The sequence below is a fragment of the Sinosporangium siamense genome, assembly GCF_016863435.1.
In the GTDB taxonomy this organism is placed as follows: Bacteria; Actinomycetota; Actinomycetes; order Streptosporangiales; family Streptosporangiaceae; genus Sinosporangium; species Sinosporangium siamense.
The window spans coordinates 517,932-575,602 of sequence record NZ_BOOW01000006.1 but is presented as its reverse complement, the minus strand read 5'-3'; the positions used below and the strand labels follow the sequence as shown (position 1 = coordinate 575,602).

47 protein-coding genes (2 of these 47 cut by a window edge) are annotated in these 57,671 nt (G+C 68.2%); 23 read left to right on the top strand and 24 right to left on the bottom strand.

All coding sequences use genetic code 11. From position 1 onward, the window contains the following. The 7 genes from Ssi02_RS04545 to Ssi02_RS04515 all read right to left on the bottom strand — a co-directional run. Positions 1-390 carry the 5' portion of a nitroreductase/quinone reductase family protein gene (locus Ssi02_RS04545; RefSeq protein ID WP_204021269.1) on the bottom strand. Its footprint begins 180 nt before the window's first position, so the window shows 390 of its 570 coding nt (coding positions 1-390); the start codon lies at positions 388-390; its stop codon lies beyond the left edge, outside the window. A gap of 34 nt (positions 391-424) precedes the next feature. Further along, the gene (locus Ssi02_RS04540) at positions 425-2,176 is read right to left on the bottom strand and encodes an FAD-binding oxidoreductase (protein WP_204021267.1); all 1,752 of its coding nucleotides are present in this window, start codon (positions 2,174-2,176) and stop codon (positions 425-427) included. A 32-nt stretch (positions 2,177-2,208) separates the two neighbouring features. Then, positions 2,209-2,895, bottom strand: a complete 687-nt coding sequence (locus tag Ssi02_RS04535) for a 4'-phosphopantetheinyl transferase family protein (protein WP_204021265.1) — start codon at positions 2,893-2,895, stop codon at positions 2,209-2,211. After that, complete coding sequence (locus tag Ssi02_RS04530) at positions 2,896-4,413, bottom strand: HAL/PAL/TAL family ammonia-lyase (RefSeq protein WP_239128584.1); 1,518 nt, start codon at positions 4,411-4,413, stop codon at positions 2,896-2,898. After that, on the bottom strand, positions 4,410-5,558 hold the full coding sequence (locus Ssi02_RS04525) for a class I adenylate-forming enzyme family protein (protein WP_204021263.1): 1,149 nt from the start codon (positions 5,556-5,558) through the stop codon (positions 4,410-4,412). The genes Ssi02_RS04530 and Ssi02_RS04525 overlap by 4 nt, the downstream gene beginning before the upstream one ends. Before the next feature lie 40 nt (positions 5,559-5,598). After that, complete coding sequence (locus tag Ssi02_RS04520) at positions 5,599-5,859, bottom strand: acyl carrier protein (protein ID WP_204021261.1); 261 nt, start codon at positions 5,857-5,859, stop codon at positions 5,599-5,601. Positions 5,860-5,947: 88 nt separating this feature from the next. Continuing rightward, positions 5,948-7,195, bottom strand: coding sequence for a beta-ketoacyl-[acyl-carrier-protein] synthase family protein (locus Ssi02_RS04515; protein ID WP_239128605.1), 1,248 nt, complete (start codon positions 7,193-7,195; stop codon positions 5,948-5,950). Between the two features lie 456 nt (positions 7,196-7,651). On the opposite strand from Ssi02_RS04515, the gene Ssi02_RS04510 reads away from it, so the two are divergent. Beyond that, a complete protein-coding gene (locus tag Ssi02_RS04510) occupies positions 7,652-9,625 on the top strand; it encodes an AfsR/SARP family transcriptional regulator (RefSeq protein ID WP_204021258.1) in 1,974 nt (657 codons plus the stop codon). Between the two features lie 84 nt (positions 9,626-9,709). Here Ssi02_RS04510 and Ssi02_RS04505 read toward each other — a convergent pair whose 3' ends face one another. Next, positions 9,710-10,432 (bottom strand): class I SAM-dependent DNA methyltransferase, encoded by a 723-nt coding sequence (locus Ssi02_RS04505; protein ID WP_307825577.1) that lies wholly within the window; start codon positions 10,430-10,432, stop codon positions 9,710-9,712. 73 nt (positions 10,433-10,505) lie between these two features. Beyond that, complete coding sequence (locus Ssi02_RS04500) at positions 10,506-11,786, bottom strand: activator-dependent family glycosyltransferase (protein WP_204021256.1); 1,281 nt, start codon at positions 11,784-11,786, stop codon at positions 10,506-10,508. A 710-nt stretch (positions 11,787-12,496) separates the two neighbouring features. Between Ssi02_RS04500 and rfbA the strand changes: the two genes are divergently transcribed. Together rfbA and rfbB are read left to right on the top strand one after the other, a co-directional pair. Then, on the top strand, positions 12,497-13,369 hold the full coding sequence (rfbA, locus tag Ssi02_RS04495; protein ID WP_204021255.1) for a glucose-1-phosphate thymidylyltransferase RfbA: 873 nt from the start codon (positions 12,497-12,499) through the stop codon (positions 13,367-13,369). A 22-nt stretch (positions 13,370-13,391) separates the two neighbouring features. Continuing rightward, on the top strand, positions 13,392-14,402 hold the full coding sequence (gene rfbB, locus Ssi02_RS04490; RefSeq protein WP_204021253.1) for a dTDP-glucose 4,6-dehydratase: 1,011 nt from the start codon (positions 13,392-13,394) through the stop codon (positions 14,400-14,402). Here rfbB and Ssi02_RS04485 read toward each other — a convergent pair. Further along, on the bottom strand, positions 14,366-15,820 hold the full coding sequence (locus tag Ssi02_RS04485; RefSeq protein ID WP_204021251.1) for a helix-turn-helix transcriptional regulator: 1,455 nt from the start codon (positions 15,818-15,820) through the stop codon (positions 14,366-14,368). The genes rfbB and Ssi02_RS04485 overlap by 37 nt on opposite strands. A gap of 338 nt (positions 15,821-16,158) precedes the next feature. Between Ssi02_RS04485 and Ssi02_RS04480 the strand changes: the two genes are divergently transcribed. Further along, positions 16,159-16,932, top strand: coding sequence for an NAD-dependent epimerase/dehydratase family protein (locus Ssi02_RS04480; RefSeq protein ID WP_204021249.1), 774 nt, complete (start codon positions 16,159-16,161; stop codon positions 16,930-16,932). Between the two features lie 586 nt (positions 16,933-17,518). Here Ssi02_RS04480 and Ssi02_RS04475 read toward each other — a convergent pair. Both Ssi02_RS04475 and Ssi02_RS04470 read right to left on the bottom strand, forming a co-directional pair. Beyond that, positions 17,519-18,790, bottom strand: coding sequence for an activator-dependent family glycosyltransferase (locus Ssi02_RS04475; protein ID WP_204021247.1), 1,272 nt, complete (start codon positions 18,788-18,790; stop codon positions 17,519-17,521). 8 nt (positions 18,791-18,798) lie between these two features. Beyond that, complete coding sequence (locus Ssi02_RS04470) at positions 18,799-20,037, bottom strand: acyl-CoA dehydrogenase family protein (protein WP_204021245.1); 1,239 nt, start codon at positions 20,035-20,037, stop codon at positions 18,799-18,801. Between the two features lie 340 nt (positions 20,038-20,377). Here Ssi02_RS04470 and Ssi02_RS04465 point away from each other — a divergent pair, with 340 nt between their 5' ends. From Ssi02_RS04465 to Ssi02_RS04430, 8 genes are all read left to right on the top strand, one after another. After that, on the top strand, positions 20,378-20,962 hold the full coding sequence (locus Ssi02_RS04465; protein WP_204021243.1) for a GNAT family N-acetyltransferase: 585 nt from the start codon (positions 20,378-20,380) through the stop codon (positions 20,960-20,962). Between the two features lie 11 nt (positions 20,963-20,973). Continuing rightward, positions 20,974-21,267, top strand: a complete 294-nt coding sequence (locus Ssi02_RS04460) for a phosphopantetheine-binding protein (RefSeq protein WP_204021241.1) — start codon at positions 20,974-20,976, stop codon at positions 21,265-21,267. Positions 21,268-21,491: 224 nt separating this feature from the next. Beyond that, on the top strand, positions 21,492-22,106 hold the full coding sequence (locus tag Ssi02_RS04455) for an LmbU family transcriptional regulator (RefSeq protein WP_275410585.1): 615 nt from the start codon (positions 21,492-21,494) through the stop codon (positions 22,104-22,106). Between the two features lie 24 nt (positions 22,107-22,130). Further along, positions 22,131-23,969, top strand: coding sequence for a fatty acyl-AMP ligase (locus Ssi02_RS04450; RefSeq protein WP_204021237.1), 1,839 nt, complete (start codon positions 22,131-22,133; stop codon positions 23,967-23,969). Positions 23,970-24,015: 46 nt separating this feature from the next. Next, positions 24,016-25,125: a DegT/DnrJ/EryC1/StrS family aminotransferase gene (locus Ssi02_RS04445; RefSeq protein WP_204021235.1), complete on the top strand. Its 1,110-nt coding sequence runs from the start codon at positions 24,016-24,018 to the stop codon at positions 25,123-25,125. A 15-nt stretch (positions 25,126-25,140) separates the two neighbouring features. Then, positions 25,141-26,460, top strand: a complete 1,320-nt coding sequence (locus Ssi02_RS04440) for an activator-dependent family glycosyltransferase (protein WP_204021233.1) — start codon at positions 25,141-25,143, stop codon at positions 26,458-26,460. A 7-nt stretch (positions 26,461-26,467) separates the two neighbouring features. Then, positions 26,468-27,742 carry an activator-dependent family glycosyltransferase gene (locus Ssi02_RS04435; RefSeq protein ID WP_204021231.1) on the top strand — a complete coding sequence of 425 codons (1,275 nt, stop codon included), beginning with the start codon at positions 26,468-26,470 and terminating at the stop codon, positions 27,740-27,742. Positions 27,743-27,750: 8 nt separating this feature from the next. Then, entirely contained in the window at positions 27,751-29,004 is a 1,254-nt protein-coding gene (locus tag Ssi02_RS04430; RefSeq protein ID WP_204021229.1) for an activator-dependent family glycosyltransferase, read from the top strand. 27 nt (positions 29,005-29,031) lie between these two features. Here Ssi02_RS04430 and Ssi02_RS04425 read toward each other — a convergent pair whose 3' ends face one another. The 3 genes from Ssi02_RS04425 to Ssi02_RS04415 all read right to left on the bottom strand — a co-directional run bounded on the left by Ssi02_RS04425 (position 29,032) and on the right by Ssi02_RS04415 (position 32,810). Next, entirely contained in the window at positions 29,032-30,258 is a 1,227-nt protein-coding gene (locus Ssi02_RS04425; RefSeq protein WP_204021227.1) for a class I SAM-dependent methyltransferase, read from the bottom strand. A 113-nt stretch (positions 30,259-30,371) separates the two neighbouring features. Further along, on the bottom strand, positions 30,372-31,370 hold the full coding sequence (locus Ssi02_RS04420; protein WP_239128583.1) for a Gfo/Idh/MocA family protein: 999 nt from the start codon (positions 31,368-31,370) through the stop codon (positions 30,372-30,374). Between the two features lie 12 nt (positions 31,371-31,382). Continuing rightward, entirely contained in the window at positions 31,383-32,810 is a 1,428-nt protein-coding gene (locus tag Ssi02_RS04415; RefSeq protein ID WP_239128582.1) for an NDP-hexose 2,3-dehydratase family protein, read from the bottom strand. Between the two features lie 204 nt (positions 32,811-33,014). On the opposite strand from Ssi02_RS04415, the gene Ssi02_RS04410 reads away from it, so the two are divergent. Together Ssi02_RS04410 and Ssi02_RS04405 are read left to right on the top strand one after the other, a co-directional pair. Then, the gene (locus Ssi02_RS04410; RefSeq protein ID WP_204021223.1) at positions 33,015-33,470 is read left to right on the top strand and encodes a sugar 3,4-ketoisomerase; all 456 of its coding nucleotides are present in this window, start codon (positions 33,015-33,017) and stop codon (positions 33,468-33,470) included. Next, the gene (locus Ssi02_RS04405; RefSeq protein WP_204021221.1) at positions 33,467-34,570 is read left to right on the top strand and encodes a DegT/DnrJ/EryC1/StrS family aminotransferase; all 1,104 of its coding nucleotides are present in this window, start codon (positions 33,467-33,469) and stop codon (positions 34,568-34,570) included. Before Ssi02_RS04410 ends, Ssi02_RS04405 begins: the two co-directional genes overlap by 4 nt. A gap of 184 nt (positions 34,571-34,754) precedes the next feature. Here Ssi02_RS04405 and Ssi02_RS04400 read toward each other — a convergent pair whose 3' ends face one another. From Ssi02_RS04400 to Ssi02_RS04380, 5 genes are all read right to left on the bottom strand, one after another. After that, positions 34,755-35,738, bottom strand: coding sequence for an NAD-dependent epimerase/dehydratase family protein (locus Ssi02_RS04400; protein WP_204021219.1), 984 nt, complete (start codon positions 35,736-35,738; stop codon positions 34,755-34,757). A 4-nt stretch (positions 35,739-35,742) separates the two neighbouring features. Continuing rightward, entirely contained in the window at positions 35,743-37,095 is a 1,353-nt protein-coding gene (locus tag Ssi02_RS04395; RefSeq protein ID WP_204021217.1) for a nucleotide sugar dehydrogenase, read from the bottom strand. Positions 37,096-37,507: 412 nt separating this feature from the next. Next, positions 37,508-38,662, bottom strand: coding sequence for an ABC transporter permease (locus Ssi02_RS04390; protein WP_204021215.1), 1,155 nt, complete (start codon positions 38,660-38,662; stop codon positions 37,508-37,510). Continuing rightward, on the bottom strand, positions 38,659-39,831 hold the full coding sequence (locus tag Ssi02_RS04385) for an ABC transporter permease (protein WP_204021213.1): 1,173 nt from the start codon (positions 39,829-39,831) through the stop codon (positions 38,659-38,661). Before Ssi02_RS04385 ends, Ssi02_RS04390 begins: the two co-directional genes overlap by 4 nt. Before the next feature lie 30 nt (positions 39,832-39,861). Beyond that, on the bottom strand, positions 39,862-40,803 hold the full coding sequence (locus Ssi02_RS04380) for an ABC transporter ATP-binding protein (RefSeq protein ID WP_204021211.1): 942 nt from the start codon (positions 40,801-40,803) through the stop codon (positions 39,862-39,864). A gap of 1,132 nt (positions 40,804-41,935) precedes the next feature. On the opposite strand from Ssi02_RS04380, the gene Ssi02_RS04375 reads away from it, so the two are divergent. Genes Ssi02_RS04375 through Ssi02_RS04355 form a run of 5 tightly spaced genes read left to right on the top strand, consistent with a single transcriptional unit; the run spans position 41,936 to position 47,703 of the window. Further along, on the top strand, positions 41,936-42,598 hold the full coding sequence (locus Ssi02_RS04375; protein ID WP_204021209.1) for a GNAT family N-acetyltransferase: 663 nt from the start codon (positions 41,936-41,938) through the stop codon (positions 42,596-42,598). Beyond that, positions 42,595-43,218, top strand: coding sequence for a flavoprotein (locus tag Ssi02_RS04370; protein WP_204021207.1), 624 nt, complete (start codon positions 42,595-42,597; stop codon positions 43,216-43,218). The genes Ssi02_RS04375 and Ssi02_RS04370 overlap by 4 nt, the downstream gene beginning before the upstream one ends. Before the next feature lie 40 nt (positions 43,219-43,258). Continuing rightward, on the top strand, positions 43,259-45,859 hold the full coding sequence (gene lanKC, locus Ssi02_RS04365) for a class III lanthionine synthetase LanKC (protein ID WP_204021205.1): 2,601 nt from the start codon (positions 43,259-43,261) through the stop codon (positions 45,857-45,859). Then, a complete protein-coding gene (locus tag Ssi02_RS04360) occupies positions 45,856-46,833 on the top strand; it encodes an ATP-binding cassette domain-containing protein (RefSeq protein ID WP_204021203.1) in 978 nt (325 codons plus the stop codon). The genes lanKC and Ssi02_RS04360 overlap by 4 nt, the downstream gene beginning before the upstream one ends. Before the next feature lie 3 nt (positions 46,834-46,836). Further along, positions 46,837-47,703 carry an ABC transporter permease gene (locus Ssi02_RS04355; RefSeq protein ID WP_204021201.1) on the top strand — a complete coding sequence of 289 codons (867 nt, stop codon included), beginning with the start codon at positions 46,837-46,839 and terminating at the stop codon, positions 47,701-47,703. 163 nt (positions 47,704-47,866) lie between these two features. On the opposite strand, the gene Ssi02_RS04350 is transcribed toward Ssi02_RS04355, so the two are convergent. Continuing rightward, positions 47,867-49,099, bottom strand: coding sequence for a cytochrome P450 (locus tag Ssi02_RS04350; RefSeq protein WP_204021199.1), 1,233 nt, complete (start codon positions 49,097-49,099; stop codon positions 47,867-47,869). Between the two features lie 104 nt (positions 49,100-49,203). Here Ssi02_RS04350 and Ssi02_RS04345 point away from each other — a divergent pair, with 104 nt between their 5' ends. Continuing rightward, positions 49,204-50,121 (top strand): LysR family transcriptional regulator, encoded by a 918-nt coding sequence (locus Ssi02_RS04345; RefSeq protein ID WP_204021197.1) that lies wholly within the window; start codon positions 49,204-49,206, stop codon positions 50,119-50,121. A 39-nt stretch (positions 50,122-50,160) separates the two neighbouring features. On the opposite strand, the gene Ssi02_RS04340 is transcribed toward Ssi02_RS04345, so the two are convergent. Further along, positions 50,161-50,583, bottom strand: a complete 423-nt coding sequence (locus Ssi02_RS04340; protein ID WP_204021195.1) for a class F sortase — start codon at positions 50,581-50,583, stop codon at positions 50,161-50,163. 12 nt (positions 50,584-50,595) lie between these two features. On the opposite strand from Ssi02_RS04340, the gene Ssi02_RS04335 reads away from it, so the two are divergent. The 3 genes from Ssi02_RS04335 to Ssi02_RS04325 all read left to right on the top strand — a co-directional run bounded on the left by Ssi02_RS04335 (position 50,596) and on the right by Ssi02_RS04325 (position 53,605). After that, entirely contained in the window at positions 50,596-51,021 is a 426-nt protein-coding gene (locus Ssi02_RS04335) for a hypothetical protein (RefSeq protein ID WP_204021193.1), read from the top strand. Positions 51,022-51,369: 348 nt separating this feature from the next. Beyond that, on the top strand, positions 51,370-52,359 hold the full coding sequence (locus tag Ssi02_RS04330) for a M23 family metallopeptidase (RefSeq protein ID WP_204021191.1): 990 nt from the start codon (positions 51,370-51,372) through the stop codon (positions 52,357-52,359). Positions 52,360-52,654: 295 nt separating this feature from the next. Continuing rightward, the gene (locus tag Ssi02_RS04325) at positions 52,655-53,605 is read left to right on the top strand and encodes a hypothetical protein (protein ID WP_204021189.1); all 951 of its coding nucleotides are present in this window, start codon (positions 52,655-52,657) and stop codon (positions 53,603-53,605) included. A gap of 6 nt (positions 53,606-53,611) precedes the next feature. On the opposite strand, the gene Ssi02_RS04320 is transcribed toward Ssi02_RS04325, so the two are convergent. Further along, entirely contained in the window at positions 53,612-54,682 is a 1,071-nt protein-coding gene (locus Ssi02_RS04320) for a hypothetical protein (protein WP_204021187.1), read from the bottom strand. Beyond that, positions 54,679-57,671 carry the 3' portion of an acetate and sugar kinases/Hsc70/actin family protein gene (locus tag Ssi02_RS04315; protein WP_204021185.1) on the bottom strand. It continues 541 nt past the right edge of the window, so the window shows 2,993 of its 3,534 coding nt (coding positions 542-3,534); its start codon lies off the right edge, out of view; its stop codon occupies positions 54,679-54,681. The genes Ssi02_RS04320 and Ssi02_RS04315 overlap by 4 nt, the downstream gene beginning before the upstream one ends.

Below are 57,671 nucleotides of genomic sequence, written 5' to 3'. Positions count from 1 at the left end.
TTCGGCGCGCATGCGTGTGCGCACGCCGTTGTCGGTCACCTCGATGTCGGCGCCGCCGCGGAAGTTGACCCGCCATCTGGCCTCGGTGAACACGGCCGTGCGCCCGTCGACGTTCTGCTTCATCACGGGCACCTCGTAGTGCGTGCCGGTCTTGCGACCGGTGAAGTGAAGCAGAATCATATTTTCAACCGAACTCTTTCCTCCCTTCCTGATCTGCTCGATCATCGATTTCTTGAAAAGACGCATCATCAATTTCATCAGGCGTGATGTGCCGCGGATTTCCACAGGAAACTTGCCTGAGCTCGACATGGTTGGTAATTCTAGTCGACGGGCAACGCCGAACTCGGCGAACCGCTCCGGTGTTCCGTTCCTGAAGCGGGAACAGAACACCGGTCAGCTCACATTCCAGGCGGCGTGAAGACCGTCAGAGCCCGTCGAAGACTCCCACGTGCCGCGGCGGCTTCGGCTTCGGATAACTCTTCGGAGCCGGAGTCTGCACACGTCCCTTCGAGGCCGGCGCGGCCGGGCTCGCGGGGGCCGCCAGGTCACGCGCGCGAACACCCGGCGGCTGCACCGACAGTGCGTGCTGGAACACGTTGCGCGGATCCCACTTGGCCTTCACCTGCTGCAACTTGGGATAGTTGTCCTTGTAATACAAGGTGTGCCAGGGGATGCCCGACGTGTTCAACGCCGGGTCGGCGAGGTCGGTGTCCGGATAGTTGATGTAGGCCCCGTCGCTGGCCGTGTTCGGCGCGGGCACGCCGCCGGTGTCGGAGTAGACCTCCTGGTAGAGCCCGCGGATCGAGGCCAGCCTGGCGGCGTCCTCGGCCGGGTCGTACCAGCCGATGTCGTAGAACGCGATCATGCATGAATCCCGGTGCGGGGTCGCGGTGGCGTCCGGCCGGACCGAGTTGATCTTCCCCCCGTAGCGCAGGAGGTAGACCGCCGACCCGGCGTTTGCGGGAGTCTGCGCGAGGTAGCGATAGATCGCGCTTATCTGGCGGTCGGACCACGGCTCGCGGAGATATCCGGCCTTCGACTTGAACCGCAGATAGAACGGTGTCGAGTCGTAGGACGTGCTCATGCGCATCCACAGCGCGTTCACCCAGTATTCGACGAAGGGCTGCGGCCCGACCCCCTCGCCGACCGCCTGGACGAAGGCCCACACCGATCCCTCCGCGTTCGGATCGGTGCCGTCCGCCGTCACGAAGAGCTGAATGGTGCCGCTGTCCGCGTGGAACATCGTCAGGGAGCTGTCGAGGATGGGAGAGTTCGCCGGACCGGCCGCCGCACGCTGCAACCGCCCATAGTTGCTGACCAACCGGTTGAACGTGGCCTCGGTCAGATCCGGCCACGACCAGTGCACCTGCGTGACGAGCACTTGCGCCGGCGGCTTGGGCAGGAGCGTCTCCGGGGTGTTCCCCGTGGCGTCCGGCGCGCGGAACAGATAGCGCGTGACGATGCCGAAGTTGCCGCCTCCCCCACCGGTGTGCGCCCACCAGAGGTCGCGATGAGGATCGCCGGCCTCACGCGTGGCGACCACGATGCGCGCGCGGCCCGACTTGTCGACCACGACGACCTCGACGCCGTACAAGTGGTCGACGACCAGCCCGTCCCGGTGGGAGAGCATGCCGTATCCACCGCCGGACACGTGCCCCCCGACACCGACACCGGGGCACGACCCGCCGGGGACGGTGACCCCCCAGTTAAGATAGAGCGTGCGATAGACGTGACCGAGACGGGCGCCCGCCTCGACGGAGAATGCCTTGTGCTTCTCATCGAAGTGGACGTTGTTCATCTCCGAGATGTCGATGAGCACCTGCACGGCCGGGTCGTCGACGAGACCTTCGAAACAGTGGCCGCCGCCGCGCACGACGATCCTCTTGCCGGCCCGGACGGCCTCGGTCACCACCCGCGCGATCTGCTTGGCCGAGTGCACGACCACCAGCGACTCGGGCTGCCCGGAAAAGCGGGCGTTGTAGCCGCGGGTGTTGAGCTCTTGATAACGCGGGTCGTTCTTCCCCAGCTCCACCGGGGGCAGCGAGGACGTGCACGCCCCCGCGGTCGCGGCATTGGCGGCCGGTGCCGACGTGCCACCGAGAGCGAATCCCCCGGCCACTGTGCCTGTCGCGGCTATCGTGGCAAGGAATCCACGCCGAGATGCCTTCTCCGACATTGATCCTACTTCCTCTACAACAAAAATGCTCTTCAGGCCCTTGGCGAGGAGGCCTCGTCCGTCTGGAACAGGGGCTGCGCCACCGCGGTCATCACCAGTCCCCCGGTCACCGACCACCGCCCCGCGAAACCGGTGACCTGCCGCCCGCCGACGACCGGTCCCGGCACCGTCAGCCGCGCGGTGAACGCGCCGCTGTGGAGGTCGGGCACGATCGCCACATCCCGATATCCCATACGCCGGCGGTTCAGCGGGTAACACGCCTTGTAGACCGACTCCTTGGCGCTGAACAGGAGTTTGCCCCAGCCGATCTCGGGCCTGGCCTCGGCGAGCCGGGAGACGTGGACCTGCTCCCTCGGGAGAGCGATCGCCTCCAGCATGTGCGTGGGCATGTCGCCGCCCGGCACGACGTCGAGTCCGATCGCGGCCACGTCCGCGGCCCGGGCGACGGCCACCGCGCGGTATCCCGCGCAGTGCGTGATGCTGCCCACCACACCGTCAGGCCACTGCGGCGCCCCGCCCTCCCCTGGCACGATGGGCGAAGGGGGCACCCCGAGCCGGGCGAGAGCCGTACGCGCGCAACTCCGTGTGGTGGTGAACTCGCGTCGCCGGATCCCGCCCTGGACGACGACTGCCTCCTCCACGGGGAAGAGCTCCACGTCCAGCTCGCGACCGGCCACCTCCTCGACCTCCACCCCGGCGGGCAGCAAATGCCTGATCATTCAGTTCCAGTCCTCGTCCGCGCCGAGCAGCTCCGCCGCGTGCTGGGAGATGAGGTCCCGGCAGGCCCGCACCTCCGCGGCGAGCGGGCGGTCGCGCTCCAGCGGCGGGGAGAGCTCGGCCAGCCTCGCCCAGACGGAGTCGTCCGCCGGCGTCGCCTTCGACAACGCGGCCCACTGCGAGACGGCCACGCCGAGGGAGCCCACGACCAGCCAGGCCAGCTCCAGCGCCTCGGCGACGGAGTTGGCGCCGTTGAGCGCCATGGGCACGTGGTCCTGGTTGCCGCCGTTGGTGGGCAGCGCGGTCAGCGAGGCCGGGTAGACCAGCTGCCTGATCCGGGAGACGAACGAGGTGGCGCTGAGCTGCACGCCGGCGAGCCCGCTGCCCGCCCCCGGGCGGGGGGTGAGCATCGGCGGCAGGCCGCTGTTGGATGACGGGTCGCAGAGCAGGGCGAGCTGGCGTTCGGCGAGGTAGGCGACCTGCTGCAGGCACAGCCCGACCTGGTCGGAGCACAGGCCGACCGGCATGGCGTGGAAGTTGCCGCCGTGCAGGAGCTCGCCCTCGTAGCAGATCGGGTTGTCGGTGCAGCCGTTCGCCTCGCGGACGAGGATCTCCTCGGCCGCCAGGAGCTGGTCGAGCACCGCGCCCAGCACCTGGGGGGCGCAGCGCAGGCTGTAGGGCTCCTGCAGCGGCCGGCGCGGATCGCGCTCCATGTGCTCTGGGAGGCCGGCCCTGATCCACGCGGCCACGGTGAGCTGGCCCTGCTGCCCCCGCGCACGCCCGATGCCCTCGTGATATGCCTCGGAGTTGGAGCCGAGGAGCTCGGCGATGCGCGCGGTGAGCACTCCCACGGCCCGCACGAGCCGCATGACCGACTGGTGGTTGACGATGGTCTTCGCCAGGCTGACGCTTGTGCCGTTGACGAACGCCAGCGCCTCTCGCGCCGACCATTCGATCGGCGCGAGCCCCATCGACGACAGCACCTGCGCCGCGGGGCGGACCGTCCACTCGCCGTCGTCGCCGCGCGCCCACGCCTCTCCCGTGCCCGCGATGGCGAGGGCGGCGTGCGCCAGCGGTTGGAGGTCGCCGCTCGCGCTGACGGTGCCGTGTTGCGGGATCGCCGGGGTGAAGCCGGCGTTCCAGCGGTCGGCGAGGGCCTGCCAGAAGGTGGGGGAGACCGCGGAATATCCCTTGAGCATGCTGCTCAGCCGCAGCCAGAAGATCAGCCGGGCCTCGTCGGGAGGGAGCGGGCGCCCCTGCCCCGACGCCAGGTGGGCGATCAGTCCGGCGCCCTGTTCGGCCGCGGAGTCGGCGGCGTCATAGGCGACCAGGGGGCCGAAACCGCGCGTCACACCGTAGACGGCGTCCTGGGCGGCCAGCTTCTTCGCCAGCACCGAGGCGCTCGCCTCCATGCGCGCCGCCGCCTCGAAGTCGCAGGGATCGAGAGTGGCCTGCCATCCCGAACTGCGGACGATCTCAGCGAGGCGCCGCAGCGGTTGTCTCTCCACGAAGGCCGTCACGTTTCTCCCCCTTCAGCGGAGATGAGCGGTCGCTGTACGCGCCGGAGTTTTCCTGTATCGGTACGGTCGATGCGGTCGACCAGGTGCACTTGCCGCGGGCGGACGGAGATCTGCCCGAGTGATGAACGCACGGCGGCCTCGGAGAGCGACGTGCCGGGCTCGGAGGCCACGAGCAGGTCGAGGTGCTCACCGCTCATCGCGTCCTCGACGGGGAGGAACGCCAGATCGGCGCAGCGGAGTACGGCTCGCGCGGAGTGTTCGAGGTCGTCCAGGTTGACCCGGCGACCGTTGATCTTGACCAGGCGGCTTCGCCGGCCGGCGAAGCGAAAGCTCCGCTCGCCGGCGACCTCGACGAAGTCGTCGGTCTGCCACACCCCGGCAGGCTCCTCCCCCGGGCGGAAGGCGAGCCTGGGACTTCGTATCACCAACGGCGTTTCCTCTCCTGCTCTGGCGGGAGGCTCGGCGAACTCGACGTCGTCGAGGAGGCGCCACAGGACATCGCCCGGAGTCCAGTCGCGGGTGGCGATGCCGCCCGCCTCGGTCGAGCCGAACACCTCGACCAGGCGCACCCTGTCCTCCCCCGCGCCGCTCTTTGTGCCGGCGCCTCCGCGCGTCTCGCTGAGAAAGGTCCCGGCGATCGCGGGCAGCGTCGCGGTGCTGTGCAGAACGGTGAGGTGCCGGGCCTCAGACACCCAGGAGGCGTGCCTGCGCAGGATGGAGAAGGTCCACGGGACCGCCACGATCACCAGCCGGGAGTGGCCCGTCTTCGGCATCTCGCCGAAGTACTGCGGGCGATACCAGACGGGTATGCCAAGCCGGACGGGCAGCAGGAGAGTGGTAAGCGCTCCGTAGAGGTGCCGGGGTGGCGCGAACGAGACGATCGCCTCCGGCCGGCCTTGCCGTACCAGATCGGCCAGCAGACCCGCCTCCGCCCACAGCTGGTCCCGGGTGCGCCGCCAGCACTGGCTCGGCCCGGTGGTGCCCGACGTGTGGAAGTCCACGACGGCCGGGAGCGACTCGTAGACGATCTGCTCGGCGTCACCGCCGAGCAGATCCCATCGGACGAGCCAGGACCGCTCGTTGATGCCCGGCCCGGCCGCGCCCTCCTCGAATAATTCGGCCGGTGTCAATTCGCTATAGGTCACTGTTCACCCCTGGGCGCGGCACCGGGGATTTCGGCGGCGGTCAACTCTCTTCCGCGTGCTTCCGGACGAAGTCAAGGAGGTCCCCGACGGTGATGAGACGGGCGAGGTCCTCTTCTGGTATCTCCACGCCGACCTCCTCCTGGACGGAGAAAGCGATTTCCACGATCGACAGTGAATCAAGTGCGAGATCCCCGCTGAACGACTTGTCCGGAAGGACCTCGGCCGCCGTCAAGCCGCTGACCTTCTCCACGATCGCGGCAATCCGCGAAAGCAGTTCTTTTTCATCGTCGGCAATATGCATGGCATGTCCTCCAGATCCTTTTCTCCACATGGACCGCTCCGGTCGCCTCCGGCGACCGGGCGAGCCCGTGGGCCCCCGATCCCCGTCGTCATCGCACCGGTCCGTCTCCTCCACCGGTCCATCGCCTGGCCACCAGCACGGCATTGTGCCCGCCGAACCCGAAGGAGTTGCTGACGGCGACGTCGACCTGGTGATGTTGTGCCTTGTGCGCGACGAAGTTCATCGCCGGATCCTCCGGGTCGTCGCAATTGACGGTCGGCGGGGTGATCCCCGAACGGAGCACCTCCAATGCGACGGCCGCCTCAATGGCCCCCGCGGCGCCGAGCATGTGCCCCGTCATGCTTTTCGTGGAGCTCACGGGAACCGTTGTCGCGTGCTCGCCGAACACCCGCCGGATCACCTTGATCTCGGCGGTGTCGTTGAGCGGGGTTCCGGTGCCGTGGGCGTTGACGTAGCCGACCTCCTCGGGGGCGGCCGACGCCTCGGTGAGCGCCGTCCTCAGAGCCCGCTCGACGGCCACGCCGGCCGGGTCTGGCACGGTGAGGTTATACGCATCTGTCGTGGCCCCATATCCGGCCAACTCACCATAGATTCGGGCGCCACGCCGCTCGGCGTGCCCGGCGCTCTCCAGCACGAGGATCCCCGCGCCGGCGCTCATCACAAAGCCGTCCCGCTGCCTGTCGAAGGGCCGGCTGGCACGTTCCGGATCGCCGGTGCGCCGTGACAGCGCTTTCGCCCGGGCCGCTATGGCCAGCTCGAAGGCGGTGAGCGTGTCGTCGGCGCCGCCCGCCAGGACCACGTCGGCCCTGCCCGACCTGATCAGCTCCATGGCCTCGCCGACGCAGGTCGCCCCCGTGGCGCACGCGGTCGACAACGACGCGGAAGGTCCGCGCGCCCCCAGGTGGAGCGCCACCTCCGCCGCCGGTCCGACGACGCCGGCCGCGGTGAAGGCATAGGGGCTGATCCCCATGAAGCCGCGCCGCTCGAAGGCCGCGTGCGCGTCGATGACCGCGCGCAGCGGCGGATAGGCCGACCCCACGATCACTCCCACGCGGGCGGCGGCGTCCGGCTCGATCTCCAGCTTCGCGTCGTGGAGCGCGGCAACGGCGGCGGCCAGGGCGAGATGAGTGGTGCGGCCGGTGCGGCGGACCAGGGCGGCGGGAAGGACGGCAGACGGATCGAACCCCTTGATTTGCCCGCCGATTTGCACGGGGATTCCGGTGACATCGAAATCGGAAATGACACCGACGCCGCTTCTTCCCTGCACGAGTCCCGACCACGTGTCGGACCAGTCGAGGCCCAGCGGGGATATCACTCCGAAACCGGTGACGACCACCCGATTCAACTGCCCGCCTTGCGAAATATCTCTATTTGACATGAGCGCCTCAGCGAGGAAAGGGAATTCGATCGATCGGAATAGACAGTAGCCGAGAGTGCGGTGATCCGTCACCATCCGGGCCTTGTTTTCGATATTCCGGCAAAGAATCAGGTCATTGTTTCACGATGACCCATTCCATATCCGCACGCGCGGGAAGGTGTCCCGCCAGCGAGACAGCGCCGGCGGGGCCGCTCGGCAAAGCACACGGCCGGGGGGCCGGCGCGGGCTCATTATGACCCGACGGCACCGCCCTGACCGGCCACATCTGGGGTGAGTGCCGGATACCCGAAGGTTTTCGCCGCCTGTCAGGCCATCTTCCTGTTAGTCTGTTTATACCGATGTGCGGGAAACGCAGCTGACCAGGGCAATTGGGGTGCCCGTAGGTCGGTGGAGTTTGAACCGGGGGCCGCATCCGTGAACGAAGCAATACATGTCAGACTGCTTGGCCAGGTCAGTGCCTCAAAGCAGCGTGAGCTCCTCAACCTGGGCCCACCGCAGCAGCGTGCACTGTTCGCCGCTTTGGCAGCCAATGTCAACAAGGTAGTCAGCAGAGATGAGCTGATATCTGCGGTTTGGGGGGCGACTCGCCCCGCCACTGTGGAGAGCAGCATCTACACCTATGTCGCGCGACTCAGGCGGAGCTTCGAGCCCAAGCGCACCAACAGGGCACCCTCCGAACTCCTTGTCGGTGACCGGTCCGGCTACCTGCTCCAGCTCGACCCTCGACAGGTCGACGCCTACCTCTTCGAGGAGCATCTGGCCGACGCCAGACGTCTGCAGAAGGTCGGCTCCCCCACCCAGGCCGTGACGGCGTTCGACGCGGCGCTGGCGTTCTGGCAGGGCACCGCCTTCGGCGGGACCGTCGGCCCGTTCGCCGACAACGAGCGCACCCGGCTGAACGAGCTCCGGCTCTCGGCCTGTGAGGACCGTGCCAAACTCCTGCTCGACCTTGGCCGGCCCGCCGACGTCATCCGCGACATATCACCGCTGGCGCTCGAATTCCCGCTGCGGGAGCGGTTCCGGCACCTGCTGATGGTCGCCTACTACCGCTCCGGCCGTCAGGCCGACGCGCTCGCGGAATACAGGGACGCCCGGCAACGCCTGATCAGCGAACTCGGCATCGAGCCTCAGGACGAGCTGCAGCGATGTCACACCCAGATCCTCAGCGGCGCCCCTGAACTCACCCTTTACTCCACCGGGCCCCAGCACGAGCCCGCCGTCGCCGGCCCCTCGTGGACGGCCCCCGCCCAGCTCCCCCGCGACGTGCCGGGTTTCACCGGCCGCCGGCGCGAGATGGAGGGGTTACACACCTTCGTCAGGGAGGCCGAGGCCTCGGGCGAAGCCGGGCTGATCCTCGTCAACGGGGCCCCCGGGGTCGGGAAGTCGGCGCTGGCGCTGCGGCTCGCACACGAACTCGCCGACCGTTTCACCGACGGCCAGCTCCATCTGGACCTCAACGGCTTCTCGGCCGACTCCCAGCCGATGACCGCGCTGGAGGGGATCGGGCACCTCCTCTACGGCCTGGTGCAGACGCATCCCATGCCCTACGCCGACCTGGAACGGCAGGCGGCGCTCTATCGGAGCATGGTGGCGGGCCAGCGCCTGCTCATCGTCCTGGACAACGCCAAGTCCGCCCACCAGGTGCGGCCGCTGCTGCCGGGAAGCCCCTCCTGCCTGGTGATCGTCACGAGCCGCAACCGGCTCTCCGGGCTGACCACCCGCGACGGGGCACGACGCATGACGCTCGGCGCCATGTCGGACGACGACGCGGTCGAGCTGCTCCGTCGCTTCATCGGCAGGGGCACCGAGACCCGGGGGCACGGCGATCTCCAGGAGCTCACGGACACAAGCTGCCGGCTGCCGGTGGCGCTGCGCACGGCGGCCGAGCACGTCATCTCCCGCTCGCATGCGCGAGGGGCGGAAAGGCTCGCCTCCCTCGTGCGCCGGGAGGATCTGCTCGACGGCGTGGACGCGGACGGCGATGAGCTGTCCTCGTTGAGGGTGCTCTATTCGTGGTCCTACCGGGGGCTCCCCGAGGAGTCGGCGCGCGTATTCCGGCTGATGGCACTCCTCGGCGGACCGGACGTGGACCTGCCGACCCTGGCGACCATGGCGGGACACCGGCCGAACGTCGCCCGGCAGCACCTGAATCCGCTCTTGAACGGGCATCTGATCCGTGAGACGTGCTTGGATCGTTTCACCTTCCACGACGAGCTGCTGCGTGCCTACGCCCGTGAGCTGGGCTGCGGCGAGGACTTCTCCATCGACCACGCCCGGCCGGCGGTGCCGGAGCTCGCCCCCTGCGCCCACTCGGCCGGCTTCGGGATCAGCGTTCCACATCCACACATGCCCCTCTCCGAGTCCATCGCCTGCTCCGGGGGCACCTGACCGGCCGCGGCCCGCTTCGCGTGGGTCGCGCGGGTCGCCCGGCGAGCAGGCACGGGGGCAGGCGGGCGAGGCGGAAGCCGTACATCACTCCCCCCTGACCGCCACGAACAGACCGCGCCCCGAGGGGCCGCCCTCGATGTAGTCCACGCGGAGTCCCGCGGCGGCGAACGCCGCCTCGTAACGCTCCCTGGTGAACAGGGTGTTCACGTGGGTGACGGTGAAGTGGCGGACCGCCGTGCCGGCGTCGGCGGCCAGGTAGTGCACCTCCATGACGCTCGCGTCCCCCTTCCTGACCGTGCGGGAGACCCGGGCCAGGGTACGGCCGTCCACGGTGACCACATCCCCCGCCACATAGCCGGGGAGGAAGCTCTCCGGGAACCACCAGGGCTCGATCAGGACCACGCCGCCGGGGACCACGTGGGCGGCCATCCTCGTCAGGGCGCTCCTCAGCTCCTCGTCGGAGCTCATGTAGGCGATCGAGCTGAACATGCACGTGACCGCGTCGAACGTGCGACCCAGCTCGAAGTCACGCATGTCGCCCTGGTGCAGCGGCACACCCGGCATGCGCTCACCGGCGACCTTCAGCATGTCCGCGGAGAGTTCGAGCCCCTCGACGTGGTCGAAGTCCCCGGCGAAGAATCGCAGGTGCGAGCCGGTGCCGCAGGCGACGTCGAGCAACGAGCGGGCCCCGGGGTGTCGCTTCAGGATCAGGCTCCGCACCTCGGACGCCTCGGCTTCGTAGTCCTTGCCCCGGCCCTTGTAGATCGCGTCGTAGACATCGGCCAGTTCGGAGTCGTACAAGACCATCGTTCCTCTCGCTGTGCGGCGTCGCTCACCGGCCCGCTCGCCGATCCGCTCGCCGGTCGGCCTGCCGGCCGGCTCAGCGGCCGGTGAGTGCGGTCGCCGGCCGGTGCCGGGCGGTGAGCTCCTCTATCTGGGGCACCACGTCGTTGGGGCTGGGCATGGCGAGCATTTCCGCCCGCAGGCGGGCCGAATGCTCGGCGAAGGAGGGTTCGCCGAGCAGGCGTTCCACGCACGCGCGGATCTTCTCGCCGGTGACCTCGGCCGGTTGGAGGGTCAGGCCGGCCCCTTCCTCCGCCAGGCGCTTCGCCCGGACCGGCTCATCGAACATCGTCGGTATGACGAGCTGGGGAACACCGTTGATGAGGGTCGTGTAGAAGGTGCCGTTGCCGCCGTGGTTGATCATCGCGGCACATGTCGGCGCCAGGACGTGCAGGGGGGCGAAGGACACAACCCTCGTGTTGCCGGGCACGTGCCGGAGCTTGGCCTGCGCCTGCTCCGAGAGCGTCGCCACCACCTCGACGTCGAGGTCGGACAACGAGTCGAGCAGGTCCTGCACGGACACCGCATAGCCCTCGAACCTCTCGGTCGCCGTGGTGCCCAGCGTCAGGCAGATCCTCGGACGCTCCGGCTCGGCACGCAGCCAGCGGGGCACGGTGGCGACGTCGTTGTAGGGCACATAGCGCGTCGGCACATAGGGGAGGTCCAGGCCCAGCGACATCGACGGCGGGTTGTGGTCGATGATGAACTGCCCGTGGGCCATGTCCTCGGAGAACTCGACGCCGACCGTCCGCGCCCGCGCGTCCATCCACTCGGCCAGCGGATCCTCCAGCACCGGTCCCGGCTGCCGGTCCCTCGCGGCCATGAACTCCTCGCGCAGCCGGCTGAAGAGGTCCACGCTCCACATCAGGCGGGCGTGCGCCGCCCCCGAGGCCTTGGCGGCGATCGCCCCCGAATAGGTCAGCGGCTCCCAGATCACCAGGTCCGGCTGCCAATGGCGGCAGAAGTCGGTGAGGTCGCCGACCAGTCCCCGGTTCACAAGCCACGGCCACCAGCGCACATAACCCTGGTAACCCAGCCTGAGGTGCTCCCAGCCGACCTGCTCCCAGGTCGTGCCGGACATGTCGAAGCGGGACACCTCGGCCCGCGGGTCGAAGAACTTGAACGCGCGGTTGACGCGATACATGTCGTGGTTTTTGCCGACGGGCACGGCGGTGAGGCCGGATCTGACGATGACATCGGTCAGTTCCGGCTGGCTCGCCACACGTACTTCGTGTCCGGCGTTCTGCAAGGCCCAGGCGAGTGGCACCATGACCAGAAAGTGGGACTTCTCCGCGTAGGTCGCGAATAGAATGCGCATCGTCATCCTCTCCCATGCGCTCCGGCATTATTCATCCGGCGCATGGAACCCGGTGTCCTTGCGGCGAGTCTTATCATCATCGCGCGGCCCATGGTTCGCGAAAGGGACGCGGCCGGCTCGCTCCATCATCCGCAGCGCCCGCAGACCATGGAAAATCGTCCGCGAGCGCGGATGAAGTCCGCGCAGGCCCACGCGCCCGAACAAAGCACAGCCCGAACAAAGCACAGCCTGCACAAAGCACAGCCTGCACAAAGCACAGCCTGCGCAAGGCACTGCCTTACACAACACTGCCCGTACACAACACTGCACCTACACAGCGCTGCCCATACACAGCACCGTCCGTACACAGCGCTGCCCATACACGGCACCGCCCATACGAAGCACTGCGGAAGAAGACTCAACCGTGACCTCTATGGAGGTTAACCGGGATTCCGTGGTGAGCCAACCCCAGGAAATCCAGCAAAGGCACAATAGGGGTTGAAACCGGTGCCGAACCGAACGATAGGTTTACCACAGACGAGGCATCTCGCCTGAGCCTTTATCTCACTTCACCGGCGTGGGCCGCAGGGCAGATTATAACAGGGCATGCGCCCGCCGCCCCGGCTGATCGGTGAATCGCCGCGGGTTATGGACAAGGCTCGGCCATCAGCTCTCAACCGACATTCACATCGCCTGCCACGACGCCGGCGGCAAGTCAAACAGGAGCCGTGATGAAGGGAATAGTTCTCGCCGGAGGAAACGGAACACGTTTACACCCGCTCACTCTGGCGACCTCCAAACAGCTTCTCCCCATATACGACAAGCCCATGATCTATTACCCGCTCGCCGTGCTTATGCTGGCGCGAATCCGGGACATCCTTATCATCTCCACCCCGAACTCCCTCCCCTCGATCCAGGAACTCTTCGGCGACGGGTCCGGGCTGGGCCTCAACATCACCTACGCGAGCCAGGCCGAACCGCGCGGCATCGCCGACGCGTTCGTGGTGGGCGCCGACCACGTGCGCGGCGACGACTCGGCCCTCATCCTCGGCGACAACCTCTTCCACGGTGCCGGGTTCCCCGAAGTCCTCCGCGCCGCGCAGCAGGATCTGAAGGGATGTGTCCTGTTCGGCTACCCGGTCACCGACCCCGAGCGGTACGGCGTCGCCGAGGTGGACGCCGACGGCAGGCTGCTGTCGATCGAGGAGAAGCCGGTGCAACCCCGGTCCGACCAGGCGATTACCGGCCTCTATTTTTATGACCGGCAGGTCGTGGACATCGTCAAGGACCTCAAGCCGTCGGACCGAGGCGAGCTGGAGATCACCGACGTCAACCGCGTCTACCTCGAGCAGGGGCAGGCCCGCCTGGTCGAGCTCGGCCGCGGATTCACCTGGCTCGACGCCGGCACACATCTGTCCCTGCTGGAGGCGAGCCAATACGTGCGGATTCTCGAACACCGGCAGGGGGTGCGTGTCGCCTGTCTGGAGGAGATCGCCCTGCGTATGGGCTTCATCGATCCGGACCAGTGCTACAGCAAGGGGCTGGAGCTCAGGCAGTCGGCGTACGGCCAGTACGTCATGGACATCGCACGATCATTGGCATGATTCACGGTAGGAGTGCGGATAGATGCGGATCTTAGTGACCGGCGGCGCCGGATTCATCGGATCGAACTTCGTACGGCACGCCCTCGCGGGCGCCTACGAAGGGTTCGAGGACCCGCAGATCGTCGTCTTGGACAAGCTGACCTACGCCGGCACGATGGACAGCCTCGCCTCGGTCATCCATGACCCGCGGCTGGAGTTCGTGCACGGGGACATCTGCGACGAGGACCTGGTAGACCGCGTCATGAAGGATGTCGCGCTGGTTCTGCACTTCGCCGCGGAGACCCACGTCGACCGCTCCATCAACAGTGGTGTGGACTTCGTGCGCACCAATGTGGTCGGCACGCAGACGCTGCTGGAGTCCGCGCGGCGGGGCGGCGTCGGGAAGTTCGTGCTCGTCTCGACCGACGAGGTGTACGGCTCGATCGAGCGGGGTTCGTGGGTGGAGGACCACCCGCTCGAACCCAACTCCCCCTACTCCGCCTCCAAGGCGGCAGGCGACCTCCTCGCCCGCGCGTTCAGCCGCACCTACGGCTATCCGGTCTCGATCACGCGCTGCTCGAACAACTACGGCCCCTTCCAGTTCCCCGAGAAGGTCATCCCGCTGTTCATCACCAATCTGCTCGACGGCGACACGGTCCCGCTGTACGGCGACGGCCTGCATGTCCGGGAGTGGATTCACGTGGACGACCACTGCCGCGGCATCGCGCTCGTCGCCCGGCACGGCCGTCCCAACGAGGTCTACAACATCGGCAGCGAGGTCGAGCTGACGAACCGCGAGCTGACCGAGACGCTGCTGGAGATCGCCCAGGCCGACTGGTCGCGGGTCCGCCACGTGAACGACCGTAAGGGGCACGATCGCCGCTACTCGGTGGACAGCACGAAGATCACCACCGAGCTGGGCTATCGGACCCAGGTGGACTTCATGGACGGGCTACGGGACACCGCCCGCTGGTATGCCGAGAACCGGAGCTGGTGGGAACCGCTGAAGAAGGGCGACTATCCCCCCGTATGGGAGGAGGCGAGCCCCGTCTGAGCCCATCCGGCAGGGGGCCACACCGGGCCCGAGCCGACCACCGGTTCGGGCCTGTCGCCCCCTGGGACCAGGTCGGAGTGCGCCGCGAACGCCTTGGCCAAGCCGGCCCTGCCATCGATCTCCAGCTTTCGATAGATCTTGGTCAGATGCTGCTCGACAGTGCTCACGGTGATGGCGAGCCTCTCCGCGATCTCGCGGTTCATAAGCCCCTCGGCCGCCAAGGCCGCCACACGCCGCTCCGCGCCGCTCAGCTCGGCACCGCCCGGCTCAGCGCCCGGATCGGTAGCACCCGGCCCCGCGTTCCTCGGGGCGGTGTGCCGGCCCCGCCCGTGCCCCGCCGCCGGCGACCCGGCCCGCGCCTTGCCCCCACGCCCACGCCTGAGCCTGGCCAGTCTGCTGCGCAGCTCGGCGCGATGGCTCAGGTCCATGTCCCCGAGCACGGCGCTCCGTCCCGCCGGGTGGCGGAATCCACCGTGCGCGAGCACACCGGCGGCCACCAGCCCGGCAACCGCCTGCTCCACGGCCATGGTGTCGACGCGGAGCAGCTCCTCCAGCAGGCCGGGAGCACGCAGGTCGCCGAGCACGGCCAGCCCCCGCGCGACCCGGAGCTCGGTTCTGCCGCCCCGGTGGACGGTGGCGAGCACGGCGTGCCGGTAGGCCTGTCCCACCACGAGATGCCCCGCGGCACCCGCGGGAGCGGCCCGGCGGTCGTCGAGCAACGCGTGGATGAGCAGCGGATTCCCGCCGCTCACCTCGTGGCAGTCCCCGGCGAAACGATCGATCTCGTCGGCGGGCACATGCCCGGCGGCCAGGGCGGCGACGCTGGGCACGCCGAGCGGGCCCAGCTTGACGAGGTGGCAGTGGCGCAGCCTCAGCAGATCGGCGTCGATCAGCGGATGCACCCGCTGCGGCCGTTCCCTCTTGGTGAGGAGCATCAGCACGGGGGCGTCCCGCAACCGATGGATGAAGTAGAGGAGGCACCGCATCGAGAACGCATCGGCATAGTGCACGTCGTCGACGGTGATGAGCATCGGCCCGCGCTCGGCCAGGAGCAGCAGCTCCGACCAGAGAACGTTCATGACGCGTGCCCGTTCGTTGACCGTCCACTGGTCCGGCGGGCCCGATCCCCGTTGCATCGCCGTGAAGAGACGCGCCATGTGATCGCGGCGGCTCTTCGGCAGCGACGCGTGGTTGAACAACTGGCCCACCACGCCGAGCGGCAGCGTGCGCTCCGCCGACGAGGCGAGGGCACTCAGGACCGGCACCCCCCCGCCGGCCACCTCCGCGGAGAAGGCGTGCAACAACTCCGTCTTTCCCGACGCGACCGCCCCTGTGATGGTCGTCGCGCTGCCCAATCCTTTGCGGCATTCGGCCAGCAGACCGCGCAGAAGAGCGAACTCGTCATCACGTTCCAGCATCTTCACACGCCGACCCCCTCATTCCCCGGCCTATTGTCGTGAGCACACCATACAAAATTCGGGAATCATCCGGCCGTCCCGCTTCACGCACTCCGCGTGGAACCGCGCACATCTTGCTCTTCGCATCGCAGTCCGGCACGATCGTAGAAATAGGATTTCATGCCTGTGGAAACACCGAGGGAAAGCGCCTGCCACCGGCCTTCACCGTGTCTCGCTGGCGGGACACATGGTGATGCCGTCTTCATTCTTCTGCCACCTCATCCGACACGAGTCTCGGCGCCCCCCGCACGGGGGCAGTGGAACCGACACCGAGCCATGAGTTTGAAAGCGGTGCCTTAATGGAGATCGTTGGAAATGGATTTCTCGCTCACCATCTCCAGCAGATTGCCGACGCGCACCCGGACGTACTCGTTCTCGCCGCAGGAGTGTCTCTTTGGAAGAACTCCGACGACGACTACGAACGAGAGACCGAACTCGTCCAGAAAATCAACAAACGGTGCGTGCTCGAAGGCCGGACGCTGGTGTTCCTGTCGACCGCGTCAATGAGCATGTACGGCGCACCCGGTTGCAGCGGACGAGAAGACGAGGAAATCGTCCCGGTCACTCCTTACGGCTGGCACAAGCTGAAACTGGAGCAGCTCGTCCGGGATTCAGGGGTCAAACACCTCATCCTCCGGCTCGGCTATGTCGTCGGGCCCGGCGGCCCGGCCAACCGCCTGATGCCCGCACTGATCGATCAGATGACGTCGGGCAGTGTCACGGTCTATCGCCAGGCCAGGCGCGACATCATCTACGTCGACGACTGGGTGTCGCTCCTCGACAAGATCCTCACCGCGGGCATCACCCACGAGGTGCTCAACATGGCCTCGGGGCAGTCGGTGCCGATCAGCCTGATCCTTGACCACCTGGAGCACCGCCTTGGGCTCGCTCCCAAACGGAACGTCATCGACGAGGGCACGGAGCACTGGATCTCCGTCGAGAAGCTGCGCCGTGTGCTGCCGTCCGTCACCGACGAGGACTACGGCCCCGAGTATTACCGCTCGGTCATCGACCGCTATCTCGAGTCGACGGGCTTGCTCGGCGACGGCTCGCCGGCCTCCGGCCGCCGGTAGGCGGCCCCTTCGCGGTCTCCGCGGGTGCCCGGGCGGGAACGTGCGCGCGGACGGAGTCCCCATCCGCGGAGCCGCTGTCCTCATCCGCGGAGCCGGGTGTCCGCGTCCCCGGTCGCGGTGAACAGTGACTCCGTTCCGCGAGAGCGGCGAAGCCCGCCGGTGAGGGCCGTCCGGCGTCGCCGGGCGCGCCCTCATTGGCATGCGGGGTCGCATTCCCCCAGCACGTGGACGCCGAGCCACACAGGGTCTTGCCACGCGGGCGGGCCGGCCGAGCTTCGCGGCGAACGCGGGAACGAGGCCCGGCCCGGAGACCGGCGCTCTCAAGGCTCATGCCGTACTCGGCGGGTGAGAGCGAGGGCGGTGAGGTGTGCCGGACGCGAGAGCCGCCCTGCTCCGACTCCCCGCAGACGAGCTGCGCACGTCCTTGAACGCCGGAAGTACGACTCCCGCGTTCAAGGACGTGCGCAGCATCGCCGTGGCGTGCACCCTGGCTCCCGCTGGAGGACGGCGGCGTGTGCCGGAGTCACGCGGGCTGTCACGCCCCGCATGGTGAGGCCGATCGCCGTCCTCCCCCTCCCCTAGCCCGTCAGGCGCCGGAGACCGCCGCGTCGCGGTGTTCGGCCGTGAGGCGCTCAAGCTCGGGCACGAAGTCGCTCGGGCTGGGCATGCTCATGGCCTCGTCCCGGAGCTTGGCGGCGTTCTCCTTGTAGGACGGCTGCTCAAGCAGGGCCAGCAGCTTCGTGCGCACCGTGTCCGTGCTCACGTCGCCCTTCTCCATGCTCATCCCCGCGCCGGCCGCGGCCAGCCGCCGCGCGCGCATCGCGTCGTCGAACATGAAGGGCAGGATGAGCTGCGGCACACCCCGCACCAGCGTGGTCATGAAGGTGCCCCCGCCGCCGTGGTTGATCACCGCCGAGCAGGTCGGCGCCAGAGCGTCCAGCGGCACGAACGGCACCAGCCTGGTGTTGTCCGGCACGGCCGTGAGCTTGGCCTGCTCCTCCTCCGGCAGCGTCGCCACGACCTCGATGTCGAGGTCGGCGACGGCATCGAGAACGTTCTGTACGGAGATCGGCAGGTTGCCCACGCGTTCGGTCGCCGAGGTGCCGAGCGTGATGGCCACGCGCGGGCGCTCCGGATCCTCACGCAGCCACCTCGGCAGCTCGGCGACCCCGTTGTAGGGCACGTAACGCATCGACTGGTACTTCACGTCGACGTCGAACCGCAACCGCACCGAGGGGGGCAGGCAGTCGATGGTGAAGTGCCCGCTGGCCATGTCCTCGGAGAAGGACGCTCCGAACCTCTCGGCTCTGTTGTCGATCCAGCGCCGCAGAGCGTCCTGCCGCACATCCTGCTTTTCATTGACAAACTGCATGTAGCGCGCCCGCATCATGGCAAACAGGTCGATGCTCCACAGGAAGCGAGCATGCGCCGCGCCACACACCTTGGCCGCGATGGCGCCGGCGAAGGTGACCGGTTCCCAGATCACCAGATCCGGCTTCCACTGCTGGGCGAACTCCGTGAGCTGGCCGATCATCGGATCGTTGACGACCCGCGCCCACCAGGGCACGAACAGATCGCCGTAACCGCTCTTCACGTAGTCCCAGGTGAGCTTCTCCTCGCGGGTTTCCGCGAAGTCGAAGTCGAAGTCCGCCCCGGGATCATGGCCGTGGTCGAGCTTGTGCAGAATGTGGTCCTTGCCGACGGGGACCGCGATGAGTCCCGCGCGGGTGATGACGTCGGTCAGTTCGGGCTGGCTGGCGACCCGGACCTCGTGACCCGCGTTCTGCATGGCCCACGCCAACGGCACCATGCCGAGGAAGTGCGCCTTCTCAGCATAAGCTGTGAATAGTACTCGCATTCAGATTCCTATCCCTGCTGTCCTTCATCGAGGGGCCCGAACACCTGACCGCTCAGGTAGTCCACGGCGTCGGGGTAGGTGTACGGCTGCATGAAGCCGCCGGCGCGGACGTCGCGGTAGAGCCGCGACAGCGGATTGGACCCGGAATACGACGCGCCGCCGACCACCGTGAGGCAATCGGAGACGATCGCCGGAGCCAGCCGGTTGACCATCAGCTTCGCGCATTGGAACGGCGTCATCATCTGAAGGCCGCGCTCCGCCGGATCGGTCACCTCGTCATAGGCGAGGGCGTCGGCGACCGCGAGGGCGCCGGCGACCGAGGAGCGCAGGGTGAACAGCCGGGCGTCCATTTCGGCCACCAGCGTCCGCACCGCGCCCGAGGTCACCTTGCCGCGCCGCTTGAGCTGACCGACCGCCAGGTCGCGCGCGGCCTGGGCGACGCCCGTGTAGATCCCCAGCATCGCGATGGAGCTGACCGTCTGCCCCGCGAGAATGGCGATGTTCCGCTCACCCGCGACCTCGCGCAGGAGGACGTCCTCCGGCGCGATCGGGCAGTTGTCGAAGACGATGTCGACGGTGCCCGAGGCGCGCATGCCGAGGCCGTCCCAGTTGTCGAGCACCGTCAGGCCGGGCGACTGCCTGGGCAGGACGGCGAGCGCGTAGCGGGGAGGACCGTCGGGGACGTGGGCGCGTGCGTAGATGGCGAAGTCCGTGGCGATCGGCGCGAGGCTCACCAAGGTCTTACGTCCGGACAAGGTCCAGCCGCCCCCCTCGGCGGGGAGCAGCGTCGTGACGATGCCGCCCTTGGGGGCGTCCTTGACGCCCGTGCAGACGACCGCGCCTTCCGTGCCCATCTTGCGCAGGACCCGTTCGGCGAGCGACCGCGCGACCGACGACCCCCTCCGCCATTCGTAGGCCAGTGTCAGGCCGCGGCTGAGCTGCATATGCAGGGCCAGCGCTGTGGAGGCGTCGGCTTCGGCGACCTTCATGAGCACAAGAGCGACGTCGTGCATGCACCCGACGCCGAACCCACCGAACTCGGTGGGGACCGTCCCGCCCATGACGCCGTCCTTGCGTAACCCTTCGAAGACGGCGGCCGGAAAGGTGCCCTGCCTGTCGTTCTCCGCAGCCACCGCACCGATCGCGGGAAGATGCGTCGTGACGATGTCCAGCAGGTCGCGGCCTTCCGGGGTGATCGGCTCGCGAAGCGACCCCACGATCGGCGATTTCTCGATCTGCAGTGTCATTCTGTTCTCATCCCACTTCCCTCCGGTGCGAACCGGCCTGTAGATCTGCGCCACCGAATACGATGTCCATTCGGCGGCCGCATGACAAGAGATCGGACATAATCCGAGCGGCCCGGGATTCCTAAATAATCCTGCCCCGGTCAATAGCGATCCGGGGTGCCGGGCCACGCCCGATCGGCAGATTTTATGGAATCGTTTCGCACACGGGGCGCGCATCGGGAATGGCTTGACTGTCCGAGCACGTCAGAACTAGCGTCTGTCCCGCTGGCGAGACGGTTCGAGTTTCCCTCGGCACCGAGATTAGCCAGATCCACTCGAGCGAATATGAAGGTGGATGACAGTGCTCTTTCCGCATGTCAAAACCGGCAGGACGCTGCTCCGGCCGGCCGATCCGCCAGACGGGGTCACCGTCTACGAACTCCTCCAGAAAGCCGGTCTGGAGAATCTCTCCTCGGCGGAGTTGTTCGCGATGATGCACCTGAGCGACATCTCCGCCAAATTCATGGTCGAACGCCGCGAGAACGGCAGGACGGTTGGCTTCGCCTCATTACACCACCTCGACCAGGCGGGCGGACACGTTCAGGCGAGCGTGGTAACCGACGAGAGCGCGGCGTCGGACGGCACGGCGGAGGAGGCGACCATGCTCGTCGTCAACTACGCCTTTGCCATGTGGAATATCAGGAAGGTCTACTTCTGGACGGCGGACACCGGCTTCGAGGCCCGTAGTGCCTTTCTCAAGCCGGCCCACGAGGCGACGCTCTCAGAGCATCTGTATGACCGCGGGCAGCTTCGTGACCTCTATATCTCCGCCGTCTACCGGGAGCAGTGGGTGCCTGAGGGCCCGCGAACCCTGGCACGGCTTGTGCAGACCCCGCTCGGCTCGGCCGAGGACCAGACAGACCGGCCCCGCATGGAAGGACACTGATCGAGATGGTCGTGGCGAACGTCAAGAAGGAAGTCCAGGACAGCGTTGAGCGGGAGGCGCTCAAGATCCTTCTCTTCAGCAACGAGGAGATGGCGGCGAACGAGATGCTGGACCTGGGCGATATCCCAGAGCTCACCGATCTCGGGGGGCTCGACTCCTTCTCTTACGTGCTGCTGGTCCTGGCCCTGGAAGACAAGTACGGCATACCACTACTTGATGAGATGGCCGCGTTTTCCGGCAAGACATTCGCCGAACTAGCCGATTTCATCGTTGAACGGCTTCCTAAACAAGAGGCCGGCTCATAACCTCGGACTACCTCGAATGGCACCAAGTTTTACGCCGCAGCCGTCTAGAACCTGTCTAGAAACGGTCGCTAACCGCTAGGGCAGAATCACTCCTTGATGACGGTTGATCGAGCGAAGGATGTGAGACCATGCCCAAGGGGAACGGTCACCAGCACCTAGCGGCTACGGACCGCAACCCGATCGAGCCCATCCACAACAATCGCCTCTCATTAAACGGCCCCGGCTTGACCAGACGGACCGCGCTCGCTCTGCCCGTCGGCATGCCGATCGCCGAGTGGAGTCGTTTGGGGCGGCAGATATTCATCATTTCGGACTCTTCCGCGTGGTGGCTCGGCGACTGGCTCATCTACGGGCAGGCGCAATACCCCGACAGATACAAGCGTGCGGTGGCCGAGACGTCGCTCGACTACCAGACGCTGCGCAACTACGCCTGGGTGGCCAGGCAGTTCAGCGTGCCGCGGCGGCGGGACAAGCTCAGCTTCCAGCACCACGCCGAGGTCGCGAGCCTGCCGGAGGCGGAGCAGGAGAGCTGGCTCAACAAGGCCGAGAGGTTCAAGTGGTCTCGGAACGAACTGAGGCGGCGCATCAAGGCCGGCCGCACCGTCGGCCAGAGCGCCGTGGAGGTCACTCACATCCAGATGAGTGTCATAGCTCCGCAGAAGGAACTCTGGCAAGAGGCGGCCAAGACCCACGAGCAGGATCTGCTGACCTGGATCATCTCCATCCTGGACAACGCCGCCAGGTCGACGCTGGATGTGAAGGACGGCTACCCACAGCTGAACGGCGGCTCAGCTCCCGGACCTGTGAGGGAGATCGCCCAGGCCGACAGTAAGCACTAAGCACAGGAGGGCAGGAGAGAAGAGATGAGCACGGATATCGGCGTTTCGCAGGACAGCGACACCACCATCCAGGGACCGGTATCCGGCGCATCGTCCGACCACCGCCCGCCGCGCCATCTCGGGGACGCGGTCCGATACTTCGCAGAGGTGTCCGGGAACTCCCCCGCTGTCACGTTCCTGGACTACGGGATCAGGCGTGGGAGCGGCACTCGCGAGGGCGGCACGGCGACCACGCTGACCTACGCCCAACTCGACCGGCGGGCCCGCGCCGTAGCGGCGGAACTCCAGTTTCGGTGCGCCCCCGGTGCCCGGGTGGCGGTGCTCTGCCGTCAGGGGCTCGACTATGTCGTGGCGTTCCTCGCCTGCGACTACGCGGGAGTCGTGGCGGTTCCCCTCTACGCCCCCGAGAGCATGCGTGCGAACGACCGGCTGTCGTCGGCCATGGGCGACTGCCTTCCCACCTGCGTTCTCACCACGACCACCGCGCACACGGCGGTGGCGGGGGTGCTCGATCGGATGGACCGCAAGCCCTCTCATGTGATCGACGTGGACGTGGTCGCGGCAGGCTCAGGCGCGGCCTGGCGGAGACGTGATCTCCCGCCGGGATCGCCCGCCTGCCTGCAATACACCTCCGGCTCCACTCGGACACCCGCGGGTGTCCGAGTCACCCGGGAGAACATGGCGGTCGCAGTGGAGCAGCTCTACGCTCACTTTCCCGCGGCCACCGTGGTGTCCTGGCTCCCGTTCTTCCATGACTTCGGGTTGATCTGCGGGATCGTGGCGCCGCTCAGCGCCGGCGCCCACGCGGTCCACCTCAGTCCGATGGCCTTCATTCAGGACCCGTCTCGCTGGCTGCGCGCGATCAGCGACCACCGGGCCGACTGGAGCGTAACCCCTCCCTCCACACTGCTGCACTGCGTGCGCCGCGTCACCGAGGAACAGAAACGCACCCTGGACCTTAGCTGCCTGCGCACGATCAGCGTCGCCGCCGAGCCGGTGTACGCCGAGGTGACCGAGGCGTTCGCCGCCGCGTTCGCCTCGTGCGGGATGGCGCCGGCGGTCCCGACGCCCTGCTATGGCCTTGCCGAGGCCACCCTTCCGGTCACCGGCACCCCGGTGGGTGAGGGAGTGACCGATCGCCACATCGATCGTGTCGCGCTGGGCGAGGGGCGGGCCGTCCTGTGCGCGGCGGGCGCCCCCGGGGCTGTTCGCCTCGTCGACTGCGGCCCGCCGCACGCCGGGGTCACCGTACGGATCGTCGATCCCGGTGACAACCGTGCCAAGCGGGAGGGCGAGGTCGGGGAGATCTGGGTGAGCGGGCCGAATGTCGCCGACGGTTACTGGGGGCGGCCGGAGCGATCGGCCGAGGTGTTCGCCGGGCGTCTTCTGAACCCGGACGGCACCGAGAGTGAGGGCTCGTGGTTGCGGACCGGCGACCTGGGCTTCCTGCTCGACGGCCGGCTTCACGTGGCGGGACGGGTCAAAGACCTGATCATCATCCGCGGCCGGAACCACTATCCGGAGGACATCGAGTCGACGGTTCTCGCGGCGAGCCCCGTCGACTCGGCAGCCGCGTTCGCCGTCAAGGCCGGCGGTGGCGACGCGGATGCGGGAACCGGAGGTGCGGAACACCTGATCGTCCTCATCGAGAGCACGAGGGAGACCCTCGACGCAGGCGAGGACGAGCGGCGAGAAATCGTTCAGTCTCTGCGCAGTGAGATCTCACGCCATCACGGCCTGATCGCGCATGACGTCATTATGGTGCGCCGTGGCGCGCTGCCGCGGACGACGAGCGGGAAGGTCCGGCGCGGCGCCTGCCGCGAGATGTACCTCCGCGGCGAGTTCGGCCAGGGCGGTCGCTGACCATACGGCTCACCCGCTTACGGATTTGCGGAGGTGACGCACGACCATGACTCTTCATGTCTGGGATTACCGGCAGGAATATGAGAACGAGCGAGACGACATCCTCGATGCCGTGGATTCGGTCTTCCGCTCGGGTCAGCTCGTTCTCGGGCAGAGTGTGCGAGGCTTCGAACAAGCCTTCGCCGATTATCACGGCGTCGCGCATTGCGCGAGCGTCGACAACGGGACCAACGCGCTCGTGCTCGGGCTTCAGGCGCTCGGCGTCGAGCGCGGCGACGAAGTGATCACCGTGTCCAACACGGCGGCGCCCACCGTCGTGGCGATCGACGCGGTCGGCGCGGTCCCGGTCTTCGTCGACGTCCACCCGGACACCTATCTGATGGACGTCGCCCAGGTCGAGGCGGCCATCACCGAGCGCACACGCTGCCTGCTACCCGTGCATCTGTACGGCCAGTGCGTCGACATGGAGCCGCTGCTCGCCTTGGCGGCCCGGCACGACCTGGCGGTCCTGGAGGACTGCGCGCAAGCGCACGGGGCGAGGCACCACGGCCGGATCGCCGGCTCGATGGGCCACGCCGCGGCGTTCTCCTTCTATCCGACCAAGGTTCTCGGCGCTTACGGCGACGGCGGGGCGGCGATCACCTCCGACCCCAAGGTGGACGCCAATCTGCGGCGGCTGCGCTACTACGGGATGGAGGAGCGCTACTACGTGGTCCGGACGCCCGGCCACAACAGCCGCCTCGACGAGGTGCACGCGGAGGTGCTCCGGCGCAAGCTCACCAGGCTCGACGACTACATCGCCGGGCGCCGGGCCGTGGCGGCGCGTTATGCCGAGGCGCTCGCCGACACCGACATCGTGCTCCCCGCGACGGCGCCCGGCAACGACCACGTCTACTACGTCTACGTCGTCCGGCACCCGGCGCGAGACAAGATCATCGAGTCGCTCAAGTCGTATGGCATCGCCCTCAACATCAGCTACCCGTGGCCTGTGCACACCATGAGCGGCTTCGCCCACCTGGGCTACGCGGAAGGTGCGTTCCCGGTCACCGAGGCCGCGGCGAAGGAGATCTTCTCCCTCCCGATGTATCCGTCGCTGACGATCAGCGATCAGGACAAGGTGATCGGCGCGCTCCGCGACGTGCTGGCGAACCTGTGACGGGCGTGTAGACCGATGCGCGTCGTGTTCGCCACCCATGCGGAATGGACACACTTCAGCGGCATGGTCCCGCTCGCATGGGCTCTGCACAACGCGGGGCACGAGGTGCGGGTCGCCAGCCAGCCGGCGATGACCGGCCACGTCACACGAGCCGGCCTGACCTCGGTGCCCGTCGGCGGCAACCACAACCTGGGCATGTTGCTGAAGTTCGCCGACACCCTCGACCCGGACGCACCACCGCCGTTCGACTTCACCGAGGACCGGCCGGAGAAGCTCACCTGGGACTACCTCACGGCGGGATTCGGCGACGAGGTGGTTCCCTGGTGGTGGCGGGTGATCAACGATCCCATGATCGGCGAGCTGACGGAGTTCTGCCGGCAGTGGCGGCCCGACCTCGTGATCTGGGAACCGATCACCTTCGCGGGGCCGATCGCGGCCAAGGCCTGCGGTGCCGCACACGTGCGGTTCGTGTGGAGCGCCGATCTCTTCGGCGCCATGCGCGGCCGCTATGTGCAGGTCCGGGACCGGCAGCCGCCGGACGCCCGCGAGGACGCCCTCGCGCGGTGGATCGGCCTGCGCGGGGAGAAGTACGCGGGGGTCGAGTTCTCCGAGGACATGACCACAGGCCAGGCGACGATCGACTACACCCCGCCGTCCCTGCGCCTGGACGTCGATCTCGACTACGTCCCGCTGCGGTTCACTCCGTACACCGGACGGTCCGTCGTGCCGGATTGGCTCCGCGCTCCCCCGGAGCGCCCCCGCGTCTGCCTCACCCTCGGCACGTCGGCGGTCGGTCACCACGACGCCTTCAAGGTCTCCGTCCAGGACGTCCTCACCTCGCTGGGCGAGCTCGACGTCGAGGTCGTCGCCACCCTCCCCCGATCTCAGGCGGAACGACTCACCGGCGTCCCGCCCAACACGACGATCGCTGACTTCGTCCCGCTCAACGTGCTCCTGCCCACGTGCTCGGCGGTCATCAACCACGGCGGTCCCGGCACGGTGTTCACCGCACTGACGTACGGCGTGCCGCAGCTTGTCCTGCCGAGCGTGTTCGACGAGCTGATCCTCGCGCGGCGGCTCGCCGAGCACGGGGCCGGCCTGACGATCGCCCCCGATGCGGCCAAGGGGACGCTGATCGCCGATCACGTGCGGCGGCTGCTGAACGAACCGTCGCTGCGCGCGGGCGCCGCGAGGATCCGCGGCGAGATGCTCGCCATGCCTTCACCCGCCGCCCTGGTGCCGACGTTGGAGCGGCTGGTCGCCGATCACCGTGGCATCAGCGGCGTTCCGGCTTACCCCACTCGTGGCCTCCCGGCACACACCACTCACCGATGAGGGAGTCATGCGCGTCCTGTTCGTCTCTTATGCAGAGAAAACACATTTCATTGGGATGGTGCCGCTGGCGTGGGCCCTGCACAACGCGGGCCACGAGGTGCGTGTCGCCAGCCACCCGGAGCTGACCAGCACCATCACCCACGCCGGGCTGACCGCTGTGCCCGTCGGTAAAGATCACCATCTGACCCGGGTCCTGGACATCTGCCGGCAACTCGGCGACGAGTATGACTTCGACATGGCCGAGAACCGGCCCGAGCACCTTCCCTGGGATCACCTGAAGCCGAGGTACCGGGGCTTCGTGGTGTGGTGGGCCCGCCTCGTGAACGATTCGATCCTCAAGGACGTGACCGACTTCAGCCTGTATTGGCGGCCCGATCTGGTGATCTGGGAGCCGGTCACGTTCGCCGGGCCGATCGCGGCCAAGGCGGTAGGCGCGGCGCACGCGCGGTTCATGTGGGGACTCGACGTGTTCGCCAGAATCCGCAGTCACTACCTGCGGGTGGGAGCCGAGCAGCCGCCGGCCCAGCGGCAGGACAGCCTGGCCGACTGGATCAACGCACGCGGCGAGCAATACGGCGTGGAGTTCAGCGAGGACATGAGCACCGGGCACTTCACCCTCGACTACACCCCGCCCTCCATGCGCTTCGACCTCGACTACCATCACGTGCCGCTGCGCTATGTCCCCTACAACGGCACCGGCACCGTGCCCGACTGGCTCCGCACCCCGCCCAAGCGGCCCCGCGTCTGCCTCACCCTCGGCACCTCCGCCACCGAACGGCTCGACGGCTACAGCGTCCCCATCCAGGACATCCTCACCTCCCTGGGCGACCTCGACATCGAAGTCGTCGCCACCATCCCGGACGCCCAGCGGGACCAGCTCACCCACGTCCCGGACAATGTCAGGACCGTTCCGTTCGTTCCTCTCAGTGCTCTGGTGCCCACCTGCTCGGCGGTCATCCACCACGGTGGCGGCGGCTCCTTCTCCACCAGTTCGATCAACGGTGTCCCGCAGCTCGTGCTCGCCAACATGGTGGACGCTCCCATCAAGGGCCAGATGCTGCACGATCGCGGCGCGGGGATCTTCATCCCGTCCGAGCAGGCCACCGGCCCCGCCGTGCGGGAGGCCCTCCACCGGCTGCTCACCGAGCCCTCCTACCGCCGCGACGCCGGACGCCTCCGCGAGGAGATGTTCGCCATGCCCTCCCCGGCCGACGTCGTTCCCGAGCTGGAAAAGCTCGCCTTCGAATATCGCGCTGCCCCGGCACAGGCCGCTCATCGTTGAGGGAGACCATGCGCATCCTGTTCACCTCATACGCCGATAAATCGCATTTTCTGGGCATGGCGCCGCTGGCGTGGGCCCTGCACATCGCGGGGCACGAGGTGCGGGTCGCCAGTCAGCCCGAGCTGACCGGCACCATCACCCACGCCGGGCTGACCGCCGTGCCCGTCGGCACCGACCACCGGCTGCGCCGCATCTCGGCCATGGTGAAGGAGAAGGGGGCGGGGCTCCCGGCGTTCGAGCTGGCCGACGTCAGGCCGGAGAAGCTCACCTGGGAGTACCTGTCGTGGGGGTACCGGTCGCTGGTGCCCTGGTGGTGGCGGGTGATCAACAATCCCATGATCGCCGACCTGACCGACTTCTGCCGGTATTGGCGGCCGGATCTGGTGATCTGGGAGCCGATCTCCTTCGCCGGGCCGATCGCGGCCAAGGCGTCAGGCGCGGCGCACGCACGGTTCATGTGGGGACTCGACGTGTTCGCCCGGATGCGGGCCCACTATGTGCGGCTGCGGGACGAACAGCCCGAGCAGCGGCGCGAGGACAGCCTGGCCGAGTGGATCGGGTCACAGGGCGCGCAGTTCGGCGTCGAGTTCACCGAGGACATGACCACCGGGCACTTCACCCTCGACTACACCCCGCCCTCCATGCGCTTCGACCTCGACTACCATCACGTGCCGCTGCGCTATGTCCCCTACAACGGCACCGGCACCGTGCCCGACTGGCTCCGCACCCCGCCCAAGCGGCCCCGCGTCTGCCTCACCCTCGGCACCTCCGCCACCGAACGGCTCGACGGCTACAGCGTCCCCATCCAGGACATCCTCACCTCCCTGGGCGACCTCGACATCGAAGTCGTCGCCACCATCCCCGACGCCCAGCGGGACCAGCTCACCCACGTCCCGGACAACGTCAGGACCGTTCCGTTCGTCCCCCTCAGCGTCCTTGTCCCCACCTGCTCCGCCGTCATCCACCACGGCGGCGGCGGCTCCTTCTCCACCAGCTCACTTCACGGCGTCCCCCAGCTTGTCCTGGCCGACATGATGGACGCCCCCGTCAAAGGGCAGCTGCTGCACGACCGCGGCGCCGGGATCTTCATCCCCTCCGGCCAGGCGGCCGGCCCCGCCGTACGCGACGCCGTCCGCCGGCTGCTCACCGACCCCTCCCACACCCGCGAAGCCGGCCGCCTTCGCGACGAGATGCTCGCCATGCCCTCCCCCGCCGACATCATCCCCGAACTGGAAAAACTCGCCATCGCCCACCGCTCGTAAACGGTGGGCGATGGCGAGTGACTCCGGTCAGACGACGTGAACCTCGGGCACATAGCGGATCCACTTGCCGCCGGCGGCGCGGAACTCGTGCTCCTTGGCCATGATCTCGTCGGCGTGGTTCCAGGCGAACAGCAGGGCGTAGTCCGGGTAGGGGTCGCGGAAGGCCTCAGGCCCGCGCACCGGGATGTGGACACCCGGGGTGAGCCGTCCCTGCTTGGCCTCGGTCGTGTCACACACGAACGACACCAGGTCCGGATTTATCCCGCAAAAGTTGGTCACGGTGGCGCTCTTCGCGGTCGCGCCGTAGCCGACGACCGTCTTGCCCTCGGCCTTGGCCCGCTGGAGCACTTCGCGCAACTGCTCGCGGATCGTCTCGACTCGCCTGGCGAAGCCCAGCAGCGTGTCACGGCCGGACAGCGCGCGTGCCTCCTCCTCCGCCAGCAGCTCCGCGACCGCGGGCGCCGGGGTGCGCTGCCCCGCAGGAGCCAGCGTGTAGCGCACCTCGCCGCCGTGCACCGGGATCCGCTCGACGTCGACCAGGTCGAGGCCGAAACGCCGGGCCATCGACCGCACCGACGTGGCGGTGAAGAAGTAGAAGTGCTCGTCGTAGATCTGGTCGAAGGACGCCCGCTCCACGATGTCGCCGAAGTAGGGGTCCTCGAACACGAACACACCGGACGGCTTGAGCAGCGCCGTCACCCCGCGGAGCACGGACTCCATGTAGGGAATGTGGCAAAGTGTGTTGGCCGCGTAGATGACGTCGGCCGGCCCCTTCCCGTCCCGGATGTCGTTCGCGGTCGACTCCTCGAAGAAGTCCTTGCGCACCTCGATCCCCTTGGCCCTGGCCAGCTCGGCCACACCGCCCGAGGGCTCCACCCCGAGGTGCCGGACCCCGGCGTCGGCGACAGTCTTGAGCATGACGCCGTCGTTGCAGCCGAGCTCGACGATGAACGGGTCGGGCCCGCCGAGCTCGGTGGCCAGGAACCGCTTCGCCAGCTCCTCGAAGTGCGAGCGCATCACCGAGGAGCCGGAGGAGAGGTACGGATAATCCTCGTGGAACATGTGCGTGCGGGGAACCTCTTCCATCAGCTGCACCATCGCGCAGGACGCACATATTCCCACCGCGAGACGGAAGAAGAACTCGTTTTCCAGCTCGTCGGGTCGGACGAAGCGGTCAGAAAGCGGCTGGCGACCGAAATCAAAGAATTCTTCCACGGCGCCATCGCAAATGCGGCACCGAGTCGTATGGGTCATTGCGAGCTCCTCGGATGCATCTCACCGGGACCGGCACCACGGGATGCGCGTGCTCAAAGTCCGGGGTTGTCTTCAACATACACGAGCCCAGTCCACGGGCTAAGTAGCGATTTCTAAGGATTTCTCGGAAGGGGCGACTCCATGCTTGCGAAGGCACGAATCCCGTCCACCAATCTCGCCTGTGCGAGCATTGATTCCGCCCCCAATCCACCCCCCTTTCCCTCACGCACGGCCTGGGCGAAGGCGTCGAGGGCGTTGACGAACTGACCGTCGGCGTCGAGAGTGATTTCCTCGACGTGGTCCTGCCGTTCGATCCGCACCACAGGCCGCAGCGTGTCGGGCGGCGTGAACGCCCGGTTCACGGTGAGCGTGCCCTTCTCCCCCCACAGCGTGTAGACGCTGCGGTAGGAGTGCCGGAAACCGAAGCCGATCTGGGCCGTGAGGCCCTCGGCGGAGGCGAACAGCGCGGCGCCCCCGACGTCCACCCCGCCGGGGCGGTCGTGGGTCAGGGACGCCCCGCGGACCTCAAGCTCCGGGCCGAGAAAGAGCTGCGCCGCCCGGATCGGGTAGACCCCCACCTCCAGCAGCGCGCCGCCGCCGAGCTCAGGCCGAGCGCGAAAGTCCTCGACGGCCCGCGGCGGGATGCCGAAGTCGCTGGTGAACGCCCGCAACTCCCCGACGGCCCCTTCTGCGAGCAGCCGGTGCACGGTCGCGTGCTGCGAATGCGCGGTGAACGTGAGATTCTCCGCCAGCGTCAAGCCGAGCGTCTCCGCCGCCTCCACCAGCGCCTCGGCCTCCGCATGACCGGTGGCCAGCGGCTTTTCCGCGAGCACGTGTTTGCCGGCCGCCAATGAGCGCTCCACCCACTGCCGCCGCAGGCCCGTCGGCAGCGGAATATAGACGGCTTCCACATCGTCGCGCTCCAGCAGGCCGTCGTAGCCGACGACGGGGTCGCACCCGAACCGCCGGGCGAATCGCTCCGCCTTGCCCGCGTCGCGGCTGGCCACGGCGAGCAATTCGACGTTGCGGCTCGCCAGCATGGCGGGCACGGTGCGCCGCCAGGCGATGTCCGCCCCTGAGATCACGCCCATGCGGACGGGTTCAACCTTCACGAGGTCCCCTCTCTAAAGGCTCCGCAGACAGGCGATCAGCGTGCGTGCCTGCACGTTCAAGTAGTAACTGTGCCGAAGCAAGCCGGTGAGCTGCGCGACCGTCATCCACCGGTGGCCGGGCGGGACGTCGAGGGGGAAATCCTCGTCCGTCTCGATCACGAGATATCTGCTGACGGCGTGCAGGAACCGCCCTCCCTCCTCCGACAGCCGCGCCTCATATCTGATCTTGCCCGCGTCCGCGGCCAGCACATAGTCCAGGAAGGCCGGCCGCTCCCCGCCGGCGTAGTTCTCCGGTGTGCACTGCACGGTCGGCCCGAGTTCCACCACGTCCAGCAGGCCGGGCTCCAGCCGGGCCTGGACCAGCAGGTGGAGCACCCCGCCGATCGTCTTGGTGAGGAAGGCGGCCACGCCGTGGCCCACCGGCACGAAGAGCGGCTGCGTCCACTGCCGCACCTCCCGGTTCCCGGCCTGTACGGCGACCGCCGCGACCTTGAAGTATTTGCCGTCCTCATGGGTGATCTCCCGCTCGGAACGGCTCCAGCCGGGAATCCCGCCAAGGCCCACACGCCGGCGTTCCACCAGGGGCCGCGTGCGGGCCTCGGTGAACCAGCTCTGGTTCTCCTCGGCCGAGTGAAGTCCCCGGACGTCCTCCCGCGACGAGCGCACAAGCGCGTCGTGAAACTCGCTCCCACCGCCCGGCGCGGAGGCGGGCACGGGAAAGGGCAGGCAGGCGAGCACCGTGCGCGAATCCATGTTGATCAGGTTGTCGACGCGCAGCAGTTCGTGGAGCTGGCCGAGCGTGAGCCAGCAGAATCCGTCGCGGGCGGGCACGTCGTCGTCGACCAGGACCACGATGTTCCTGTTGCGCTTGCACCAGAACCACGAGCCGTGCTCCGACTGGAGCACGTCGAGGATGACGCGGCCCGGTCTCGGCTCGATGAAGTAGTCCAGATAGGGCACGTTGGCGCCGCGGTGCACCCCGATGTAGTTGCTGTGGGTGGCCTGCACCGTCGGCGAGAGCTGGACGGAGTTGATGTTGCCTGGCTCCATCTTGCCCTGCATCAGAAAGTGCAGCACGCCGTCGATCTCCTTGGCCAGCAGGCCGAGGATGCCGACTTCGGGCTGATCGATGATCGGCTGTGACCAGGCCAGGAAGGGCTCGCTGCGCATGGTCACGGCCAGCCCCTCGACGCTGAAGAAGCGCCCGCTGCGGTGCCCGAGGTTGCCTGTGGCCGGGTCGAAATCCCACCCCTCGAGTTCGGCGAACGGGATCCTTTCCACATCGGCCCGAGCCGTGTGCAGTTGCCGCGCATACCATTCCTCGAACTCCGCGAGCGGCACGACGGAGCTGTCCCCGGCCAATGCCGACTTCACCAGCAGGCGCCCGAACTCCTCATTCTCCACGCCCGGCGGATCTGATAGAAGGGCAGGTTTCCTCATAAACGGCATCTCCGATCTGTTCGGCGGGCGACGTCCACCGCGGATGCACAGTAGAGGCGATGATCAATCGTCCTTGACCATCAGGCGCTCCAGAAATAGCGTTTGTCCCGCTGGCGAGACGGAGCACGTTCTCCGCTAATTGTACGGAAAACAATGCACGGGACGGCAGAGAACGGCGCCCCACTAAAGGAAGGCGAAGGGTCTGTGAATTCTTCTTCGAATGCCGGCGGCGGGAGCCCCACCGTCGGCAGGGTGGAACCGTGCCACATCATCGACCTCAAGGAGATCAGCGATCAACGCGGACATCTCTGCGTCGTCCAGAGCGGCAAGGAGATCGACTTCGACATCAAGCGCGCCTACTACATGTACGGCATGCCGGAGGGAGCCGCCAGAGGCGCGCACGGTCACCGCAGGCTCCGGCAGATCATCATCGCCGTGCACGGCCGGTTCGAGGTCGTCGTGGACGACGGCTTCTCCCAGGCCACGTTCGTGCTGGACCACCCCAGCAAGGGTCTCTACATGGGCCCGATGGTCTGGCGGGACATGATTAATTTCGCGCCGGGCACGGTGGGGTTGTGGCTGGTGTCCGACGTCTACGACGAGGGGGACTACTACCGCGACCGGGAAGAGTTCCTCCGCGACGCGCGAGCACTCGCGTGAAGATCCCCTTCCTCGACCTCAAGGCCCCCTACGAGGAACTCCGGGCCGACATCGACGCCGCCGTCCAGCGTGTGCTCTCCTCCGGCTGGTATCTCCTCGGCGCCGAGGTGACCGCGTTCGAGCAGGAGTTCGCGGCCTACTGCGAAACCGACCACTGCGTGGCCGTCGGCAGCGGCCTCGACGCGCTCGAACTCACGCTCCTCGCACTGGACATCGGCGCCGGCGACGAGGTGATCGTGCCGGCGCACACCTTCATCGCGACCTGGCTCGCGGTCTCGGCCACCGGGGCGCGTCCCGTGCCGGTCGAACCCGACGAGCACACCTTCACCATCGACCCGGCGCGCATCGAGGCGGCGGTCACCCCCCGCACCAAGGCGATCATGCCGGTCGACCTCTACGGCCATCCCTGCGACCTGGACGCCCTTGAGGCCATCGCCGTACGGCACGGCCTGCACGTCGTCGAGGACGCGGCACAGGCGCACGGGGCCCGCTATCGCGGCAGGCGCATAGGGTCCCGCTTCACCTCGGCCTTCAGCTTCTACCCCGGCAAGAACCTCGGCGCGCTCGGCGACGGCGGAGCCGTGGTGACCCGTGACGCCGCCCTGGCGGAGCGGCTGCGGCTGCTCCGCAACTATGGCTCGCGGGTCAAATACGAACACGAGATCCAGGCGACCAACTCACGGCTCGACGAGCTCCAGGCCGCCGTGCTGCGCGTCAAACTCGCCCACCTGGACGAGTGGAACACCCGCCGCACCCACGTCGCCGACCGCTACCTCAAAGAACTCGCCGGCGTCGACGAGCTCGTCCTCCCCGCGGTCGCGCCCTACGCCGACCCGGTGTGGCACCTGTTCGTCATACGCACCACGCGCCGCCGGCACTTCCAGGACGCCCTGGCCGCCGCAGGCATCGGCACGCTCATCCACTATCCCGGCGCCGTGCACCGTTCCACCGCCTACGCCGGGCAGACGCCCCCTGGTGCGTCCTACCCGATCAGCGAGCGGCTCGCGGACGAGGTGCTGAGCCTCCCGATGGGCCCGCACCTGAGCGACGACGCCGTCGACACGGTCGTCGGCGCCCTCATCGCGGCCTCACGCACCTGAGCACCCAGGGCCCGTACGGCACAAGCACACACGGCCGAAGGCCCAGCGCGGCTGTGCCGTACGGGCCCATACGCCTTCGTGCCGGCGAAGAGCACCGCGGACCCGGCCCGTGGCCGCAGCGGAGAGACCGTCAGGGCGGGCCGCCTTTCCGGCGGCCCGCCCCCTGGGTTGCGGAGGTGGCAGGTCAGGACGGGCCGCTGTCGTCCTGTTCGAGCCACCAGGGGTTGGCGCGGGCCCACTCGATCGTCCGGGTAAGGCCCTCGCGCAGGTCGACCGTACTCTTCCAGCCGAGGAGCGCCTGTGCCTTCGCCGTGTCCGGGATCCTTCTGGACAGGTCCTGATAGCTCTCGCCGAAGCTCGCCCGGGGGTCCACGGGGACCGCGAGGGTTCCGCCGGTGAGTTCCACGACGAGTTCGACGACCTGGCGGATGGTGCTCTCGTGGGAGCTTCCGATGTTGAACGCCTCGCCGAGGGCCTTGTCCGCGGCGGCGACCGTGATCGTCGCGTCGATGGCGTCCCCGACGTAGGTGAAGCACCGGGTCTGCCGTCCGTCGTCGTAGATGAGCGGAGGCAGGCCGCGCAGCGCGCGGTGGACACTGCGGCTGACGACGAAGGCCGGGCGCTGGCGCGGACCGTAGACGTTGAAGTAGCGCACGATGGAGGCCGCGAGCCCGTGCTGGCGGATGTAGCCGAAGGTCAGGTGCTCGGCCAGCGCCTTGCTCGACGAATAGCTCCAGCGCTCCGTGGCGGTGCTGCCGACCACACGGTCGGCGTCCTCGTCCCACGGCACCACGGGGTTCTTGCCGAAGACCTCGCTGGTGCTCGCGACGACGACTCTCGCGCCGGCCTTCTCCGAGAGCTCCAGCACGTTGCGTGTGCCGTTCAGATTGATGTCGATGACGTCGAGAGGCCGGTCGACATAGCGGTCGACGCCGACCACGGCGGCGAGGTGGTAGACGACGTCCACGCCCCGGGTGACGGCCGAGGCGAGCTGCCCCTCGGATCTGATGTCCCCCACGATGTACCGCACGGCTTCCTGCCGGGCGCCCTGGCCCGGCGGCGGCGCCGCTCCGTCGAACACGACCACCTCGTCGCCCTGTTCGACGAGGCGCTCGACGAGGTGGCTGCCGACGAAGCCGCACCCACCGGTGACCACGACCTTGGCCATGCCCCTACCTTCCGATCCCGCGATAGGCGAAGCCGAGCTCGCGAAGCCGATCGATCGTCTTCCTCGGGTAATACGCACGCCCGTCGACCACGGCGCACGAGGGTGCGACCCGCTCCTTGAGCGCGGCGAGGTCGACCGCCTCGAACTCGCGGTGCAGGGCCAGCACCGCCAGGCAGTCCGCACCTGAGACGGCCTCGTCGAGGGAGGCCGCCATCCGCATGCCGAAGGTCTTCTCCGCCTCGTCGGCGTTCACCAGCGGGTCGAAGACGGCGACCTCGGCGCCGGCCTCCCGCAGGGCCGTCACCACCGGCAAAGTCGGGGTCGCCCGCAGGTCGCCGGTGTTGTTCTTGAAGGCCAGCCCGAGCACGGCGACCTTGGCCTCGCCGGGCTTCTTGCCGAGTTTGGCGAGTTCGTCGACGATGAGGCCGGCCGTGTAATGCGGCATCGAGTCGTTCACTTCACGGGCGGCCGGAATCGTGTGCAGGTCAACATTTCGCTCGTGAGCGGTGCGCCATACCATCCACGGGTCCTTGGTGAGACACGAACCGCCCACTCCGACACTCGGCAAAAGAATGTTGACGTTGCCCGAGCCCTTGGCAATCGTATTCGCGGCCGCGATGACGTTCAGCACGTCGACCTCGAAAAGCGCGCACACCTTGGCGAGTTCATTCGCGAGGGCGATGTTGTGGTCGATCCACCAATTGTCGGCGAGTTTCACCATCTCCGCGGCTTCCAGCGAGCCGACGACGATCACTTCGACGCCCACGGCCCTGCGCCAGAACGCGGCTGCCGCCGTACCGCTGTCCTCACACCAACCGCCGACGACGATCGGGAAAGTGCGGAGTTCACTGAGCGCGACGCCTTCTGAGAGCCGTTCCGGGCAGGTCGCCAGCCCGAAGTCCCTGCCGCACACCAGGCCGCCGCCTTCGAGGAGCGGGATGACCAGGTCACGGGTGCGGCCGGGAGGCATCGTGCTCTTGACGATGACGAGCTGTCCGGCCCTGATGTGCTTGCTCAGCTCGTCGCAGGCCGCTCTGATCTGGGTCTCGACGAGCACCCCTCGATCGCCTGCCGGTGTGCCCACGGCCACGACCACGACGTCGGCGCCGGACACGCCCTCGTAATCCGTGGTGACGCGCAGCCGCCCCGCGGCGAGGTTGCCGGCGATCAGTTCGGGCAGACCGGCCTCGCTGAACCGGCAGTGCCCGGCTTCCAATTCGTCGATGAGCGTGTGATCGGTGTCGACGCCGATCACATTCATGCCGCTCTCGGCCAGCACGGCGGCCACACAAGATCCGACATAGCCCAGCCCCACGACCGCGGCCGTCAATTCTTCCGCATCAGGTAGGAAACGCATATCAGCTCCATCCGGCGACTTCGCCATTCAATGGCACCGATTGCCGCGAAGAATCCCGGGATTGTCCATCGGTTCGCGACGGCCGACCGGTGCTGTGGTGAAGCCGCCCCGTCTCAGGGGGGCTCACCCTCCGATGCCCGATATCGAAATCGAGTTTGATAGTGGTCCGCGGGGGGTTGTAATGACAACCCCTATCGCCGACCCCCTATTCGTAAATCCCGCCGGACGAAACTGAAATGCCTTCACCGGACCTCGCCCACGCCCACGCAACCCGTGATGTGCGGCGGAGCCGGCTTGACCGGCGCTCGCATCGCACGCGTGTGCGCGGGCCCCTGCGCACACGCAGACCCGCGAGCCGGGCCGTGGTGGGGCCCGGCCCTCGGTCTTGTCGCGGCAGGAGAGGAGCGTGCCTTTAGTGGATGAGGGCCTGGCGCAGCCTGGACATGCCGATGCCGAAGAGGACCGCGGCGAAGGCGAGGAGGACGCCCAGTTGCGGCAGGATGTCGGCCACGCCGCCGCCGTGCCGTACAAGCTCGGCGAACGCCTCGTATGCCCATGCGTGTGGTGTGATGTGGGCGATCGCCTGCATCGTTCCGCTGAACGACTCCAGTGGCACCATCACCCCGCCGAGCGCGGCGAGGCCCAGGCCGAGGAGCAGGGCGAGGGAGATCGCGGGGCCGGGGACGTGGAAGACCGAGCCGAGGAGCAGGGCGGCGCCTCCGCCCACCAGGGAGAAGACCACCAGCAACACGGCGGCGGCGAACGGGTCGCCCCAGTTGACGCCGAAGATCAGCGCGGAGCCGATCATCACCAGGAGGCCCTGTACCAAGGCGATCAGGATCCTGCCGAGCGACTCCCCCGCCACCAGGACTCCGACCGGTGTCGGGGTGGAGTACATGCGCCGGGAGACGCCGAGCAGGCGGGTCTCGATGATGCCGATGGCCGCGGTCAGGGAGGTGAGGAACATGAACATGATCATCAGCGACGGGGCCGACAGGGCGAAGGAGTTGAACCCCGCGGGGAAGAGGGCCTTGCCTGTCGTCCGCACCGAGATCTCGATTCCGGGCACGGTCGCCTTCTCCGCCGCCGCCAGGGTCTGCTCGAAGGAGCCCTTGCCCTCGGCCGTCCCGAACCGCGCGGCGCGGAGCAGCGCGCCCTCCTGGCCGCCGACGGAGCGCACCCACACGCCGAGTTCGAGCGCCTGCGGGTCGCCCGGTCTGGCCACGAAGCTGACGGCGACGTTCCGGCCGGCCAGAAGCTCCTGGTCGTAGTTCGCCGGGAGGGTGAGGCCGGCCTGGATGACGCCGCGCTCGATCTGGGAGCGCAGCTCGGCCTCGGAGCCGACCCGCTCGATGCGGATGCGCTCCCCCTCGGACACGGCCTTGACCAGGCGCTCGGCCAGCGGACCCGGCCCCGACACGACACCCAGCCGGACTTCCTGACCACCGCCGAAGAGCAGGCCCATCATCAAGACGGTCGCGATCGGCGTGATGACGATGAAGAAGATGTTGGTCTTCTCGCGGAAAACCCGGCGCAGGTTCACCATCGCGATGGCGAGAACCTTCATGACTGGAGCATCCTTCCCACACGCAACAAGGCCATCGCGAAGCCGACCACGGCGAACGCCAGCAGGGCGAGCGTCGGCACGAGGATCGCCGAGAGCGACCCTCCGCCGGCGAGATCCGAGAGCCCGCGCAGGAACCAGCCGTGCGGGGTCGCGAAGGTGATGGTGGCGAGCGAGCCGAGGTTGGCGACGGGGAAGAAGACACCCCCGAGCATGCCAAGGATCATCGCGATCACCGACTGCCAGTTCGACGCCTGCTCGGAGGTGCGGGCGAAGGTCGCGACGGCGGCCATCATGCCGGTCGCGGCGAGGACCGCGGCGACTATCAGGATCCCAACCCCGAGCGGATCGCCCCAGCGCGCGCCCATCAGCAGGCTTGAGGCCACGACGAGGATCGCGGTGCTCACGATGCCCACGAGCACGCCGCTCAGCAGCTTGCCGGCGAGGATCGCCGAGCGCGGGATCGGCGCGGCGAGCAGCCTCGCCAGCGTGCCGGAGCGGCGCTCGTCGAACAGGCTGGTCACGCTGAACACCACGGAGAAGAAGAGGAAGAACATCGCCATGCCCGCCGCGTAGAACGTGGTGGTGTCGAGTTCCCTCGTGGCGACGTTGCTGTCGTCCCGCACCGACAGGGGGGCGGCGACGGTCCGCGCGCGTTCGGCGATCTGCTCACGCTGCTCCTGCGTCAGCGTGGCCCCGCCCGCGACCGTGACCGCCAGTTGCACCGAGCGCAGGTCGGTGGCGAAGGCCTCGCCGATCTCCCGCGCGACCTGGACCGCCACGGGCGCGTCGACGCTGCCGACCACCTGAATGGTGGCCGGGGCCCCTGCCTGCACTCCGGCGGAGAACCCCGCGGGCAGGACGAAGGCCGCCTGGACCTCCTGGCTCTCGGTCAGCCGGCCGGCCTCCTCGGCCGTGGCCACCCTGCGCAGCGAGAGGGTTCCCTGTTTCTCCAAGGGCACGAGGACCTGCTCGGTGAAGACCTGCGCGATCGGGCCCCGGTCCGCGTCCACGAGCGCGTATTTCGCGGTGAACGAGTTTCCCCCGCCTCCCAGGATGAGGTTGAGGACGAACGCCATGCCGAGGGGAAGCCCGATGGCGAACACGAACAGTGTGCTGTCCCTGGCACGCTGCGCCAGATCCTTGAAAAGAATGATTGTGATGGCACGCATCGTCGCTCTCCGGCTCAGGTAGCAGTCGCGTCAGTCCCGCAGGGCCTTGCCGGTGAGGTGGAGGAAGACCGCTTCCAGATCGGGCTCGCGCACCTCGACCGAGCGCACCGTGACCCCCGCCTCCGTCACCTCGTGAAGGGCCCGCGCCAGCACGACACCGGCCTCGGGAACCATGAGCTCGATCCTGGATTCGTCATGGCTGACCTGCCTGGCCTCCGGCATCTCACGCAGGGCCGCGGCGGCGCGGGCCAGGTCTCCCTCGGCGGTGAGCGTCACCCGGTCGTGCTCGCCGACCATGGCGACTAACTCCCGGCGTGTGCCCTCGGCCTGCATCCGGCCCTTGTCGACGATGCCGACACGGTCGCAGAGGCGCTCGGCCTCTTCCATGTAGTGGGTGGTGTAGAGCACCGCGACGCCCTCGCCGGCCAGTTGCTCGACGCTGTCGAGGATGGCGTTGCGGCTCTGCGGGTCGACTCCCACGGTCGGCTCGTCGAGGATCAGCAGGCGTGGCCGGTGGATGAGGCCGACACCGATGTTGAGCCGGCGCATCATGCCGCCGGAGAACCCGCCGATGGTCTCGTCGGCGCGGTCGGCGAGCCCGATGATCTCAAGCACCTCATCCGTCTTGCGCTTGATGTCGTTCCTGCTCAAGCCATACATGCGACCGAAGAAGCGGAGGTTCTGCCGGGCCGTGAGGTCGGGGTAGAGGGCCATCTCCTGGGGCACATAACCGATCAGCGATTTCGTCTTGACGCTGTTGACATCGTGTTTCTGCCCGTCGATCAGCACATCGCCGGCATCGCGCGCGAGCACACCGACGATCATCGCGATCGATGTCGTCTTTCCCGCGCCGTTCGGACCGAGGAGACCATACGTCTCCCCCTCGGCGATGGAGAACCCAATGCCGTCTACCGCGACCATCTGGCCGTATTGCTTTCGTAGGCCATCGCAGGCCAGAACCGCGTCGCTCATGACGCCAAGTTGATCACACGGTCTTCCTGACAGACAAGACGACCAGCCCGTAAAGACCGATTAGTCGCCCAGTAGTAACAAAAGTCCGAATTCTCGACTTCTGATCAGTTTGGCGACGTCAGATGCCCAGCATGGCACATACCGGATCTCACCGCCAGGGCCTCATCTTTTCGTATCCAGGCCCGGCCGGTAATCCCCGGCCGAACCACAACAGCCCACCGGTGTGGGGGATCATCGCGGATGACCCCCCACACCGATGGTTATCAGCAGGTGATCGTGCTGTTGTTGCTACCGGGCAGCTCCGCGTACTCGGGCGCCGGCTCAAGCTCCTGGAGCTCGAGAATGTTGGACAGGTCCATGGTCACACCTCCTTTTCATTCTTCCCCGGTCGAAGTGGCCGGCCGAGGGGGCCAGGCCATTCGGACCGCGTCGGCAAATAAAAGCTGACATATCCGCTCTGTTTAATCAACAGCCATCGCTCGAAAAGCCGTACGGAATCCCACGCGGGGAAATGCAGCACCACGGCCGAAAACTGGTAAAACGCCGATCCCACACCAAGCGAAATAACCCGTCAACGCGCCGGCCGGACGCCCGGGAAAGCCTCGGCGGAGCAGCGGGTGATCGGCTCCGCTCCCCCGCCCCCGGCCGGGCGGCCCGGTCCGACGCGAGGCCGGCGCACGCGTACGGTGGACCACGCGGGCCGGTTGAACATCGGAGATGCGCACCGCCGGCACCGGCTCGGCGCCCTGACGCCGGCACTCACCGCGGGCGGACGTTTCCAGCCGGCGCCGCCGCCGGAGAATTTCGCCGGCGCCACGTCCCGCCGGCGAGACGCTCACGGCAAGACTTCACTGGAAAACAGGGGGAGGCGGGGGCGAGCGCCACGCGGGCCTGCCATGCGGCCCAATTGACTCGGCGCGGCGTCCAAAACTAGTGTTCGGCCGTCTGATGCTTCTGCGACCGATGCGACCGATGCGTCCGAGGCGGAAGCCATATGCTTCTCGGCAGAGTTGATCGGCAAATCACCGGCGTCCCTGAAATCACGTCTCCGGGAAACCGCAGGGGCCATGACCTGTTGAGCGGGTTTGAAATCCGATTTTCAAATTCGAGTGAGAAGTCCAGGGGGCGGCACGTGCTCATTCTCCATGTCGAGACTCCGCGGACGGCTCTTGTCCCCGCCGACGCCAAGGACGCGACCACGCTCTATCGGCTTCTGCTGAAGCTCGGTCTGCACAGCCTGCCCCCACTGGAATCGTTCGTCGCGTCATTCGACAACGACTGGGTCGATGTGCAGTTCGTCGTCAGAGCCCGGCAGTCCGACGAGACGGTGGGTTTCGCCTCCTTACAGGGCCTCGATCCGGCCGGGCACATCCAGGCCGGCATCTTCCTTGACCAGGAGCGGGCCGGATACGGCGTCGGCGGCGAGGCGATGATGCTGCTCATGAACTACGCGTTCACCCGCTGGGGCGAACTCAGGAAGGTCTATTTCATGACGACCGACGCCAGCCTGGCCCGCTTCGGCGCCATGAGCAGGACGGCGACACGGGAGGCCACCCTTCCCCAGCACATGTTCTTCCGCGGCCGGCTGTGGGACGTCTACATCTACTCCGTCCGCCGGCAGATGTGGGAGGAGCAGGGCGCAGGACTCCTCTCCCGGCTCATCGACGGCGCTCCGCAGGAAGAGCCGGAAGAGGAATACACGGTGACCCGCTGGGTCTACTTCGTGGAGAGCGTCAAATGGCTGGCGCGCAGACCGTTCGAGAAGCTGCGGAATCACACGGGGTCGCGGATATGAACGCACGCCAGGTTCCCGAGTTCGGCGCACGCCGTCTGCTCGTCGTGGGCAGCGGCGCCATCTCGGTGATGCAGCTCCCGTTCTGGCTCACCTGGCTGACCTCCTCCTATCCGGAGCTTGAGGTGGAGGTCGTGCTCACCAGGAGCGCGGAGCAGTTCGTCAGCTCGCACGCGCTGAGCGTGCTCGTGGGCCGCGAGACGATCAGCGACCGCTGGCCGGCCGAACCGCAGGCGCAGGCCCTGCACGTGCGGCTCACGGAGTGGAGCGACAGCGTCATCGTCTACCCCGCCTGCATGAATTTCGTGTCCCGGCTCGCCCTCGGCCTCGCCGACACCCCCGCGCTGCTGGCCCTGCAGTGCACCCCCTCCCCCATCGCCGTGGCCCCCTCGCTGCCGCCCGGCGCCCTGCGGAACCCGACGTTCACCGGTCACCTGAAGTCGCTGGAGGAGCGCCCCAATGTGGTGGTGGCCCCGACTCAGGCGGCCACCAGCGCGACCACGGGCCGGAAGGACGCCGCGGGCGCCCCGCCGCTGTGGAAGGTGATCGAGCTCGTCGAGGGGCTCCGGCGCGACCTGGCAGCGGAGACCGCAGGCGACGAGGCCCCGGGGCCTACCACGTGACCCGCCGGACGTCCGGGCCCGCGCCCGCGAGAGGAGACACATGCAGCACGAGCTGATGCAGATCTACACGCTGGCCGATCCTCTCTTCTTCGAAGACGCGAGCCTGTGGCGGCAGGGGGCGGGATACATCGCCGACGGCGAGTTCACCGTCTCCTCCCGGCCCACCCCGGCGGGGTGGACCAGGGCGCCCCGGACCGTCTGGCAGTCGATGCGACCGGACGACCGCCCCGGGCCCGAGCAGGGGTGGAAGATCCACGTCTCGGCCACGCTGGAGAACGCCGACCGCCTCTGCACCGCGGTCTGGGACTACTGCGTGCCGCGGAGGATCCCGTTCAAGCACCTGCTCAACCGCAACATGCTGCTGGTCTTCAACGCGAAGTACACACCGCGCGGGTCGGGCAGCAAGCTGATCACCATCTATCCGGCGGACGAGGAAGAGCTGTCCACCACCTTGCGCGAGTTGTCCGCGCTCACCGAGGGCGAGACCGGGCCGTACATCCTCAGCGATCTCCGCTATGGCGGGGGTCCGCTGTATGTGCGGTACGGCGGCTTCACGGAGATGCGGTGCGTGGACGAGAGCGGGGAGACCGCACTCGCGATCCGCCACCCGGACGGCACCCTGGTGCCCGACAGGCGCAAGCCGTACTTCGATCCCCCCTCGTGGGCGCCGCTGCCGGAGGTCCTCCGTCCGCACGCCGAGGCCAGGAAGAGCCGCAAGGCCGGCCAGGGACCGCCCTATCGCGTCGAGCGCGCCCTGCACTTCTCCAACGCGGGAGGCGTCTACGTCGCCACTCGGCAGACCGACGGGGTCACCGCCGTACTCAAGGAGGCGCGGCCGCACACCGCTCTGGACAACAACCACCTCGACTCCCAGCACCGGCTCAAGACCGAGAGCTGGGCGCTCCGGAAGCTGGAAGGGATCGACGGCGTCCCGCGGTGGTACGACGAGTTCTCCGTCGACGACCACATGTTCCTGGCGGAGGAGTTCGTCGAGGGCGAGCCGCTCGCCGTGTGGATCGGCACGCAGCACCCCTGGGTGGTCAAAGCCGAGGCCACGCAAGACGAACTCGCGGACTACACCCGCAAGGCGGTGAGGCTCATGGACAGCCTCGAAGCCCTGCTCGGCGCCATCCACGAGCGGGATGTCGCCTTCGGCGACCTGCATCTGGGCAATGTGCTCGTGCGCCCCGACGGCACGGCCGCGTTAGTCGATTTCGAACTGGCGTTCGATACGTCGTGGACGGACTGGCGTCCGGGACTGGGCGCCACCGGCTTCGTCGGCCGCGGCAAAACGGGCGTGGCGCTCGACACGCACGCGCTGGAGGCGGTGCGCCTGGCCGTCTTCCTGTCCTTCAGCAAGATCTCGGTGCTCCAGCCGAGCAAGGTCTTCCAGCTCGTCCGGGTCATGACCGACAACTTCCCCGTCCCTCCCGGCTGGGCGGAGCGGATCCTCAAGGAGCTCGCCCCCGCCGGGCACGCAGGCGCGCAGGCGGAGGAGGCGAACCCCGTCGACGTGCACGCCCCGGTCGTCGACTGGGACGCGGTGGGCGGATCCATCGCCGAAGGCATCCTCAGCACGGCGACCCCCGAACGGCAGGACCGCCTGTTCCCCGGCGACGTGCAGCAGTTCGTCTCCGGCGGGCTCTCCTTCGCCTACGGCGCCGCCGGCGTGTTGTGGGCTCTCGACGTCACCGGCCACGGCAGGTTCCCCGACCACGAGAAGTGGCTGATCGAGGCGGTGAACAGATCCCGGGCGCCACGGCCCGGCTTCTACGACGGCGTCGCCGGGCTCGCCTACACACTGGATTACCTGGGCCACGAGGACGAGGCCGCCGACCTGCTGGAACGCCACCCGGCCCCCGAGCACTGCGGTATGACGCTCTTCTCCGGGCTCGCCGGGATCGGCGCCGCACACCTGCACTTCGGCCGCCGCCACGGCGACGGCGCCCACCGTGAGAAGGCGATCGCGATCGCGGAACGCCTCGCCGGCGCGGTGCGCGAGGGCCGCCCCCACCTCAGGCCGGAGCGGCCCCCCGCCCCCAGGTCCGTCGAGGCCGGGCTGATGCGCGGGTGGTCCGGCGTGGCGCTCTTCCTCATCCGGCTGTATGAGGAGACGTCGGACACCGCCTACCTCGACCTCGCGCTTCAGGCGGTCCACCGCGACCTCGACCTGTGCGTGGTCAACTCGCACGGCGCTCTCATGGTGGAGGAGGCCAATGTGCGGATGATGCCCTATCTGGAGATCGGCAGCGCGGGCATCGCACTCGTCATCGACGAACTGGCGCACTACCGCGACGACGACCGCATGCGCGAAGCGCTGCCCAGGCTGCTGCACGCCTGCTCCGGGCGGCTTTCGGTCCAGTCGGGGCTCTTCCGCGGCAAGAGCGGCCACATCACGACACTGGCAAGGATGCGCCAGATCACCTACGACCGCACGACCCTCGACCGCCACCTGCGCGAACTCTCCTGGCACGCGATAGCGTTCCGCGGCCACGTGGCCTTCCCCGGCAACCTCGGCTTCCGGCTGTCCATGGACCTGGCGACCGGCGGCGCCGGTGTGCTGCTGGCCGTCGCCGCCGCGGCATCGCCGGGAGACATCCCGTTCCTCCCGTTCTTCTCCCCCCGGACGGGGCAGGCGTGAGCCCGGACGGCGGCGCGGCGCTCGTCGTCCAGGGACTCGCCAAGAAGTACGACGAAGTCGAGGCGGTCAAGGGCATCGACTTCGAGGTGGCACGCGGCGAGGTGTTCGGCTTCCTCGGCCCCAACGGCGCGGGCAAGACCACGACGATCAACATGCTCTGCACCCTGTCCCGGCCCACCGGCGGCACGGCGTGGGTCGCCGGTTACGACGTCGTGCTCGAACGCGACGAGGTGCGCCGGTCGATCGGCCTGGTGTTCCAGGACCCGACCGTGGACGGCTACCTCACCGGCGAGCAGAACCTCCGCTTCCACGCGGAGTTGTACGGCGTGCCGAAGGAGACCGTCGACGACCGCGTGAAGGAGGTCCTCGACATGGTCGGCCTGTGGGAGCGCAGAAAGAGCAAGGCCGAGACCTACTCGGGCGGCATGCGGCGGCGGCTGGAGATCGCACGCGGCCTGCTGCACTCCCCCGACGTGTTGTTCCTCGACGAGCCCACCGTGGGCCTCGACCCGCAGACCCGGGCCGCGATCTGGAAGTACATCGAGGACCTCCGCAAGCACGAGCGGCTCACCATCTTCATGACGACGCACTACATGGAGGAGGCGGAGTACTGCGATCGCATCGCCATCATGGATCACGGCGCGATCGTGGCGCTCGACAGCCCCGGCAACCTCAAAGCCTCCGTCGGCGCCGACCGCCTGCGCATTCAGACCGCCGACGACGAGGCCGCGGTCGTGGCGCTGCGCGAATTCCTCAACGTCGAGGCCGTCCTGCGCGACGGAGCGGTCACCTTCGCGGTCCCGGAGGGTGAGAAGTTCGTGCCCCGCCTGTTCACCGAGCTCGGGGTGCCGATCAAGTCGGTCAACGTGGCCGGCCCGTCCCTCGACGATGTGTTCCTCAATTACACCGGCACGACCATTCGCGACGCGGAGCAGAGCCCGGACGAGGGCTGGAAACACATGATGGTGAGGTGAGACATGACCGCCACCCGGCCCCATCCGGCCCGCGCGTCCCATGTGGGGAGGCGAGGCACCGGCCACAACCTGCGGGCCGTCAAGATCGTGCTCAAACGCGAGCTGATCAGGTTCGCCAACGACGGTAACCGCGTCGTCGCCATGCTCTTCCAGGCCGTGCTCTGGTTGTTCGTCCTGGGCTCGGGCTTCGGTTCGCTCATGCCCGGCGGACCCGGGGACGTCGATCTGCAGACGTTCATGTTCCCCGGTGTCATCTCCATGATCGTCGTCTCCACCTCGGTGTTCTCGGCCGCCTCGATCGTCTGGGACCGCGAGTTCGGCTTCCTGCGCGAGATGCTCGTGGCCCCGGTAAGCCGCACCGCGATCGTGATCGGCAAGGTCCTCGGCGGCGCCCTCGTCGCCACCCTCCAGGGCATGGCGATCATGTCGGTCGCCGGTCTCGTCGGCGTGCCGTACGACCCCGTGCTCATCTTGCAGATGGCGGGCCTGGTCTTCCTGATCGCGCTCACGATGACGGCCTTCGGGGCGATGGTCGCGGCGCGCATCACCAGCATGGAGGCGTTCCTCGGCGTGTCCCAGATGGCGGTCATGCCGCTGACGTTCCTGTCCGGGGCGCTGTTCCCCGTGACGAACCTGCCGTCCTGGCTCGGCACCATCACGCTGGTCAACCCGCTGACCTATGCCGTCGACCCGGTGCGCCAGGCCGTGTTCGCCCGGGTCGAGGCGTCACCCGAGATCCACGCGGTCTACAACCCCGGGGTCACCTGGGGCGACTGGACCGTGCCGGTGGCGGTGGAGATCCTGGTCGTGGCGGTCCTCGGGCTGTTCTTCCTGCTCATGGCGGTCGCCCAGTTCCGCAGAACCGACTGAGAGGCGGCCGGCGCTGGGGCCGGGCTCGGCTGGGAAGGCGGGGCGCCCCCATACCCCCGATCAGCCCGGCAGGGGAACGCGGTCGAAGAGGTCGTTCAGCGCCACCACGAGTGACGTAGGCTACGCGTCGCCGCCTGACCGGTTCTTGGCGCCGTGCGGTGCATCAAGCCCAGGTCACCGGGCACTGGGTCAGGCCGCGGAAGACCCACCCCTCCCACGTGGCCGGCCGGTTCCGGTCGATTCGCAGGGTGGGAAGCTCCTGGTAGAGGAGTGGCACCGCGATCTGGCCGATCGAAATGCGGGCCGCCCAATGACCGGCGCAGAGATGGACCCCGTCCCCGAAGGCGAGGTGTGGCCGCTTGGGGCGCTGAACGTCGAACTCGTGCGCGTCGGCGCCGAAGGCTTCGGGATCGCGGTTGGCTGCCGCGACGACCACTCCAAGCGGTGCGCGTGCAGGAAGGCGAACGCCGGCGAGCTCGCATGGCCGGGTGGTCTCGCGTGGATACATCCCGATGGGCGAACGCCATCGAGCGGCCTCGTCGAACACGTCCTGCCACAGGCTCTCGCCGCCAAGGGCGCGTGCCTTCTGGTCGGGATGCTTGTCGAGGGCCCACACGATGGTCGTGATCATGTGTTGTGGCTCGTTCATGCCGCCCGAGATAACCAGCTTGATGTTCGCGTGGACGTCCGCTGTTGAGAGATCCGAGTTGGCGAAAGCGGATGTCATCGACGCGTCCGGATGATCGCGATACCACGGAATCAGTTCGTCAAGAAGGTGCGAGACCTCCGTGGACGCCCGCTCGGAACGTGTCCATGTCTCCTCGTCGTCGAGGACGTTCCCTATGCCCGCGATGAAGGCGTGGGACCACCGCTGCATGTCGCCGACCGTGACGTCGTGCAGGCCGAGCATGTCGATGAGGTTCTGTGAGGCCAGCGGCGCCGCGTAGTCACGGTTCAGGTCGGCCGCCGAAGGCCCTATCTCACGCATCACGTCAAGCCGCCGCCGGGCGTTGCGCTCGAAGATCGGCGCCCATGCCTCGCGAATGCTGCGAGGACGCAACACAGGGTTGATCGGCGCCCGGGCGGTCCGATGATCGGGGCCGTCCTTCCGGAGCATCGGCCGGCCGCCCACCGCGCGGTTCATCGTCGCACCCGTCACGTCCGCCGAATAGAGCTCCTGGTCGCTTTCGACAGTGTGGCAGGCGTCGAAGGAGGTGACCAGAAACTTCCGGACGAGTGGCACCCAGACCACAGGCGACTGGTCACGCAGTTTCGAGTACGCCGGGTACGGGTCGGCGGACAGGTCTCCGGCGTCCACCCAATCGGCGACCGGCGCGTCGCCTGGGCCCGAGAACGTCTCGGATGCATCGTGCGCTGCGGTTCCCCTCTGACTCATGTGACTCGTCCTCTCGGCTCGCTCGGGCTTGAAGCGACTGTGGCACCGACCATATGTGCGAGTAAAGTGAAGAAAAACGGCCAACATCCGCGATTGGGTCGAAGATGCAGATTCGCCTGACCCTGCGGCAACTCGAACTCTTCTCGGCGTTGCCCGCCCACGAAACACTCGCGTCGGCCGCCGCCGCCCTGTCAATGTCTGAGTCCGCCCTGTCGCACGCCGTGACGGAGCTCGAACGCGCCGTCGGTGAGCAGCTGTGCATCCGCAGAAAGGCGCGCGGGTTCTCGCTGACTCCCGCCGGGAGACACGTGGCCGAGCGGGCCCGCCGAATCATCCACGACGCGGACGCCATCGCCGGCGACCTCGCCGGTGCCGACGGCGAGTTGCGAGGGCCCGCGCACCTCGGGTGCTACACCGGACTCGGGCCGACAATCGTGCCGCCGCTCCTGGACGGCTTCCCCCGCATCCATCCGGCCGTGGAGATCGCCGTCACCGTGGGGCCCAACGACGAGATCCTGCCCGCGCTCGAATCCGGGCGGCTCGACATCGCCGTTGTGTATGACATGGACCTACCGCCCAAGCTCCAGCAGTTGCCCGTTTACCGCACCGAGGTCGTAGCCCTCCTGCCCGCGGATCATCCTCTCGCAGGACAGCCGGCGGTCGAGTTGCGCAGCCTTGCCGACGATCCATTCATCTTGCTGGATTCCGTGCCGAGCACAGCGAACACTTATCGCATCTTCCGAGAGCTTGGCATCAATCCGCGCATCACCACGTCGATGCCGACCCTTGAACTGGTTCGCGCGCTGGTCGGCCGCGGACTCGGCTACAGCCTGGTGATGTCGCGGCCAAACCAGTCGCCGGTCAGCGTTGAGGGCCGGCACATCGTCGAGCGGCCGCTCAGCCCACGTGCCGGCAAGACATCGGTGGTGGCCGTGTGGCCTGAGCACCTGGCCCTTTCGCGACGCGCACGCACTCTGGCCGAGTACGCCGCCGCGGGATTGAGTAAAGGCCGTACGGAGTGATCCGTACGGCCCTGCCACCTGGATGAGGATGGACCCGCGTCAACGGGCGAAGACCACGATGTTGTCGCGGTAGCTCCGCTTCTCGCTGTCGAAGGAGCCGCCGCACGTGATCAGGCGGAGCTGGGCGTCCTTGGTCGCGCCGTACACCGTGCGCGAGGGGACGCGGCTCTTGGAATATCGGGCCAGTTCGCTCACCCGGAAGGTGACGGTCGTGCCGTCGGCGCGGTCGACGTGGACCTTGTCGCCGGAGCGCAACTGGCGTAGCCGGTAGAACACCGCCGGGCCCGATTTGGAGTCGACGTGGCCGGCGATGACGGCAGCGCCGCGCTCGCCGGGCTCGGGGCCGCGGCGGTTCCAGCCGGCGACGTCGTAGCGTTTGGGCGCGACGAGCTTGCCCTTGGCGTCGAGTCTGAGGGCGATGACCTTGGTGGTCACGCCGATGGCGGGGATGCGCAGACGCACGGGGTCGGCCGCTTGAACGTTCCACATCCCGCCGGCGCCGGTCTCCACGCCACCGCGGGGAACCCGCCTGTCCTCGTCATCGTCGTCGCCGGCCGCGCCGCCCGCCCCCGTGGCCACGCCGCCTCGGGGCACGCCTCCGTCGTCGTCATCGTCGTCATCGTCGTCGTCGTGGCCGCCGCCGAGGCCGGTCTCCACTCCCCCGCGTGGAACGCTCCGGTCGTCGTCATCGTCCCCGCCGCCACTCACGCGGCGGTCGTCGTCATCGTCATCGTCCCCGCTGTCGTCGTCACCGTCATCGTCGTCGTGGTCGTCCTGCGCATCGGCCTGGGTAAGGGCGGTGCCCGTCTGGGGGGTGAGGGTCTGCCCGGCGGCCTGGGGCGCACCGTACGCGGTGAACCCGAGGATGACCGCGAGGGTGACCGACATCCGCCGCCGTAATGCCAGGGCCATGGAGGTCCTCCCTGCTCTTGTCCCGCAGCCGCTCTGCGGATGGGTTAAGGGTGGTTTTCACCTGTTACGCCATCATGAGCCGGTTATGAGAGGCTCCTCACGGATGCCGAGCGTATTCACTTAAATTCCAACGAAGGAGAAAGGCCGGCCATCAAACCGCACACGTCGTCGCAGCTAGAGGAGCTCCCCCGGCCGCCCCGTTAAGGAGGAGTTGAAGCGGCATTAAGAGTATTGCCGCCCCCCGCGACAGGGCCCTTGCCCAGACAGGACCGATTACCCGAATCTCCTGCAAAACCCGCTCACGTCCCAACCCCCCTCACGTGAAGGGAGCAGCCGATGAGGTTGCGAGGCAGATTCCGGATCGCCGCCGCCATGAGCGCACTGATCCTGTCGGTTCCCATCGGGCCCGCGAGCGCGGCGGACCCCGGAGCCGGCACAGGTCAGGGCTCCGCCGTACAACCGCAGCGCGGCCTTGAGGCCGCCGTGGCCGCGGCGGTGGTCGGGCGCAGTGGCACGACGGCGGCGGCGCTCAGTGCGCGGCAGCAGCAGACGCAGGTGAACGTCCAGCGGCGAAACGGGCCGTGGGCCTTCGGCACGAGCGTGATCACCGTCGCCAAGGGCGATCACACCGCGCCGGAGGGATGGTTGTTCATCGCGAAGGAGGTGAACGGCGAGTGGACCATCGGCCTGGAGGGGTCGCAGCCGTTCGCCGATCTGGTGGCGCAGTCGCCGGACGCGCTCGTCGGGCAGGCGGAAAAGCAGACCTTCGTCAACCACGCGCGGAACGCGGCGAAGTCAGCGGAAAGCGCGATGGCCCCGACGGGCCTGTCGCTCCCCTATCCGGTGGGCGACAGCTGGGCGATCATCGGCGGACCGCACGGATGGAGCGGGCAGCCACGGCCGTGGAGCTCCATCGATCTCAACAAAACATTCGGATCCGGCGCCTACCAGGTGCTGGCCGCCCAGTCCGGCCGTGCCTACGACATGTGCCGAAACGGCGGACACATCAGGATCGTTCACGACAACGGGTGGACCACCGAGTACTACCACCTGGCCCGGGAACTACGCCCCAACGGCACCCCGGTGCGCATGGGAGATTATCTCGGCATGACGAGCACCCGCATCCCCTGCGGAGGCTCGGCCGGGAGCAACCACGTGCACTTCGGCCTCAAACAGGGTGGTTCCTTCGTGCCGCTGGCCGGCAAGACGATCGGCGGCTGGACATATTTCGAGGGGTCCCGCGCCTACAGCGGTGGTGCCCGCCGGGGGGGCACCACCGTCGGTGTGCGCGGCATGCTGCGCAACTTCGGCCCTAACGCGCAATAAGGCGCGGCCAACCATAAGAGCCGGCCGCAAGAGCCAACCCCAAGACCCGTTTCACAAGACGGCGGTGGACCGATCACCCTTCGGCCCTCGCCCGGCAGCCGGCCAGACACCCGCGCGACCCGCAGGTGCGGCCAAAGCACAACGAAAAAACACAAAGCACACCGATCCCCCCCATAACCCACTGGAGGCAAATGGCCCACCACATCCGCCTCACTAGCTCATAATGGACATCGCAGGGCTCCCTCCCACAAGATGTTGCCTCCGTAAGGCTGACGACATCATCTGGAGTCCTGCGATGTCACGGCGTGTTAACCCACCTAAGCCGCCGGAGGAGCATCCCGCTCTCGGCGACGCCCTACGCACCGGCCCCTTCGACCGAGCACTTCAACTCGCGATCCAATCCCGAGGCCTCAGCCTCGAACGTATACATTCCAGGCTCGCCGAACGCGGCATACCCGTCAGCGTCGCGAGCCTCAGCTATTGGCAACGCGGCATCAGCCGTCCCGAGCGCCCGAGCTCGATGCTCGCGGTGCGGGCCCTGGAGGAGATCCTCGACCTCGCCCCCGACTCCCTGGTCACTCTTATCGGCCCGCGCCGCCCGAGGGGACGCTGGCTGGGGCACGTGCCCGGCTCCCTCACCTACCAGGACGTCTGCCAGGCCCACCACGGCCTGGGCTCGCTGCTCGACGGCATCGACAACCCCGTCGACGGCCAGCTGGAGACGCTCAGCCACCACGAGAGCTATCTCATCGGCCCCCGCCGCGAGGAGCTCGCCGCCCGCTCCCGAGTGGTGTTCCGGGCACGCTGCGACGGCGTCGACCGGTACATCGCCATCCACCACAACGAGGAAGGAGTCGCCCCCATCGACGTCACCAGCGACCTGTGCCGGATCGGGCGGATACGGTCCGACCCCGCGCGCGGCCTGACGGCGGCGGAGCTGCTGTTCGACCGTCCGCTGACGAGCGGTGAGACCTACGTGGTGGAATACGCGTTCACCACCACGGGCGGCGGCCCGGCAGCCACGCAATATGTCCGTGGCTTCCGCTTCCCAACCCGCGAATACCTCCTGCAGATCCGCTTCGACGAGGCCGCGGTGCCGCCGCGCTGCTACCAGACCTGGCAGCCCAACGTCGAGACCGCGGCGGCCGACCTGCAGGAGCTGCGGATCGACAACTGGAACACCGTCCACCTCTTCGAGTTCGAGTCGCGGGCGGGGGTGCACGGCATCCGCTGGGAGTGGAACTGACCTAGGTCACGACCGGGCGCCGAAGATGACGCGCCCGGGCCGCTGTCTCCCTCCCACCTCCGCGTAGACCCGGAGGCAGTGCAGGACACGCCCGTCCTGCCCCTCCACCCGGACGTCTCCCGATGTCCACTTGGCGATCTCGTCCATGCGGGTGCCCGGCGCGTCGAACCGTCGTACGACGGCGCCGGGCACCCTGCCCCGCAGCGGCAAAAGCTCGGCGCGCGACGCCTGCCACAGCCGCGACCACCAGCTTTCCCCGGCGGGGAGCGGAAGGTGGACCACCGAGCAGAGATACTCGTCCACCTCGACGAACCTCGTGAGCGCGGTCTCGGCGTCACCGGCTCTGCCGTACGCCTCCAGCCGTTTGAGCAACCGGCCCCGCAGCAGGTCGCGCACCTGCGGGTCGCTCAGCAGCGGCATGCGGTCGTGCACGCCGGAGGCCCAGTCGTAGAGTTCGCGGTCGCGCTCGGCGACCGCGAGCAGGTGCGTGCAGAGTACGGCGAGGCGCGCGGCGCCGGGCGCGTTGCCGAGGGCGGCGACCACCTCGGGGTACGGCGCCGCCCCGCGCGCGGTGCGCAGCCCGGCCACGCCGGCCTTCGGCCACGGATACACGAGCACCTCGGGGTCGCCCCAGGCGGGCAGGTCGATCCACTGGGCGGTCCTGCTCACCTTGAGCTGTTCGGCCCGCCGCGACCAGGGGCGGGCCTCGGGCTCGGGGAGCCGCAGCAGGTCGAGGTGGAACCTCTCCCATGCCTGCGCCGGATCGTGCGGGACGGGCCTCGGACCGAGTGCGCGGGCGGCGGTGCTCCCTGCGAACTCCTCCAGCAGCAGGATCTGCCTGCTGACCGCGGGCGAGGGCACGGGGGCGGGCGGCTGCGCCGGGGCGGGGGCCGCCGAGTGGGGCGCGAGCAGTCGCAGCAGATGCTCTCTGACCTCCGGATAGTGGGCGGCCCCCGGGTCGCCCGCGGCGGTGCTGCCGTCCCGGAGGGCGGCGTCGATCAGTTCGAGTCCGGCGCGCAGCCGCCTGGCCAGCTCAGAGCCGGGCACACGCAGCAGGTCGGCGAATGGGTCGTTCACTGGCGCCCGCTGAACGGGTGACGGCTCTCCTGCCAGTCCGTGTCGCGGTGCTGAACCACCTGGTAGGAGCGGACCGCGCCCGGCGTGTCCTCGACCTCCTTGAGGTTCGCCGCCTCGCGGTAGGCGGGTTCTGCGAGGTGCAGCCGGAGTTCGCCGGCGTCGTCGAGGCTGACGTAGTGCGCGGCGCCCCGCTGCTGGGTGAGCTGCTTGACGGTGCCGAGGGCCTCGGGGCGGTCGGCGGAGCCGTTCGGCCAGAACTCGATGGTCCACGCGCCGCCGATCGGCGGTGGCAGCGGACCGGCGATCATGCCTTTGCGCACGCTGCCGTCCTTGAGGTGGAACGTCTCAGTGAACGGCGACGGCTCGCCCTCGCGGGTGGCGCTGAAGAGCGGCAGCCCGTCGCTCTGCACGTCGTGGCCGCGCGACACCACGATGTCGCCGGTCAGCCTGTCGAGGGGGGCCTGCCGGGCTCCGGCCGTGTCGGAGTCGAGGTGGCACACCGGGGTCTCGTCGATCGTGTAGTGGGGACGCTCGCCGCGCCACAGGTGCAAGGTGGGCAGGAGGCGCTCGTCGATCTCGAAGGCGGTGTGGATCTCCGCGGACTGCCCCACCCAGACCGACCTGTCGTGCTGCCAGCCGGCCGGGATCAGCCGTTCCTTGCGTTCCTTCTCCAGGTATTCGAGATACTTGAACTGCATCCAGGTCATCAGTCCGTCGCGCTCCACCTGGTAGGTCTCGGTGAGCGCGCCGGTCTCGCGGCGGATCCGGGTGCGATGCCCGTCGCCGAGCACGTGCATCGACTCGCCGGCGTCCATCACCGGCGCTGTGACGTCGCCCTGCAGCACCCGCTGGAACCCGCAGGGGAGTTCGAGGAAGAGGTTGTCCACGTCGACGTAGATGACCGTGTCGCCGCGGAGCAGCAGGTCGGCCGCGTGCTTGGGCCGGTCGTGCACGAAGGCCCGCAGGTGCTTGGCGAAGCAGGCTCCGACGGAGGTGGCGTGCTTGGCGTATTCGCGTTCGACGGTCACCTCCTTCGGCAGCCGGGCGAGCACGAGCTGCCGCTGCTCGTCGCGGCCGAACCGCTCGGCGAACACGCCGGTCACCAGGGGCAGCCTGGTGGCGTTGCCGGTGAGGATCAGCCGGTCGAGCGGCTGGCCGCCGAGCCTGCCGCGGGCCACCTCGGTGGCCAGGGCGCAGACGTCCTCGACGTGTTTGGTGGCGAGCCGCTGGAACACGCTGCTGTCGAGGCTGATCGGGCCGAGCTGGTCGCCGCCGGGGCCGGGGTGGGCGCGCTCCAGCAGCACGACGACCTCGTCCACGTCGGACTCGTCGAGGGTGTAGGGCTCGCCGGGCCGGCCGTCGATGGCGGCGCCGAGTTCGTGCTTGGTCTTCTCGGCGAGCCGCCACAAAGCGTCGAAGAGCGCCCGCCGGTCGGCGTCCTCTTCCCAGTGGGTGGGCACGGCGCGTTCGACCTGGGCGTGGCGGGCCTTGGTGGCGGCGTCCTGCTTGGGCAGGGGCGCGAGAGTCTGGATGGCGTTGACCTGCTCGACGGCGTGCTCCAGCAGGGCTCCCGTGCGGTATGGCGTGCCGGGGCGGCCGAAGGGCTCGTCCAGGAGGTCCATCATCGAGGCGACGGTGCCGCGTTCGCCCCACACCGACAGCACACGCTCGGCGAAGGCGGTCTTCAGCCAGTGGAACACCTCAAGGGTGAGGTGGTCTCCCCCGTGCTGGGTGTCTCCTCCCGCGCCGAGCAGGCTCGGGATGATGCGCCAGTAGCGTCCGCTGCGCCCGATCTTGCCGGGTTCGACGCCGGGCAGGACGGGGGTCTCGTCGCGCAGGGTGAGGGCGAGCAGGGCGATGTCGGTGGTGCCGCCGCCGATGTCGACGACCAGCATGTTGTGCCGCCACAGCCCCTCGCCGAGGCGGCGGGAGCGGGCGCGCAGCGCCTCGATGCCGGTGGCGGGGTCGCCGCCGAGGTCGCGCATCAGGAAGAAGAACGCGGCGGCCACGGCCTCGTCGAACCGCATCTCGACGTCCGACATGCCGAGCCGTTCGCGGGCCACCCGCTCCAGGCTCGCCCGCACCCCGGGGCCCGCCATCGTGGGGTAGGTGATGATGACCTGGTCGGTGCCGCCGCTGCCCAGCCGGTCGGGGGAGGCGGCGATGAAGGCGTCGGTGCGTTCGATGAGGTCCTTGTAGGCCGCGCCGATGAGATCGAGCGTGGACACGGCGGTGCCGTCGGCCAGGGTGTGGTCGCCGAACTCGTTGAGCTTCTGCTTCAGCCCGAGGAACACATCGCCCGCCGCGTCGCCGGAGGCGACCGCGAGCACCGAGTCGCCGACGCGGACCGTCAGCGGCCTGCTCTGCCGCACCTCGACGCGGCTCGCGATCTCCTTGCCGCCCTTGGCGGAGTCGAGCACGACCCGGTGCAGGTCCCAGCGGTCGAGAGCGGGGGCGGAGAACGCCGCGTCGTAGGCGCGATGCAGCCGCAGCGCCAGCCAGTCGCGGATCTCGTCGTCGTCGCGGTAGACGTAGATGTCCTCCAGCTCCAGCAGCATCCGGTGGAGGTTGTCGCCCCGGATGCCTGCCTCGCCGTTCAGCAGGGCGCGCAGCCGGTCGTCGCTGTCCCCGGCGCCCGTGTAGACGTCCATGCGGTCGGCGAGGGTGTCGAGGATGAGCAGCCACTCCTCCTCGCAGTCGCGGGGCAGCCCGGGCGGGGCGGGCGTCAGCAGGACCAGGGCCTCGCGGCGCAGCACCTCGGTCTGCGACGGCGGGAAGGCCGAGCGGGTGGGGCGCCACCGGTCGAGCAGGGTCACGGTCGACTGGCTGGTGCCGAAGTCGAGGGCGGCATACCCCTGGTGGACCTGCTCGGGCCGCTCCCTCGGGGCGACCGCCTGCTCCTGGTCGGCGGGCGGGGCCTCGGGAGGCTCCTGCCGTACATCCCGGGACGGGCGGGCCTGGGGGCGCCACATGACCTGGGTGGCGTCGT

Bases quoted from the DNA above. Each gene is read 5' to 3' on its own strand.
- Ssi02_RS04540 (WP_204021267.1), bottom strand. From the start codon at position 2,176: ATGTCGGAGAAGGCATCTCGGCGTGGATTCCTTGCCACGATAGCCGCG.
- Ssi02_RS04535 (WP_204021265.1), bottom strand. From the start codon at position 2,895: ATGATCAGGCATTTGCTGCCCGCCGGGGTGGAGGTCGAGGAGGTGGCC.
- Ssi02_RS04520 (WP_204021261.1), bottom strand. From the start codon at position 5,859: ATGCATATTGCCGACGATGAAAAAGAACTGCTTTCGCGGATTGCCGCG.
- Ssi02_RS04505 (WP_307825577.1), bottom strand. From the start codon at position 10,432: ATGGTCTTGTACGACTCCGAACTGGCCGATGTCTACGACGCGATCTAC.
- Ssi02_RS04500 (WP_204021256.1), bottom strand. From the start codon at position 11,786: ATGCGCATTCTATTCGCGACCTACGCGGAGAAGTCCCACTTTCTGGTC.
- rfbA (WP_204021255.1), top strand. From the start codon at position 12,497: ATGAAGGGAATAGTTCTCGCCGGAGGAAACGGAACACGTTTACACCCG.
- rfbB (WP_204021253.1), top strand. From the start codon at position 13,392: ATGCGGATCTTAGTGACCGGCGGCGCCGGATTCATCGGATCGAACTTC.
- Ssi02_RS04485 (WP_204021251.1), bottom strand. From the start codon at position 15,820: ATGCTGGAACGTGATGACGAGTTCGCTCTTCTGCGCGGTCTGCTGGCC.
- Ssi02_RS04480 (WP_204021249.1), top strand. From the start codon at position 16,159: ATGGAGATCGTTGGAAATGGATTTCTCGCTCACCATCTCCAGCAGATT.
- Ssi02_RS04475 (WP_204021247.1), bottom strand. From the start codon at position 18,790: ATGCGAGTACTATTCACAGCTTATGCTGAGAAGGCGCACTTCCTCGGC.
- Ssi02_RS04470 (WP_204021245.1), bottom strand. From the start codon at position 20,037: ATGACACTGCAGATCGAGAAATCGCCGATCGTGGGGTCGCTTCGCGAG.
- Ssi02_RS04450 (WP_204021237.1), top strand. From the start codon at position 22,131: ATGAGCACGGATATCGGCGTTTCGCAGGACAGCGACACCACCATCCAG.
- Ssi02_RS04445 (WP_204021235.1), top strand. From the start codon at position 24,016: ATGACTCTTCATGTCTGGGATTACCGGCAGGAATATGAGAACGAGCGA.
- Ssi02_RS04440 (WP_204021233.1), top strand. From the start codon at position 25,141: ATGCGCGTCGTGTTCGCCACCCATGCGGAATGGACACACTTCAGCGGC.
- Ssi02_RS04435 (WP_204021231.1), top strand. From the start codon at position 26,468: ATGCGCGTCCTGTTCGTCTCTTATGCAGAGAAAACACATTTCATTGGG.
- Ssi02_RS04430 (WP_204021229.1), top strand. From the start codon at position 27,751: ATGCGCATCCTGTTCACCTCATACGCCGATAAATCGCATTTTCTGGGC.
- Ssi02_RS04425 (WP_204021227.1), bottom strand. From the start codon at position 30,258: ATGACCCATACGACTCGGTGCCGCATTTGCGATGGCGCCGTGGAAGAA.
- Ssi02_RS04415 (WP_239128582.1), bottom strand. From the start codon at position 32,810: ATGAGGAAACCTGCCCTTCTATCAGATCCGCCGGGCGTGGAGAATGAG.
- Ssi02_RS04400 (WP_204021219.1), bottom strand. From the start codon at position 35,738: ATGGCCAAGGTCGTGGTCACCGGTGGGTGCGGCTTCGTCGGCAGCCAC.
- Ssi02_RS04395 (WP_204021217.1), bottom strand. From the start codon at position 37,095: ATGCGTTTCCTACCTGATGCGGAAGAATTGACGGCCGCGGTCGTGGGG.
- Ssi02_RS04390 (WP_204021215.1), bottom strand. From the start codon at position 38,662: ATGAAGGTTCTCGCCATCGCGATGGTGAACCTGCGCCGGGTTTTCCGC.
- Ssi02_RS04385 (WP_204021213.1), bottom strand. From the start codon at position 39,831: ATGCGTGCCATCACAATCATTCTTTTCAAGGATCTGGCGCAGCGTGCC.
- Ssi02_RS04380 (WP_204021211.1), bottom strand. From the start codon at position 40,803: ATGAGCGACGCGGTTCTGGCCTGCGATGGCCTACGAAAGCAATACGGC.
- Ssi02_RS04370 (WP_204021207.1), top strand. From the start codon at position 42,595: ATGAACGCACGCCAGGTTCCCGAGTTCGGCGCACGCCGTCTGCTCGTC.
- lanKC (WP_204021205.1), top strand. From the start codon at position 43,259: ATGCAGCACGAGCTGATGCAGATCTACACGCTGGCCGATCCTCTCTTC.
- Ssi02_RS04355 (WP_204021201.1), top strand. From the start codon at position 46,837: ATGACCGCCACCCGGCCCCATCCGGCCCGCGCGTCCCATGTGGGGAGG.
- Ssi02_RS04350 (WP_204021199.1), bottom strand. From the start codon at position 49,099: ATGAGTCAGAGGGGAACCGCAGCGCACGATGCATCCGAGACGTTCTCG.
- Ssi02_RS04345 (WP_204021197.1), top strand. From the start codon at position 49,204: ATGCAGATTCGCCTGACCCTGCGGCAACTCGAACTCTTCTCGGCGTTG.
- Ssi02_RS04330 (WP_204021191.1), top strand. From the start codon at position 51,370: ATGAGGTTGCGAGGCAGATTCCGGATCGCCGCCGCCATGAGCGCACTG.
- Ssi02_RS04325 (WP_204021189.1), top strand. From the start codon at position 52,655: ATGTCACGGCGTGTTAACCCACCTAAGCCGCCGGAGGAGCATCCCGCT.